The organism is Subsaximicrobium wynnwilliamsii (genome assembly GCF_007997225.1).
In the GTDB taxonomy this organism is placed as follows: domain Bacteria; phylum Bacteroidota; class Bacteroidia; order Flavobacteriales; family Flavobacteriaceae; genus Psychroserpens; species Psychroserpens wynnwilliamsii.
On sequence record NZ_VORM01000003.1, the window covers coordinates 1 to 57,671 of the forward strand.

The following is a 57,671-nucleotide window of genomic DNA, read 5'->3' on the forward strand; positions in this document are numbered from 1 at the left end:
AATCGTTAATCGTTAATCGTCAATCGTCAATCAATCTTTTGTTTTTAGAAAACTAAATCACTATGGAATTCAAGTCCATAGGTTTTTTGAAACAGACTGAAAGTCTGTTGAATTCGTGAAATGAATAGCATCTCATTGTGAACGTTTTTGGATAACAAACGGTTTCGTAAAAACCGGCCTACCGGACAGGCAGGTTCGTGAAATTCGTGGCAAAACATTTTTAGAAGCTAAAGCGAGATGCACTAAAGTGCATAGTTTCAACTCTATTTGAGACCTATGAGAAAAGACTTATCGAGTTCTAATAAATGACTTGATTATAAGCCTTGATGCCAACTCAACAAAGAGGATTTGTTTCTTGATTGACATGCGATATATTCACAATGCTCTTAAATTCAAAAATCTGCAATCGTCAATCGCCAATCAATCTTTTGTCGTTATAAAAATGAGAAAAGACTTTTCAAGTTCTAATTCATGATTAAAGCCTTGATGCCAAATGAAAAAAGAGGATTTGTTTGTTGATTAACATGCAATATATTCACAATGCTCTTAAATTCAAAAATCTGCAATCCTCAATCTGCAATCGTTAATCTCCAATCGTCAATCGTCAATCGTAAACCAACCCAGTTTTCAGAAAAAAAAAGACCCACCAAGTTCTATTCAAACTCAGTAGGTCTTTATTCTAAAATGGTAAATCGTAAATCGTAAATCTACAATGGTACATCAAAAATCATTAGCCTTTCAACCAGGCGTTTCTCAAAGCTTCTTGTGCTTTTGTGGCGTTTTCAATTTCCACTAGTGTTTTAGAGGTTGTGAAGCTAGGCGTCAATTTTGTTTTGATGACCACTTCTGTCCCATCGCGGTCTAAAACCACATTGATATCATCTCCTGCTTTCCATTGGTACATAGCGCCAATGCTGGCTTGGGCGTTTGCCAAAGTCAAGGCGGTACCGTTAACGGTTTTAACGACATCACCGGGTTTTACACCTTGCTCTACCCAAAAACTGTTATCATTAACGCCTTCAGAAAAGAAAATCGTTCCTTTCTCCCGATCGCCGTCAAAGATAAAGCCGTTACCATTCTGGATGTAGTTGGTTTCGATTTTAGCTTCAGCAAATTCCAATCCTACTTTTTGAAAAAACTCATTATAGTCAATCGGTGTGGTGCCTTCAACGTGTGTTTTTAAAAATGCACCAACAGATGGGTATGTCATCGCCGTAATTTCAGCAATAAGCTTATCATCCTCAAAAGGCTTATCCACACCATATTTATTGGATAACTCCTTCATTAAGGACATCATACTTCTGTTGCCATCGCTCTCTTCGCGCATCAAGATATCGATACACATCCCAATTAAGGCGCCCTTTTGGTAGACATTATAATAGTTTTTGGCGTAAGGATCATCCAGCACATTTTCGCTCATGGTGGTAAAACTCATGCTATCGTCCATTTGTCTTGAACTCTGTATCTTTTCAGTAATGGTTTGATAGAAGGTTTTAGGTTCAATTTGACCTTGGTGCACTTGAAAATGTTGTGCAAAATATTCCGTGACCCCTTCATACATCCAAAGGTGTTTTGAGAAGGTAGGTTGGTTGTAATCAAAATAGTGTACATCTTCAGAATGAACAGAAAGCGGTGTCACGATATGAAAAAATTCATGCGCAACCACATCTACCATAGATGCTGCCAACTGCTCTTTAGAAGATGCTTCTGGCAGAACAACCACGGTGGAGGTATGATGTTCTAAAGCTCCAAAACCTTTTGGAGAACCTTCGCCTTGATCTGATAAATACAAGAAGATATCATATCTAGGGGTGGTATTGATGTCACCTAAATAGGCTTTTTGCCCTTCCATCATTTTATAAACCGTTTCTTTCATACTGGCTGCGGTATGCACTTGGTTTGGAGAATAGACACTCAATACAATCTTGACATCGCCTACCATAAATTCCTCCATATCCAATTTTCCGTACATCATTGGGTTATCGGTAATGTCAAAATAGCGTGGTGCAAAATAGGAGATGGTGGTTTGAGCACCATCGGCACTTGTTTTGGTGTTTGTTTCCTGTATGGCGGAGCTGTGCAAGAAAGCACTTGGCGCAGTCACATCCAAGGTATATTGAGCGTTTTTCAACGAATCAAAATAACCAATGAACCCGTGAAGGTTCAACACGTAATTATCGGGCTCAATATTGGTGCCTGCAGGAGAAAATGGTTGCTCTCCTCCTATGCCGCCAGTAGTTTCCTGATCAAAGGTATCATTGACGCTATAAACCAATTGATCCAATTGGGTTGCATTGGCGATGGTCCAGGTATTCTCGTCTGTTTTAGTAGTTGTGAGCTCATTGCCATCGTAATCGATGGCCTTGAAATCGGCTATGTATTTTCCAAAATCACTTACCGAGTAGGTACCTTGTACCACTCTTGGCAATCTAAAGGTTACCGTTTCTTGGGTAAATCGGCCTGGATTGATGACCACCGGTGCCTTATCGTCTTTCACAGCAGATAAGTTGATGGAAGTCACTATGGGGTTGGCAGTTGCTAAATCGTTGGTGGTTGTTTTTGTACCACAGGCAAAAAGCAAGGTGCTTAGAGCCAAAACAGAAAATAAATGTTTCATTATAAAAATTTTAGTTGCGCAAATGTAACAGGACGTTAATTTATTTTAGCAAAGGTTTTGTTAAAATGGTAGCTTTGCAGCATGGACCACCCATTGATTAGCATTCTCATCCCCTATAAAAACACGGCCGATTTTCTTTCGGCATGTTTAAAATCCATCGTCGCACAGACCTATGCGCATTGGGAGCTTTTGATTGTGAACGACCATTCACAGGACGACAGCGCAGCGATAGTTCACGCTTTCGCGGAAGACGATCAACGCATCAAATGTTTAGAAAATGCGGGTTCAGGCATTATTGATGCGCTTCGGAAAGCTTATGACGCGAGTCAAGGCCAATACGTCACAAGGATGGATAGTGACGATATCATGCATCCCCAAAAATTGGAACTCATGCTGAAGGATTTGCAGAAGTACGGCCAAAAACACTTGGCTTTGGGCCTTGTGTCCTACTTTAGTGAATCGGGTGTGGGTGACGGATTCAAATCTTACGAAAGCTGGCTCAACGCATTGACCAGAAATGGGGACAACTTTAAAGAAATCTATAAAGAATGTGTGATCCCATCGCCATGCTGGATGCTGCATCGGGCTGATTTTGAAGCCTGCGGAGCCTTCCGAAGTAACACCTATCCTGAAGATTATGATTTGGCATTCCGGTTCTACAAAAAAGGTTTGACCTGTATCCCAAGCGATCAATTATTGCACCATTGGCGGGACCATCAAAACCGGGCCTCCAGAACTGACGCCCATTATGCCGAAAACAGTTTCTTGGACTTGAAAGTCCGCTATTTTCTGGAACTGAATCACGAGGCATCAAGACCGCTCTGCATCTGGGGCGCTGGCAAAAAAGGCAAGTCTGTCGCCAAATTATTGCAGGCCAAAAAGGTATCGTTTCATTGGCTTTGTGATAATCCCAAGAAAATTGGAAAACACATTTATGAAGTTTTATTGCAGCAGTATCAAGATGTTGAACACTTAGCGCAGCCCCAAATCATTGTGGCCGTTGCAAACCCAGAAGCGCAACAGGAGATTAAAAGCTATTTGAAAAAACACGATAAGGAAGCCATGGAGGATTATTTTTTCTTCTGCTGAATTTTTTAAGCGCTTATTAGACTTGAGTTGTGAGTTGTGAGCTGTGAGTTTTGAGCTTTGAGCTGTGAGTTGTGAGTTGTGAGATGTGAGATGTGAGATGTGAGATAAGTAAAATTATGAAAGCAAATCCCATATATCGCGCATCATTTTCTATCTTTGAATATTAACAGATAATCCCAAAAACCAGGAATGCAGTTTAAATACCCAGAACTTCTATACGCGCTGCTATTGCTCGTGATTCCTATCATTATCCATTTATTTCAACTGCGGAAATTTCAAAAAGTCGGTTTTACCAATGTGCAATTTTTAAAGCAGTTGACCATTCAAACCCGGAAGAGTTCCCAACTCAAAAAATGGCTCATACTTTTGATGCGATTATTGCTTCTGGCCTGCATCATCATCGCCTTTGCGCAACCCTATAGCGCCAAGACCAACGACTACAAAACTAAAAGTGAGACGGTTATTTATCTCGACAATTCCTTTAGTATGCAAGCCAAAGGTGCCAATGGTAGCTTGTTGAATAGCGCCATTCAAGATTTGTTGGAGCGTCTCGATGCCGAGGAGCCCATTTCCATTTTTACCAATAATGCCAACTTTAGCAACACCACGATCAAGGCCATTAAAAATGAGTTGATCAATTTAGGGTATGCCCCCAAACAATTGTCTTATGAGGCTACTGTTTTAAAAGGAAAGCAACTGTTTACAGACGATGCCAGTGCCATTAAAAACTTGCTGCTCATTTCAGATTTCCAGCAGCAACAGGAAGGTTTTAGCACCGCTATTGACAGTTCCGTTCAAGTTAAAATGGTGCAGCTCCAACCTGAGAACATCAATAACATTTCGGTGGATAGTGTGTTCATCTCAGAAGCCAAGGTTGAAAATATTGAATTATCTGTAACACTGAAAAATTACGGTGCCGCTACGGAAAACGTTTCGGTGTCGCTTTTCAATCAAGATAAACTCGTAGCCAAAAACGCGGTCGATATAGAGGACCAGGCGAACGTCACTTTCACCATCGCGCAAAACAAACGCTTTGATGGCAGTATCAGCATCGAAGATCCCAATTTGCAATACGATAATACCTTGTACTTCAATCTGGATGAAACCGAAAAAATCAAGGTGCTTTCCATCAACAGTGCCGAGGATGTCTTTTTGAGAAAAATCTATACAACCGATGAATTTGAGTACAGCTCAAGTGCATTTGGCAGCTTGGATTACAATGCCATATCAAATCAAAATTTAGTAGTGCTCAACGAGTTGGACGAGATTCCTGTGTCGCTTGCAACCGCCCTAAAAGTCTTTAGTGATGATGGAGGATCTATTTTAATAATCCCTTCAAGTGATATTGTTTTAAATACGTATAATCAATTATTTACAAATTTTAATTTAGCGGCATTCAGTAGCAAATCCTCTCAAGAAAAACGGGTAACAGCCATCAATTTTTCACATCCGCTTTTTGAGAATGTCTTTGAAAAACGCATCAGTAATTTTCAATATCCAAAAGTTCAAGATCACTACGGAACCGCTTCCTCATCAAGTCAAAACATTTTGAGTTTTGAGGATGGCCAAGCCTTTCTTTCCGCAGCACAAAAGGTCTATCGCTTTTCGGCAAGCTTGAGCGAAAGCAACAGCAATTTCAAAAACTCACCCCTAATTGTTCCCATACTTTACAATATTGGCAAACAGAGTTTGAATACGGGAAGACTCTACGCAAACATTTCCGAAGAAAACAAGATAGACATCAACGCCTCCTTGCAACCCGATGCCATCTTGACTTTGGCAAAAGGGGAAGAAACGGTTATCCCGCTACAACGTCGATTTTCAAATAAAGTAGAAATAACAGCCTCCAACTATCCGGAACAAGCTGGGATTGTTGCGGTGATGCATAAAGAAAAATTTCTAAAAAACCTCAGTTTTAATTACGACCGTGCTGAAAGTGTACTGCGGTACATGGACCTCACGAGTTTAAAAAACGCCAATGTGCAAGACTCTGTTGCGAGCGCAATCGATGAGATAAAAAGTGCGACCAATGTCAATGAGCTCTGGAAATGGTTTGTTATTTTTGCATTATTCTTTTTGATTATTGAACTTCTCATCTTAAAATTTTTTAAATGAACGTCCTTTTAAAATCCGCCAGCATCGTTGACCCTAAAAGCGATTTCCATAATGAGACAGTCGATATTTTAATTGAAAAAGGACGCATTAGCGCCATTGGCAAGTCACTTGAAAACCCTAAAAAACACAAAGAAATAGCGCTTGAAAACCTCCATGTGTCCCAAGGTTGGTTTGATAGCAGCGTCAATTTTGGAGAGCCAGGCTACGAAGAACGCGAGACCATTGCCAACGGTTTGGAAACCGCTGCGCTTTCTGGCTTTACTGCAGTGGCTTTGAATCCAAATACCAATCCCGTAATCGATACGAGTTCTCATGTGGCATTTGTAAAATCAAAAGCTGCAAATCATGCAACGACGCTCTATCCCATTGGTGCTTTGACCAAAGCCAGTGAAGGCAAGGATTTGGCGGAACTATTCGACATGAAAAATGCTGGAGCCATAGCTTTTTACGATTATCAAAAGCCCATTGCCAACCCGAACCTCATGAAACTCGCCTTGCAATATGCGGGCAATTTTGAGGCTCTGGTACTTTCTTTTCCGCAGGAATCGCAAATTAGCGGTTTGGGGGTAATGAATGAAAACACCATGAGCACCTCGTTGGGTTTAAAGGGGAATCCGTCGCTGGCAGAAAGTTTGCAAATCGCGAGAGATCTTTTCATTCTAGAATATACTGAGGGCAAATTGCACATCCCTACCATTTCCACCGCACAATCGGTAGCGCTTATTAGGGAAGCCAAACAGAAAAAGCAAAACGTGACCTGTAGTGTCGCCATTCATAATTTACTGCTAACCGATGCCGAGTTGCACGAGTTTGAAACCAAGTACAAAGTGCTGCCTCCGCTAAGAACCCAAACCGATTTAGACGCTTTGTTGGAGGCGCTCAAAGATGGGACGATTGACATGGTCACCAGTGATCACAACCCCATAGATATAGAACATAAAAAAATAGAGTTTGATTTTGCCAAATATGGTAGCATTGGGCTAGAATCGGCTTTTGCTGCCTTAAATAGTATTTTGACCACCAAAAAAACAGTGGAAGTATTGACCAAAGGCAAATCACGCTTTGGTATTGAAGAGCAGCCCATAGCTGTTGGGAACAGAGCAGATCTCAGCCTTTTTAATCCCAAAGGCAATTTTGTATTTGCTTCAAATCATATCTTATCACGCTCCAAGAATGCCATATTTGAAGGCAAGGAACTCAAAGGAAGCGTTTATGGCATTTTCGCCAACAATCAACTTAAAATAAAATAATTGCATGAAATATACTAATGCTGCTGAAGAAGGAAAAACACGAGCCATCGTCGCATATATTACGCTTATTGGCACTTTGATCGCCTATTTTTTGAACAAGGAAAATAATAACCCCTTCGTTTATTTTCACGTTCGCCAAGCTTTGGGCTTGTGGTTGCTGCAATTGATATTGGGTTATTTTATTGGCGCTTTTGACTCTTGGATGGTCACTACCGCTTTTTGGATTGCCTTTATTTCACTTTTTATCTACGGAATTATTGGGGCTGCGAACGGACAGAAAAACGAAGTACCAATTATTGGGCCTTTCTGCCAAAAACTGTTTTCGTCGATTGGGAATTGAAAACTCAAATATTAAAAGTCAAATTGTAAATTCCAATAAAATAAATTCCAAAATTCATTTGCGAAACTTCAGAGAAATTCTAAAAAAACAGAATAGCGAAGGAAGTATAGAAAGAAATCAAACCCTTAGAAATTAAATTTATGACCAGCACTTTAGATTATATCACACGGCCTTCAAGCCTCAAAGACAATGCACCATTGCTCATCATGCTTCACGGTTATGGCAGTGATGAAAATGATTTATTTTCCTTTGCGCAGGAATTGCCAGAAGAACTATTTATCATTTCACTAAAAGCGCCGTACGCCATGCAACCTTTCGGCAATGCTTGGTACGCCATTAATTTCGATGCGCAGCAAAACAAATGGAACGATGTGGAGCAAGCAGTGGCATCTCGCGACCTTATCGCCAATTTTATTGATGAAGCCTGTGCGGAATTTCCTGTAGATAAATCAAACCTGACGCTTTTGGGTTTTAGCCAAGGCACGATTCTCAGTTACGCAGTGGCACTAAGCTATCCTGAAAAAGTAAAGAACGTCATCGCCTTGAGTGGTTATGTGAGTGAAGATATGCTCAAAGATGATTTAAGCAGCAAAGACTATTCGCATTTAGATTTCTATTGCTCCCACGGCAGTGTGGATCAAGTGATCCCAGTGGAATGGGCACGTAAAGCACCGAAATTCCTGAATGCCCTAAACATCAAACACAGCTACGCCGAATTTCCCACAGGTCATGGCGTGGCACCACAGAATTTTTATGAGTTGCGCAGTTGGTTGGGGAAACGGATTTGAGGAGCTCTGCTAAGTGATACGGTAATCTAGCTTTACTTTTTTGAGCTAATACGGCTTCATACTTCTTGCTGTTATCTTAGGATCTGCGCTAAATTCGATTTATTGAAATACTAGGCTCTAGTTTAATCTAGCGTTGCAATTATTAGTAAAATTGAAATTATAAATCTTTTGAGTTGGCTCAAACCTAGAAAATCCGATTATTCCCTTTAGGGTCAGGGAAGAAATAATTGGATTTTCGGCATTTCATTTTTGCCCGCCCGATAGATATAGGGACTAAAGGGAGCCAAAACGCCGAAAATCGGGTATTTCAGCCATAATAGCCATTTTAAACTAGAGCCAAATACTATTAAAAAATAACTTCTCCCAGCAGTTATTGCGAAGATGAATCACAATCCCAATTTTGTTATTTACAAATTGAGCCGCGTTAGGGATAGCAGTGAAAAGCCCACAGCGCTCCCGATGCCTATCGGGAGCGCGAGGACTTGTAACGGATAGCCCGACCCGCCTTTTTCTGGCGGGTAACGCCCAAATAATCACAATAGAATTACTTAAAATAAGACATAACTTAACCCGGCTGCTTCTCACTCAAATATTTCCAATAGCGTTTTGGTACGTGTTTGACATGTAGGGTCATGTTTTTTCTGGAGGCAATGTTGGTGCTCTTAAAATACGATTGCCATAAGGTTTGAAATTCCAGCTCTTGCTCGGTAAAAAAATCGGATTCGGTTTTAGTAAAATCGAAATTGGCTGGAAAATCAATCGTCATGATTTCTACTGAATGCCCATCATAAAGCAAACCGTATTTCCGCTTGATGTCGTAAATAACCCATTTTTGATCGGCATAACGACGCTCAAAATGTTTGGAAATTAAGGGCAACACATTAAAATCGGGTTCAATACTGGCGAAATAGAGGTCATCTTTGGTCAAACGAAACCTCACAAAAGCTTCCATGCGATGTTTTTCTCTACCAACGCTTTTTGCGAGTTTGGAAGTTGCAAGCACCGATGGATGCGAAAAATCGGTATCGACCTCAAAAAGATTTGCAAAAGCGTACTGTATGTAATCTAAAAGCACCTGCTCCACACCTACTTGCTCGCTTAAAAACGCATAATACAAGGACAGGCAGCCGCGTTTGGACAATTTAGACTGAAGGCCTTTCCAGACACGATTGGCTTTTTGCTCATCGGTAACAATCGTTTCGGGCTCTGAAAACAATCCGTTTTGGCATGACGAAGCTTTTTTAATGCTTAGCTGTTTCAGTTTATGTTCAAAGGCATAGAACACGCAGCTTAGAAAGCCGTCGAAAGTACCGTCGTAAAGAAGATGTCGCTGTTTCATCTAAGCAAAGAGACTTAATTGGTTGCTGAGTGTCTTGGCGTATTTGCTAGTGGAATTCTGCAAAATCAAACCCTTGATCTTTTTCGAAGACAGATCGCGGCGTTCAAATTGATTACTATCACAAACTACAAAATACTGGGCGCGATTGAGTGCGATCCCGATTTTTTTGAGATGCTCCCAATTGAGGCGTCTAAAGCGTCTTGCATTTAAAATCTTATAAACCGATTTCATCCCCAAACCGGGAATTCGCGCCAGCATGCGTTTATCGGCAGTATTGACATCCACAGGGAATTCGTGTAAGTTTCTCAAGGCCCAACCTAATTTGGGATCAATGTCCAGGTCCAGGTTCTGATGGGTTTCATTGAGAATCTCGCTCACGTCAAAACCATAAAAACGCATCAGCCAATCGGTTTGATACAATCGATTTTCACGCATCATGGGCACGGCAGTCCCAATTTGGGGCAAGCGGGCGTCATAACTAATGGGTATATAACCCGAATAATACACCCGTTTTAGATTGTAAGTTTTGTAAAACAAATTGGAAGTCTGCATGATCTGAAAATCATTCTCTCCAGAAGCACCAATAATCATTTGGGTACTTTGGCCAGCGGGAGCGAATTTTGGGGTGTTGCGAATGACTTTTTTTTCGGCTTGGTATTGAACAATGTCATTCTTGACTTTGAGCATTGGCTTGATAAAATCCTCACGCTTTTTATCGGGTGCCAATCTTTTGAGACCTTCTTCGGTAGGAATTTCGATATTGACGCTCAATCGGTCGGCATACAGCCCTGCTTCATGCATCAACTCATCGGAAGCTCCTGGAATGGATTTAAGATGGATGTAGCCATTAAAATTTTCCTCGAGACGCAGTTTCTTCGCCACGGCCACCAAACGTTCCATGGTATAATTGGCATCCTTGAAAATCCCAGAACTCAAAAAAAGGCCTTCTATGTAATTTCGCCGGTAGAAACTGATGGTCAAATCCACCACTTCCTGCACCTTAAACGCGGCGCGCTTGATGTCATTGCTTTTTCGGGTCACACAATAAGCACAATCAAAGATGCAATGGTTGGTCAATAAAATCTTGAGCAAGGAGACACATCGGCCATCTTCGGTATACGAGTGGCAAATGCCCATGCCAGACGCATCGCCTAAACCTTTGTTGGTATTATTGCGCTTGCTTCCGCTTGAAGAACAGGAAACATCGTATTTAGCGGCATCTGCTAAAATCTTTAATTTTTCTTGGGTACGTTGAAAGGACAAATTGGGGGTTTTTTAAATTATTAATTGGGGGTTGAAATTGACTTAAGACCGCTTCGCTGTATGACTAGAGGCTAGAAACTAGAAACTAGAGGCTAGAGGCTAGAGGCTAGAGGCTAGAGATTAAAATTTATTGAATTAATGAGCGTCACGGAATTGTTATCTAACTTTTAATGAGGCGGTTTTAGATAGCCGAAGCATCTCTAAAAATACAATATCACAAATTTACCACTATATGTAGCTGGGTCTTGCTTCTGTTTGTAGTTAGTTAGTGTTAAAGTTTTTTATAAAAATTATTCTATATCGTGTAATTTCCTTAATATGTGGCTTATGAGATCATTGATTGTTTTATTAACCCTAACTGCCTTCTCTTCTTTCATGTCTGCACAAAACAAAGTAATTCCCGAGTCCATTGTTGATAATGTTGAAAAAGCATTGACGTATTATCCGCAATTGGAGGATACCAATATTGAATTCAGGTTTAAGAAAAACATCAAAAAATCAACGATGCAGGCGCGTCCTACAATCGGCAGTTTTTTTAGGACTCGAAAAAATAGAAGGTATGTGATTTTAATCAGTGAGAAATTCAAGATCTCTGATGCCGAATATCGCACTCGCGATATTCCTTCAGATATTTTTGTGGGTTGGATTGGACATGAATTGGGTCATGTGTTGGATTATCAAGACCGCAGTAAATTGAATTTGATCTGGTTTGGGCTGAATTATCTGTTTTCGGAAAATCACATTGTAGAAGCCGAACGCGCTGCAGATGCCTTCGCGGTCAAACAAGGAATGGAGGAATACATACTCAAAACAAAAAACTTTATTCTGAACAACGCCGATATAAGCCAAAACTATAAAAACCGCATCCAAAAATACTACCTCTCACCAGAAGAAATCATGGAGCTGGTTAAAAAGCGCGCCGAGAAAGAGGATCAGGCCTTGGCGGATTGAATTGAAGTATCAGTCCTCAGTTTTCAGTCTTCAGTCTGCAGTCAATCTTCACTGGCTGTAATTGGTTTCAGTTAGAGTCTTCGGTCTTCCGTCTTCGGTCTGTCTTCGGTCTTCGGTCTGTCTTCCGTCTTCGGTCTTCGGTCTGTCTTCGGTCTTCCGTCTTCCGTCTTCCGTCTTCGGTCTTCGGTCTTCCGTCTTCCGTCTTCCGTCTTCCGTCTTCCGTCTTTTTCTTTTCCCTACCCTCTACCCTCTGTCAAAACAATCATTCCTCCAAAAACGCCTCCCATTCCGCGAACTTCTCCTCGTCCATGACCCGCTCCATTTTTACTTGTCCGCCCTTTTTCTTGTTCTTGGCGCTCCAATTATGGAAACGCTCTGGCGCTATCACTTTGACCTTAACACCTTTTAGAGCCTTGCCCCGAGCGACTTTATAATTTTTATTGGAAGATTTCAAGGCCTCATCCAGATAATTTGCGATCTTGGATTCATCTGGATTTTCAAGTTCAGAACCCAAATACCAGAAGTGATAGAATTCGCCGTCCTCGCCTCGTTTGGCACAGATGGTATATTCTGGGAAGGTTGTTTCAAATTCATCTTCCAGCTCGCGCATGGCGGCATCCATTTTATTGACAGATAACTGAGAACCGACGGTGTTCAAAAAGAATTTGGTACGCCCAGTGATCTTGATTTCGGCACGAGCCACATCAGTAAAGGTAATGGTATCGCCAATGAGGTAGCGCCAAGCGCCACTCACGGTGGAGATGATGAGCACATATTCCTTATCCAGTTGCACATCCTTTAAGGTGATTGAGGGAGCATCGGCCACCAAAGAACCATCCTTATTGATATATTCTGGTTTGAAGGGCACAAATTCAAAATAGATACCGCTATCGGTATTGAGCTGCATGGCATCGGTTTCCGGTCGCACTTGGGTGGCGATATAGCCTTCCGAAGCTAAATAGGTATCGATAACGATTACTGGTTTCCCCATAAGGGCTTGGAAGCTCTTCTTATAGGGACCGAAGGCAACACCTCCAGAGGTAAAGACTTTAAGGTTAGGCCAAATTTCATGGATGTTGTCGAGTTTATGGTAAGCTATGACTTTCTGAATCATGAGTTCCATCCAGGATGGGATGCCACTTAGGGCTCCAATATCCCAATTTTTGGCACCTTCGGCAATACGTTGCACCCGAGAGTCCCAGTCGGCGATTTTAGCGATATCCTCACCCGGTTTGTAATAGCCCTTAAACCAAAAAGGGATGTTGCTTGCCGTGATTCCGCTAATCTCACCTTCCAGATGTTTGTCGCGCTGCTCAAGATCGGTAGAACTCCCGAGCGCCATGATTTCCTTTTCGAAAAAATCGGATGGCAAATCGAAATTATTCAATGCAAAAATCTGTTTGATTCCCGCTTGTCTAATCGCTTCAATCATTTCATCGGTCACGGGAATACGCTTACTGGTCTTGCCTGTGGTGCCAGAGCTCAAAGCAAAATAGGTAGGTGTCCCTGGCCAGGTCACATTGGTTTCGCCCTGGTGCATTTTATGCCACCACTCCCCGTTCAATTTGTTGTAGTCAAAATACGGAAGCCGTTCCGCATAAGCTTTTGCGATATCATCGGCAGCCAAGATCTCCCCGAACTTATAATAGTTACCAAATTGGGTGTCTTTTGCTTTTTCCAGCAGTGTTTTCAAAATGGCTTGCTGTTTCTCAATGTGGTTGATTTCAAAAGAAAAACTGTCTTTTATAGTGATGATGCCTTTGATGATGTTTCCTAATATGGCCATAAATGGGTTGTTTGAATGGGATTGATTGCGGCGCTAAATTTAGGAAAATCCTGCTTTTTATTTCAGGGTTTTTGCCACGAATACACGAATTTTAGTTTTAATATTTTTTCAGCACAACCTTATATCTATTTCTCTAACTAACTCATTGTTATGAGTTCACTGAGTTATGATTACAAAAAAGCTCATTTGAGCGCTCAAAGTAATTTCCTTATGCTGCCAATGCCGTACAAGCTTCCGCACAAGCTCTACAAGATGCTGCACAGGCTTGGCAGTGGTCGTGGTCATGAGCTTCACATTGGATGGCGCACCAGGCACATACTTCTGCACAGATTTTACAATATTGGGCAGAAAATTCACTATCGGCACTTAAAAACTTGATACAGGCCAAACAGGCATCAATACACAATGCACAACATTTTGGGCAATCGTTCATGCTTTCCATGCCTGCCATTTTCATCAAACAGTTTTGACATTCCACCAAACAGTCTTGGCAACGCTGGATACAACTCTTATATTCATTCTTCATGACGATGTATTTTAGATTAGACCTCAAAATTGAGGAAATCATCCTAAAAAGCGTAATGCGATCCTAACAAAAACTAGCGCATTTGAATTAGCATATTGAAATGGTTAAGCATCCTTCCGTTAAAGTCAAAATTTTAAATTTTTTTTACGATCTTAAAAGCCACTTAAAAAAGATACTCATGAACGATTGGTTTACTTATTCCGCAGAAAGTTTAATTGCTATTATTTTAACAGCTCTTGGCATTTACTTGGCTTTAGTCATTTACACACGAATTAGCGGTAAACGCAGTTTTTCGAAGTTGTCCAGCTTTGATTTTGCCATTACGGTGGCCATTGGTTCGATCATGGCGACCTCGATTTTGTCTAAATCGGTTTCCCTTGTCCAAGGCGCCGTTGGTTTGGGCATTCTCTATCTCATCCAAATGCTGGTCGCCCATTTGAGGCGCTATCAAGCTGTACGGAAGCTCTTAGATAATAAACCCACTTTTTTAATGAAAGACGGTGTGGTCTTGGAGGCCAATTTGAAGAAATGCAAAGTCACACTGTCTGATGTTAAGGCGAAGCTGCGCGAGGCCAATGTGATCCAGGTATCTGAAATAAAAGCGGTTGTTTTTGAATCTACTGGAGATATATCAGTGCTTCATGGCGCTGAGGATAAGTCGATTGACGACTGGTTGATTGATTTTTGATATGGATTAATTTTAAGTCTAAGACCGATTCTCTCGATTGGTACAGCACAGATGTTAGGTAATAGCGTGTTGGTCAATATTTAGCGCAGAAATATTTTACAGGAATTAACTGAAAAAAAGTGTGACTTTTAGTTGACTGCTAAAAATTCATGTTCTAAAACGAATCAATAACCTAGGGGCAAGCCCACAATGTTTGAATTGAAAGATGTTCTTTGTATTTCTAGGCAAGCCTCGGGGATTAAAACCTCTGGAGGGATTAAAGAGCAGCTGCTTCTTTTCAAATAGAGGCATGCATATTAATGAAGATCATTAATAGACAATATACGTATTAAACGGAAGCATTCACTTCGCTAAACTTTTACGGATGGTTTCCTTGTAAATAGCCTCGTACATGGGCACCACTTCTGCAATCGCAAATTTGGAGGAGGCTTTCTTGGCATGATCCTTAAATTCTTGCAGCCGCTTGGGATCGCTCAATATATAGATTGCATTTTTAGACATGCTTTCCACATCGTTGACATCGCTGAGAAATCCAGTAACGCCGTCTATATTGACTTCAGGGATTCCGCCCGTGTTGCTCGAGATCACTGGAACGCCAGAAGCCATGGCTTCTAAGGCTGCCAAGCCGAAACTTTCGGTGCGTGATGGCAAGAGAAACAAATCGCTAAAACAGAGTATTTTGTCAATCTCGTTACTGTTGCCGAAGAACACCACTTTATTACTAATCCCTAATTTCTCACAGAGTTCTTCAGCTGGTATACGCTCTGGACCTTCACCAACCATCATCAATTTGGCGGGCATCTGTTTTTGAATCTCATTAAAAATCTTGATAACATCTGGTATTTGCTTCACCTCCCTAAAATTGCTGATGTGGGTTATGATGCGCTCGTCTTCCGTAGCCATCATGCCGCGCTGGCAATCTGTAAACTTGGGCTCGTATTTTGATAAATCGATGAAATTAGGAATGACCTTGATGTCCTTTTTAATATTGAACAAGCGCTCTGTGTCTTCCTTTAAACTTTGGGAAACCGAAGTCACTGCATCCGATTTATTAATGCTGAAGGTCACTGCGGGTTTATAAAATGGATGACTCCCCACCAATGTAATATCGGTACCGTGAAGGGTTGTGACAATGGGCAGATTGATATCTTCCTCCTTAAGCATTTGCTTGGCCATATAGGCTGCATAGGCATGCGGAATGGCGTAATGCACGTGCAAAACCTCAATTTGATGAAGCTTTACCATATCTACCAACTTACTTGACAAAGCAAGTTCATAGGGCTGGTACAAAAACAAGGGATATTCTGGCACGTTTACTTCATGGTAGTGCACGTTGTTGCCCAAAAGATCCAGTCGCACAGGCTGACTGTAGGTGATAAAATGGATTTCATGACCGCGCTTGGACAGTTCCAGGCCTAACTCTGTAGCCACCACGCCACTGCCTCCAAAAGTTGGGTAACATACAATTCCTATTTTCATGGCTGTATTATTTATAATCTACGTCTGTCAACAATTGAATGTTTTTTCATGCTGACATTGGATTAAAATTTTCAATTTTTTAGACACTCACTCAATGATCGCTTCGTAAATAAGCCGTTGAATATCAGTTCTAATATCTTCCTTCAACAAGGTGTTTACACCCGCATTGGGATAGGTTCTATTGGCCAAAAAGATATAAACAATTTCTTCCTCAGGATCTGCCCAAGCATAAGTGCCGGTAAAACCTGAATGTCCAAAACTGGTCATGGATACGCAACCACAGGTTGGCCCAGACTCACTGAGCTGCGGCTTATCAAAGCCAATGCCTCGCCTCACATCTTGACTACAAAAATAACAGGTGTTGAATTTATCTATGGTTTCTGGCTTTAAATAGCGCTTGCCGCCATAAAAACCTTTTTGCAAGTACATTTGCATGATTTTGGCCACATCATTTGCGTTGCTGAAAATCCCAGCATGACCGCCTACGCCATTTTCCATGGCAGCGCCCATATCATGCACAAACCCCTGAACTTCCTGAAAACGGAAATAATCATCAATTTCAGTAGGCACCAAATTTGTATTGCTAAACATTGGCGACGGATTGTAGGTGGTATAATTGGCGCCTAAAGATTGGTAAAAATGATCCTGCACCAACTCATCCATGGGTTTGTCGTAATAATTCTCTATGTATTCTTTCAAGATGTAATAAGGCAAATCACTGTAGCGATAACGCAATGAAGAGAGTAAATCGGTTTCTTTTATGATTTTTTGCATTGTATCTGGATAATCCTTGCGAAGGTACATCTCCTCAGCAATCTTGATGTTATATTTCAAACTTGGCACTCTACGATAGTATTTTGGATCTGGTTTTTTATTCTCAGGATCCAATGTTGCTACATAGAAAGGAATCCACGGTTTTAAACGGGCATAATGCGACAACATTTGTTTTATAGTGATGTTTCTCTTGTTGGATGATGCATATTCTGGCAACATCTTGGATAACTTAGTGTCTAAACTAACAACGTTTTTCTCCTCCAACTCCATCAACAAAGGCAAGGTTGCCAAAATTTTGGTTAGCGAGGCCACGTCGTACATGTCGTCAAATTTCACTTTTTCGTCTCCGGTATAGCGATGCTTTCCGAAGTTTTTATTATAAACCACCTTGCCTTTTCGCGCCACCAATAATTGAATGCCAGGCGTCATTTTACCATCTATGGCGTATTGTGCAATAGAATCCAAACGATTCAATTTTTCTGAACTCATGCCCACTTGCTCTGGCAAACCATAACTTAGGGATTGAATGGCATTGTAATATACACTTTGACCTACTTTAAAGTCATCATTGATGGAAACAGGCAACACGCCCAAAGCCGGAATCGCACCAAACAGCAACTGAGCAGATTTCTCTTGTGATATTTTAGAGTTTTGGTAACTCATAACCACGCCTTCGATGTTCTCAAAACTCAAAAGATCATTGAGCGCATAAGGTCTTGCGAAGACATCAAGAATGACCGTGTTGGTTCTGGCAATCTCGTAAATCCAAGTCAGTTCTTTTTCTGTAAACTTATAATCCTTCCAAGGGTTCTCGTTATTTTTATGAAAACCAATGACCACCGTATTGTAGTTCTGCAATTTGGTCATTATTGCATTGAGCGATATGTCTTGTACCATATGGACTTTGGTGTACTTTTTAAGCTCGTCAAAAAAGGGGCTTCCGCTATCATCGCCCAATTCAACGTAAGCAATTTTCTTCGTGGCGAGATTCCGAAGTGGTAAGATTTCCCCTTTATTTTTAATTACGGTAATTGCGCCCTCCATCAATTGTGAGTACAGCAAATCGTCCTTCAGCCTATTGAGGTCTTCCACCAAATTAGCGGTGCCGATGGGTTGGTAGTTCTCAAGGCCTACTTTAAACTTGGCCATCAATATTTTTTTTACGGAAAGTGCCAAACGCTCTTCCGTGATATCTTTGTTTTTGTAGGCTTCCACGATTTTTGCGATGCCCACTGGCACATCTTCCGAAATGAGCAACACGTCGTTTCCTGCTTGGAATGCTGCAAGATCCACTTCGCCATCCTTACCAAAATTGGAAACCCCCTTCATTTCGAGGGCATCTGTAAAAATAAGGCCCTTGAAGCCTAATCTTTCTTTAAGGATCCCAGTAACAATGGCCTTTGATAATGAAGAGGGCAAACCAGGACGCGGCTCTAAGCTTGGCACACTCAAATGCGCCACCATAACGCTAGACAAGCCATTTTTTATAAGTTCTTTATAGGGATATAATTCTATGGAATCGATGCGACGCTCATTAAAATCAATGGTTGGCAAGGCTTTATGACTATCCACATCTGTATCGCCATGGCCCGGGAAATGCTTGGCATTGGCCAAAACTCCCGCAGCTTGCATGCCTCTCATAAATGCATCCCCTTTTTGGGTCACATTTTCGCGGTCTTCGCCAAACGAGCGATTCCCAATGATTGGATTATTAGGGTTGGTGTTGATATCCACAGCTGGCGCGAAATTGAAATGCACACCGATACGCTTGGTGTGCTCGCCAATTTGATAGCCGGTTTTCTCAACAAGTTCCAGATCCCGAATGGCTCCCAAGGTCATGTTCCATGGGAAGGCATAGGTGGAATCTAGGCGCATGCTAAGACCCCATTCCGCATCCATCCCAATAAGCAAGGGTGTTTTTGATATCGCTTGATACAGATTATTGAGATTTGCTTGACGCACAGGGCCACCCGAAGAAAAGATCAAACCACCAATATGATTTTCATTGATTAATTTGGCCACCCTATTTTCCTCAGCCTTGGATTGGTTTGAAAATGCGCGCGCCATAAACAATTGACCTACCTTTTCTTCAAGGCTCATGCCGTTATAAATACTATCCACCCATTTTTTCTGAAGAAACAAATCCTTGGCAGCCAATGGATGATCGGCAGTTTGACCAAAGATTGGCATAGTGACGACACAACAAAAAATGAAGGGCATTATATAACGCATGTAAGTAAATTGCTTAGGGTTTTGGTTAGAACTGAAAACTGGGGCAAATTAGTATTTTTGAAGGGAAGAATAAAGACTTTAAGATAGATTTATAAACATTGAAGCCACCTAATAAAAAGAGCGCGACGCTTTTAGTTGCTTGAACCAAGACTTGATTCCAACTTCCCTCTTCAGATCAATTTCAATAGGGAATCTTATTTTATCTGCCGACCAGTTTATTTTATAAATCGCGCATGCCAGCTTTCACTTGCGGGTACTTCCCAATTCTCACGGAATTCGGCAATATTGGTAACGAGATTATTAAACACGATGGTATTTTTTGACACTGCTTTATCTTTAGCCATTTGCTTGAAATCCAACAAGGTCTTATGTGCAACGAATTCGCCTTGTTTGTAGGAGACATTCATTTTGTCCATCAAATCCACACTGTATTCCTGCTCCAATTGCTGGATGAAGTTGACCGAGGCATCGATGCTACACCCGGTAGCTTTATTTAAGCTTTGGTTTAAAGCCAAAACTATAAACCGTTTGTATTCAATTTTATAAGCAGCTTGTAGGTCAGATCCGTGGGCAGTCCATTGTGCTATAAAAATATCCAGTTTTTGTTTTATTTCCTCAAGCTCTTCATCGCTAAATGAGCGGTTGGCTTGGTAAATCCATACTCGGGATTCTTCGGGAAGGGTATCAAAATCAACTAACATAATCTTTCTTTTTTTTGAAGTACAAAAGTACGATATTAAGCTTATAAAAGAATAAAGACCGCTTCGTATTCTAGAATCAAGACCGCTTCGCTTCAAGTACAAAGTACAAAGACTTGATTCTGGTTGATTCAGACGAAATTATTTTTTTTAGCTTTCGGGTATTATGGTAGAAAAGAACCAAGATCGCTGCGCTTCTAGACCCTAGACCGCTTTGCTTTTAGAACAAGATATGAAGAGGGCTTGAATAATCAATGTTTGGTCTGGCTTGGTTTGGCAAAAAAACCTACTTCGGAAGGCTAAGCAGTTTTGATGTGTTAATTATCCCAATCAATACCCTCGGGGCAGGCCCAGAAGGTATGAATTTAAAGATGTTTTTGTATTTCAAGGCTTGAGGGCATAAAACCTTCTGGAGGGATTTACATCCAATCGCGATCTTGGGATTCAACGCAAAACAAGAGGTAATCGTAAATCCTTTTGGCATCGGTGGCTTTGATATAAGGAATGACGACCGTTTTAGAAGCTGTGGAAACCACTACGGAAGCAATCCCGTTACGCTTTTGAAAGAAGGTCTGTTTGAATTGTAGTGCCTGTATTTTGTGGGTTTCGAGAATATTGGTAATGGTATCTATAAAACCACCGCCAATGGTAAGGTGTGCTTCTGAAATTTGATAATAGGTTTTTTTGAATTTATAATGCACGAAAACCAATCCGAAAAGTAAAAAAACCAGATTGATCAACCAGAAATCATTTCCGAAGATTAAAAATGCCGGACCGCTCAATACTGCAAAAATCAAGACCAAACGAAGCCACAGAATGCGCTTGTAATAGGGCGCCGGTTTATGGGTTTCAGTTTCCTCTGAATACGATTCAAGTAATTTGTTGAGCAAATGATCTATTTGCACTTTCTCCATGGCAACTATGGTAAAATTTTTCTGTTGCTTTTTATTGACCATCGCTTGCTTCACGCTCAAACTATACAAATTAAAATAGGCCTTGACCCTATTCGTCTTGATGACCAAATTTTGAATTCGGCTGGGCGTAAGGGTTAGGGACATTTTATTGAACAGGCCTTTATGGATTTCCAAGGTGCGCTCACGTTCCAAGACTTCCAAATTGAAATTGACCACCAGCGTTTGAACTACTGAAAACACCAAAGACACCAACAGCAACACCACTATCAAAAACAAATTGACCAAAAAGAGATTAAACAAACTTTGCTCGTCCAATCGCACGGCACCTTCAATGCGTTCGCTTAAACGAAGCTCCTTCAGGTATTTCTCAAACTCTGAGTACAGGCCGAAGAAAAACGAAACGATAATCAAAAAACTCTTGAAATGGTTTTGCGATATGCCTTCCATCAGCAATCGTTTTAAGGAGACTTTAAAAAAAACATCGGCTTCCTTCGGAAGATCTTCCGCAGCAACATCAGCCTGGATTTTTGTGAAGAGCTGGGTTTTTAGTGCCAGTGCGGTGGATTTATCCAAGGCACTAATCTCGATTTCCGATTTGTTATCGCCAGCAGTCTCGATATTGAGGGAGACGACGTTGATGAGTTGTTGTAAAAAATTCTGCTTGATGTAGACATTCTGGATTTTTGACTTCGGAATAACAGTATTGTCCTTATTGATGACCCCAGTATCGAGATGGAAATCATCGGCACTTACATGAAATTTGAAGTTGAGATATTTGAGAATGGAAAAGACGAGAAGCAAGAGTATTACGAGCACAAAGCCAAAAATGATCCAGCCCAGACTAATACCCAATTGTTTTTTCTGAAGCATGGAAATCCCATAAGCCACAAATAAAATAAAGAAACTCTTTATAAATTTAAATGCCTTAACCCCAAAAATAACGAGGATCCCTTTGGACGACTGCCTTGCCGGTTGTGAAAAATCAACTGCCGCCATTGACCGTAGTGCTTAAAAAGTCGTTGATGCGTGTGGCTTCCGCTTCCGAAAGGCCTTTGATGCTCAAATCACTGCCAGATTCACCCGCAGTATAAATATTGAGTGTTGCCAAGCCAAACTGCCGCGACAGCCAGCTCCTGGAAGTCTCGATGTGTTGAATCCTGGAAATGGGAACGGTGGTCAACCTATGGATTAGGAGACCGTGTGCGTAAATCACATCCTTGTCTCGCAGCGCATACATACGTTTTTTGAAAGCCAATAGCGCAAGCATGAAGTTAGAAAGACACAGCAATCCAACCGCAGCCGCAAGGAGCCAGAAGTACGACTGGATCAAAACATCAACAAGAAATAGTTTTGCCAGAATCAATGCCAAAACAATAACGCCATACACCAGTAGTTTATTGATGACGATTATTTTAAGGTATGCCTTATCTATGGGATGCAGCTCAACTTGGTCAATTTGTGGCAAGGCATTGGTGTCTATTTGGGTGTTTGTGAACATCTATTTATCGCTCTTGGTTAGGAAATAGTACTTTCTGGCAGCACCAGTACCTGCAAAAAACAGGAACCATAAAGGTAAGTAATCGCTGTATAAGATTCCGTTTTTGAGATAAGTGATCAGCATCAAGAGCGCCGACCAAAAAAGACCGTTGATGAGTGCTGCTTTAAGGATGATTTTGGTGGTTGGTTTCATTGTTGGGATTTAGGATCTCATTGTTTATAGGATGTTTTCAAAGCAAGCCTCAGTTAAATTGATTTTGGATATAAAAATAGCCTGTTCATTCAGTAGTCTCATTGCTACCTGCTCTAATAGATAATAACGCTCCAATCATAATAAGCACAGATGAAATTATAATCAACCAAAAACCCCAGTCCATGTTATCATAGCCGAAAATAATTTCCAATACTATCACTAGAAGGCAAACAATTACAATTATTAGGGATATGTTCTTATTTTTCATAGAATAAAACTTTAAGCAAACAATGGAAACTTTTTCATTTACAGTTTTCTAATCGTCTCATTGTATTGGGCACTAAAATAGCAAATTAAAACAAATACGTAAAAAGAGCGATTTTTATTGCTTCCAATTTGTAAAGGCTATGTTTTTAACTTAATGTTGCCCATAAATAATTAGTGCTGGATCGCCAGATGAAACATCAAAAAACGGTTTGTAATCATCGGCATTTGTTTCCGTTGAAATAGTTTTTTTTACTTTCCGATACTCCAAATAACAGCATTTTTCTTCTGAGTTTGTGTTTTCAGAAGACTTCCAAGTCAATTTGATGCGGTCTGCTACAATGATCTTTAGAAACGTTGAGGCCTCAAAAATATGAGTTGGGTTGTGATTGTAAGAAGATTCTAGTTTAAGTTTCGGTTATTTTAATTTGCGAATTTACTTTTAATAAGTCCGAAATCATGTCGTCATTGTTTTCAGGAGCAATGTAAATCTCATCATAGGCATTGAACTTTATGATGAGTCCGTTTTTTGCCAATGCCGGTATCATTCCGCTCCACATGGTTTTTCCTTTCACTATTTCTTTAATGTTTGGAATTTCTGCTGTACCTCTCAGAAACCCGGATCGATACACCAATTTTTCATCTTCAATTTTGTAAAAGGTATCAATATAAATCCAAAAGATTAAAATTAACGGGCTCAGCAGAGGCAAAGCATAAAAGGTTTTGCCACAAAAGCGTTTATATCGAACAAAAAAACAACACTAGGAAGGATAAAAGCAGCAATCAATAAATAATTAATAAAACCTTTTCTGTTTGCTTTATAGATCTTCATTCGAAGGGTTTTTTACTGACATGACGCTTTTGGGTGTGGTTTGTTGTGTGTGTCAAGACGTAAATTTAGCAAATAAAAAACAGGATAATCCCAGAGGATTTTGAGAGTTGAGTAAACAAAGCAGTTAAGTAGACACGATGCTGGCAAAAGTGTTTCGTTCATCGAATGGCCCAATTTTCAATTTTTACACCGGTAATTCGATTAAATTCTTTAACATTTTCCGTGACCATTATTAATTCATTAGCGATTGCTGTTGCGCCAATTAATAAGTCAAAATCACTGATCATAGTTTCTTTTTTTCTCAATTTCACTTTTTCCTTTGCATAAAAGTTGATCGCGTTGAAAATAGGAAGTATTTTTAGTTGCTCGGTAAAATCATCGATTAGTTTATAGTTTCTTTTCGGATGTGAACTATTCCCGGCGCCGAACATGAGTTCTGCCAACGTGATTAATTGCCCAATTTTCTAGTTTTACCTTTTCAAATTTGTCGATAAGATTGAATTTTCCACGAAAGCAATGAATGCAAATATTAGTGTCCAATAAATATTTCATTCGAAACTTTCCGTGATGGTCTTATTAATCCGTGAATCCTTAATCTCTGAAATTATTTCATCTGAGTCGCGATTATCTTTCCAAGCACCAAACATCTTATTGAGCTCAATGTCATTTCTAGATTTCGTTTCGATAGATCTGGTCAGTTTATCAATCAAACTTCTTTTAGACTTGCTATCAAGGTTTTTCAAGTATCCGAAATACTTATCCAAGATTTTGTTTGAAACGGTTAAACTTCCCATGCTGACATTTTTTTTACAATTTACTAATTTAAATGGAAAGTTGAAATTTTCCGTATGTTCGCAATCGTTTATAAGATTAGTTGGGTCATTAAGCCACCAATTTAGCAAATAAAACTGAATTGGAAATCTGCGAGGATTTTCTTAAGTAACAGATGACCAAGCAATTGAATATCTACGGCATAGCAAATCGCTATTTCTACATTTGAAGATTTAAATGCAGTTTTGCACCTAAAGCGTTGAAAATTCTCATTACGGTTTCAAAAGTCACATTTCCAGTGCTATTTTCAAGTCTAGATATTTGTGCTTTTTTTACTCCAACTAATGCTCCTAATTGTTCTTGAGTCAGTTTGCGTTTTTTTCGAGCGATTTTTATCATATCGCCAATTAGTTCGAGTTTTAACTCAAATTCATATTCATCTCTTTCTTCAGTCCCCTTTTTTCCAATTAAAAGGTCTTCTGCTTGGTCTAAAGTGTAACTTTTCATTTCTGTTTATTTTTAAAATAATTTCTTCGAATTCTTTCCGCTTTGTCGATTTCTTTCTTATCCACTTTGCTGGTTTTCTTAATGACTCCGTGAGTAGCAAGAACTAATGTTTCGGCTTTATTTTCCTTGTCCCAAAAAGCTAAAAGACGATATTGAAATCCAGAATATAAAGTTCTGAATTCCCAAATTTCATCAGTCAATTTTTTAAAAAACTTTGGGTCAGATAGTTGTTCAGCTCTTCTTATATTCTGAAATATTTTCTTTCTTGCTTTAAGGTTTTGTTTTTGTATGAATTCAAAAGCTTGTTCGAGAAGTATTGTTTCAAATCGTTTTATCATTCTTGTTATAAAATCAAATATGATCCAAATATATAAAAAGTTTCTTTAACTGTAAACTTTCGAGTGAGATTTTAATATTAATTGCGCGTTTTAAATACTATAGTTAGTGAAGAAAAGCCAAATTAAAAGTTTGCGAGGTTTTTCATAAATAGACTATAATTAGCAATTAATTATACGCGACTTTGTTGTAAGTAGTTTTGTTATTCCATTCTTTCGTATTCATAAGATAAGTTGAGATTATAATTTCGTCCAATTACAAAAAGCAATAAACTTTGTTTCGCAACTGAAATATTCGTAATCAGATTATTCTTATTCGTTACTCCAATTCTTTGCTTTTTAATATCATATCCTCCAAGTAAATAAGGAATTCCATAAATTTTCGACTTTTTATTATCAAGAAGGAACATTCCATTTTTTATTTTGCCGTTGACTAGTGTGTCTTTTATTATGTTTTTTTTCTTCAAGTACTTTTATGTTTAATTCGACTTCATTTTTGAGTCTTAATTGCACATAGTATGATTTTTGATCATCTCTCAAACTATCGAACTTTAGTTTTCTATCTGTGTTCTCATTTATAATATCTTGGAACAAGTTAGTGTACTTTATTGTGCCTGTTTCGGAAGGATCTGGCACTTTTTCAAAACTTTTTTTGGCTAGAATTGAAATTTGCCATTTATTGAATTCATGTTTTTCTCCTTGAGTTCAACATATTCTTTTTTAAACATTCTTTTTGAGAATGGTGCACATCCAAACACAGATAGAATTACTAAAATTAACGCAAATTTTCTAATTTAGTACAGTGCTCAAATTACTTAAAACTCCCTACATCACAACATTTTCAAACAATCAAATCCCTCCTATCGCTTCCCCTTCCGTAGATTCCTCCAGGTCAAAAAACCATACATGAGTGTGGCAAATCCAAAATAGAGTCCTAAGCGGGGCCATGAAAAGGGCTTTCCGAAGACATAATCAAATCCTGAAACGACTGCCGTGAAGATGGCTCCACCAATCAAGGCGGTTATGATAACCCGTTTTATGCTAACTTTAATTTTTGTCACAGTTACAGGTCTTGGGCATTGGCGATCAACTCTGCAATATCCATCACAGCGATGTCGGCTTCGCGTTCTTTGTTCTTAACGCCATCGGTCATCATGGTGTTGCAAAATGGGCAACCGGCGGCGATGATCTCGGGTTTCACGTCTATGGCTTGTTCGGTACGGGCAATGTTCACTTCTTTATCGCCTGGCTCGGCATCCTTGAACATCTGGGCACCTCCTGCACCGCAACAGAGTCCGCGGGATTTGCAGCTTTTCATCTCCACCAACTCAGCATCCAGTTTACGAATGAGTTCTCGTGGCGCTTCATAAACACCATTGCCTCTGCCTAAGTAGCAAGGATCATGAAACGTGATGCGTTTGCCTTTAAATTGACCGCCTTCAATGGTCAAACGACCCTCATCTAAAAGGGATTTCAAAAATTGGGTGTGGTGCATGACTTCATAACTGCCGCCAAGTCCTGGATATTCGTTTTTTATGGTATTAAAACAGTGCGGACAAGCGGTCACAATCTTTTTGATCTCATAGGCGTTCAACACCTCAATATTGGTGACAGCCTGCATTTGGAACAAAAATTCGTTCCCGGCACGTTTTGCGGGATCGCCGGTACAGCTTTCCTCAGTGCCGAGGACTGCAAATTCCACCTTTGACCTGTGGAGCAATTTTACGAAGGCTTTGGTTATTTTTTTTGCTCTATCATCAAAACTTCCAGCACAGCCTACCCAGAATAATACTTCTGGTTTTTTGCCTGCTGCCATGAACTCTGCCATGGTGGGTACGTTTAGTTGTTCGCTCATAATGGTTTTTAGATTTTAGTGGGTAGCGGGTAGTAATTTTGGGTTGTGGCTTGTGGGTTGTGGGTTGTGGCTTGTGGGTTGTAGGTTGTAGGAATCAAAATAAAATTCTTTTGACATTGAACTTTGAACATTGAACATTGAACCCAAAACCTTGAACCATTTAATCATCATGCTCATCGTCAAAAACCTCGATGCTGGCATTTTTATTGACGAGTTCGGTGAATTTACCTTTGTAACGTGTGGCTTTTACCAAGTGGTTATCGATCCAATGGTAATTGCCTCCTCTGGGCTTGCCCATCAATAAAGAATGGAATTTGAAACCATGTTTGACCAACCAATCTTGGGTCACTTCGCGATGTTCTTCGGTGCGTGAGGTAAAAAAGCAAATCATGTGTCCTTTCTCATACCACTTGTTGCAAGTGGCCAAGGCATCGGGATAGGGATCACAGGTAGCCATGCGCTCTGGTTCTTCATTGGGTATATCGTCGGTAATGGTGCCATCAATATCAATGAGATAATTTTTGACGCCTTTTGGCAATACCGGACTTATCTTTTCTCCTCGTTCTACTTTATCATGTAGAAATTTGTCTGCTTCTTCTCGTTTCATACTCATTTTCCGCGAAAGCGAAACTGGTTTAATGATTATACTTCGTTTTATACTTTACTCTTTTATGGCTGCAAGATCGGTTTTTGCAATCCTAATAATAACAGCAAGCCTTTTTTGTCCATCCTTCATTCTGTTTTCTGGATTGTAGCGATCATTATAAGAGCGTCTTACTGCTTCGTCGCCAATGGCTTTTGATTGTGCTTCGGAACAATAATCGCACAAAACCTTTAATAATGTGATCTCCTTTGCTTCGTTATTACGATATTCAATAAGCGTGTAAGACTTTATCTGAAGCGAATCTTGTCTATAGGATTGTGCTTTACAAAGGTAAGGAACCAAGGCAAATATTAGGAATAGAAGGTATTGCGTTCGTTTTACGAGCATATTTCTTAAGCTTCATTTTTCCAATTCAATCGGTCCATTTGGTTATATGGCCAAGGTGCGCCATTATTTTCAATATTGGTCATCATGTTATTGAGTTCCATTGGAGCAGCACTTTGTTCCATGACCAAATATTGGCGCATTTGCATAATAATGTTCAAGGGATCAATACTCACGGGACAAGCTTCTACACAAGCATTGCAGCTGGTACAGGCCCAAAGTTCTTCTTTGGTAATGTAATCGTCTAAGAGTTGCTTCCCGTCGTCTTTGAACTCACCATTATTGGCATCGATGTTTTTGCCCACTTCCACCAAGCGATCCCGAGTATCCATCATGATTTTACGTGGCGATAATTTCTTGCCGGTTTGGTTAGCAGGGCACTCGCTGGTACAACGGCCGCACTCAGTACAGGTGTAGGCACTCAACAAATTGACCCAACTCAAATCCTGAACATCACTGGCACCAAATTTTGCGGGCACCTCATCCTCTGCTCCTGCTTCTGGTGCAGCATAAGGGTCGGCATCGGGATCCATCATCATTTTGACCTCACTGGTCACTGCTTCAAGATTTTCAAATTGGCCTTGGGGTTTTATCCTTCCGTAGTAGGTGTTGGGAAATGCCAATAGAATATGTAAATGTTTTGAAAAGTAGAGGTAATTCAAGAAAATCAATATGCCTACGATGTGCAACCACCAAGCGCTTCTTTCGATGATATGAATGCTGCTTTCTGAAAAGCTGCTGAACCACGGTGCAATAAACTGACTAATGACATTGCCACTGTTCATGGCCTGAAATTCCAAATCGGTGGCATTCATAGTCAAGAACAGTCCCATCAATACCATTTCGAAATACAGAATGTAGTTTGCGTCGTCTTTTGGCCAGCCTTTCATTTCATTCGCCCAAAACCGTTTTAATTTCAAGGTGTTGCGTCGCAGCCAAAAAACAACGACCGCTACAAAAACCAAGACCGCCAAAATTTCAAAAATGCCAATCAACACGCCATAAGTGGCGCCTATTGGAGAGAAAATACGATGTGTACCTGCGAGACCATCAATAATAATTTCCAACACTTCAATATTGATGACCACAAAGCCCACATATACAATAACGTGCAAGGCACCAGCAATGGGACGTTTTACCATTTTACTTTGCCCTAGCGCAATCATGGCCATGTTTTTCCAACGTTGGGAAGTATTGTCGCTCACATCAACATCATGCCCCAATGTAATGTTCCGCCTAAGCTTAGAAACATTTCTGGCAAAATAACCAATGCTTGCCAAGAGCACGATTGCAAATAAAATCTGTGGTAGATACATCATAAAAAAGTTGGTTTATTCGTCGTCGGTTTCCTCTATCTCATTGCCTTCAGCATCGTAACGCTTGTCTTTTTTGCCAAAGACTGAGAAATGCACGTAACGTTTCGGGTTGAGTTTGATATCCTCCAAAAGCTGTTTTAATTGTTGGGATGCGCCTTCAAGATTGTTATAAAGACTTTCATCCCTGAGTAGTTTCCCTATGGAACCATTTCCGTTCTCAACATTGGCTAGTAAATTATCGACGCGGGTAATGGTGTTTTGAAAATCTTCAATGGTTCTTGATAAATCAATTTTCGCCAATGAATCTGAAAGTTTTGAAAAATTGGCCGACGTGTTTTCGAAATTGGCGATCGTTCTTCCCAATTTATCGTCATTACTCGCAATAAGGCTATTGACTGAAGAAGATGCTTCCTTAAAATTGGAGATCGTTGCCGATAAATCTTCAATACTGCCTGTAATATTGTTTTTGGTATCCTCGTCAAACAAAACATTGACGTTGGTAAGCAGGGAATCCACGTTTACCATTACCGCTTCAATTTTCTCTTGCAGCGGTGTCAAGCGTTTATTGACCAGCTCGGTAATACCTGCTTTGACGTTGGTTTTTAGGTAATCTCCAGACGCCGCTACAGGAGCGCCATCAAAAATCGGAATAATTTCCACACCTTTCCCTCCAATAAGCCCCAAATCGTGTATTTGTGCCGTACTATTCTTGGAAAACTGAAAATCATTATCAATCATCAAGGTAACCAGTAACTTGGCCGAACCATCTCCTTTAAAGGTTATGGACTTGACCTTGCCCACTTGAAAACCATTGATGGTTATCGCTGTAGAAGGCGTCAAGCCTTCAACGTTGTCGTATACCGCATAATAGGTTCTGGAAGAATCCAGCAAGTTCTCGCCTTTGAGATAACTGAACAAAAAAATGAACAAGACAATACCCGAGATGACGAGTATGGCGGTTTTTACTTCTCTAGTGATTTTCAAAGTCTTTTATATTTGGTTGAAGCAAAATTAGCAATAAAATAATAAAGACAACAGCATGGTTTTTATTTATTGCTGAAATGTTTATCTCAAATGCGCCTTGCCATTGTTTTTATAAAATCAATTTCAAACAGTGTGGGTCTTAAAGTGACATTCGCCTCAGTTCAAAATGACTTTCAATAAGAGCTTCTTAGCTTAAGAACGCTTCAGCTTATTGACTGGATGCTGTTTTTAAAACTGTGGAAAGATTAACAGACTTATTATCCTTAAACGCCTTAACAAAGGCACTGTTATATCCTTTGGATTTTGCGACAAGCTCTAAGCGACGTATTTCGGCATAATCTGAAGTTTCGCCATAAAAGTATTTATAGAGCTTGCCCACTTTTTCTCGAGAAATGGTTTCCAATCCTTTAAAATTAAAAGGCTTGGGCTCCAACTCTTTTGAACTTGCAGCGATTTGGACTTTGAAAACAATACCATTATAAATTTCAGACTCCGCATCCAGTACTTCAGTGATGCCCTCGGTTTCTTGTTTGTAGATGCCGTCACCCACATTGAGGTCGAGGTGCTTTTTGTAATTTAAAACCGCATCTGTAATAGAAGACGCCATTTGTATTTGCCCCTTACTGGAGTTTAAGAAAGCGCCCTCCTTTTTATAGGTCAAAAATCCCGTTTCAATAAGCACGCTTGGCATGTAGGTATTGTGCAATACCCAAAATCCTGCTTGTTTCACGCCTCTACTCTTCAGTTTTCTTTGATTTTGAAAATTATCTTCCACCGCTCTTGCCAATGCAATGCTCTGGTCTAAATACTCCTCCTGAATGAGGGTCAAACCAATTAGGGATTCGGGCGAATTGGGATCAAAGCCCTCGTAATGCTGTTCATAATCTGCCTCTAGAAAGATTACCTCATTTTCTTTTTTGGCTATTTCAAAGTTACGCTGATTGGCGTGCAAGCCCAAAACAAAGGTTTCAGTCCCGTGAGCATCAGAGTTGTGAGCGTTGCAGTGAACAGAAACAAATAAATCGGCATCGGCATCATTCGCGATCTTTGCGCGACCTCTCAGGGTTACAAATTCATCGGTTTTTCTCGTGTAAATGACTTTGATGTCTTTAATAGCTTCCAACGATTTTCCTACTGCCAATACAATGTTGAGAGCGATTTCCTTTTCCATATAACCACCCCCTAGATTTCCAGAATCGTGACCACCATGGCCAGCATCCAATACCACCACAAATGTGTCCTTATTTTTTTGAAAGGCGTTTGCAGCGGTTGGGAAACTAAAAAACAGACTTAATATTAATACTAAAAGATAGATAGATTTCGTTGTCATAGTGTTTGTAACGGTTAATTGATTCGGTTTATTTCAATAATACCAACCACTTATTTTAGATGGAAAATCATGATCCCTTTAAATTGACCAATTATAAATTAATCATAAAAAATATATGTAATTTTGGCAATTCAAATACCGAGCCATACTTTAGCAAAAATACATTTAAAAGCGTTGCATACAAAGAGCTTTCCCATCCTTTTCTCCCTAAGTTTTACCGTGTTTATCAACATGTTTTGCTTTGCACAGGATTTACCCATAACTCGAAAACCAATTAAGCCGGTTTCTGAACTCAACGATACGTTGAGACTAGCGATCGATACCCTAACACTTCCTGCAACACGCCCCATAAAACTTACCGAAAACGACAGTATCAAGAACGACACCCTTCCGAAGCAAAAGGAAACCTTGACCGCTATCGTGAATTACAAAGCCACAGATTTTGTGCGACTCAATCAAAAACTCAATCAAACCACCTTATATAATGAAGCCAAGGTAGATTATGGCGACATGAATATCACCGCCGGCATAATCGTCATTGATCACAGCTCGAAAACAGTTTACGCGGGTCGTATCAAGGATTCGGCAGGAGTTTACACACAAAAACCCGTATTTACCCAAGGACCGAACATTATAGAACCCGATTCCATCATCTTTAACACAGATACCAAAAAAGCGCTCATCTTCAACTCTAAGACTGAGCAAAGTGGTGGTACCATTGTTGCTGAAGTGACCAAAAGAGAAAACGATTCGGTGTTGTTCATGAAAAACGCCATTTATACAACTGCAGAAAATCTCGACGATCCCGAATACTATTTCAAAATGCGAAAGGCGAAAGTAGTGCCCGGAAAAAAAGTGGTCACTGGCTTAACCAACCTATTTATCTATGATGTGCCCACCCCCATTGGTTTACCTTTTGCCTATTTCCCCATGTCAAAAGATCAAACTTCTGGTGTGATCATTCCAACACCTGGACAAGATTTAGGGAGTAGCGATCGCGGTTATAACCTTCAAAATGGTGGGTATTACTTCGCGATAAGTGAATATTTTGATTTGGCGGTTTTGGGCGATTATTTTACCAATGGCAGTTATGGCCTGCGTTTGGAGAACAGCTATGCCTTGCGCTACAGGTTTCGTGGTAATTTGAGCATTAGGTATGAGAACTTGATCAATAGTGAACGTGGCTTTCCCGACTTCTCGAAATCCACTATTTATAATATTCGCTGGTCGCACACCCAAGATGCCAAGGCCAATCCAAATTCTCGATTTTCAGCTTCAGTCAACTTAGGAAGCAGTAGGTATTTCCAGCAATCGATCAACCAGAATAATTTGGCGCAAACCCAAAACAACACCCTGGCGTCCTCCGTGTCCTACTCCAAGACCTTTCCCGGCGAACCACAGGTAAATATGAACGTCACCGCAACCCACAGCCAAAATACAAACACACAAGACATTAATTTAACCTTGCCAACGTTTCAAGGCAGCGTGAGCAGGATTTTCCCTTTTGCGCCATCGGTTGGAACCAAAAAAGGGATCATTCAAAATATCAATCTTCAGTATAATGTTAGGGCAGAAAACCGAATCAATACCAACGATTCCGTTTTTTTTAAGTCCGAAATGTTTGATGACGCCAAGATTGGTGCAGTTCACAGCGTACCGGTTAGCACCAACTTCAAAGTATTCAAATATTTTAGCATGAGTGCCAATGCCAACTTTGAGGAAAATTGGACCTATAACACCATCAATAAATTTCAGGATGAGGAAGGCGACATCATTACCGAAGACCTCAATGGGTTTGACCGCTTTTTAACATACAATTTCAGCACGAGCATTGGTACCACTATTTATGGCTTATTTGATTTTGAAAAGGAAGGTAGAGATCCCAAAATACAAAAGATCAGGCATGTGATGCGTCCTTCAATTAGCTACAACATCAACCCGGCATTTGATCAATACTACGACACCTTCGAAGTTGTTGATGCCAATGGCACCACGGTTGGCGATATGAGGCGTGAGGAATACACACGGTTTCAAGGGTCTTTATTTGGTACACCTGGTAATAATTTCTCAAGTGCTATGCGTCTTTCTGTGGGCAACAATTTTGAAGCTAAAGTGAGAAGTAACGATTCCACCGCAACAGAGCCCGAAAAAATCAAGCTGCTCGATAACCTTAATTTTGAAACCTCATACAACTTTGCGGGTGACTCTTTAAAAATAAGTGCGGTTAGAGTCTCGGGGGGCACCACGATTTTGGACAATAAGATGAACATCAATTTTGGTGCCATCCTGGATCCTTATGCCTTGGACAACAACAATCAAAAAATCGATAAATTCAACATTAATAATGGCGGCAGTTTGTTTCGTTTGACCTCGGCGAATTTCAACGTGAGCTATTCCATTACCAGCGACAGCTTTGATAGGGAGCCAGAAGATGATCGCGGCAGGGATGAATCCTTGAGAAGCGGCGGTCGTGATGATGATCTCTTCGGAACCACACAGGACTTTGCAGACCAACGTCTTTCCGACGACGACGACGATGAGGAAGAAGAAATCTCTGAATTCTATAATTTCAGTATTCCGTGGAAACTGCGCTTGGCTTATGCCGCCACCTATAGTAATGCCGCAAGGCAAAACACAATTTCTAACAATTCCCTAATGTTTTCGGGCGATGTTGAGTTATCACCGCGATGGTCTGTAGGCGTGTCTTCAGGGTACGATTTCGTCAACAAAGGCTTTACCCAGACCCAATTTCGATTTGAACGCGACCTGCTGAGCTGGCGAATGAATTTCAGTTATGTGCCTTTTGGGCCATACAGCCAATGGAATTTCTTTATCGGGATCAGCTCCAGCATGCTCCAAGACCTTAAATACGATAAGCGACGCCAACCAGACCAAAGACTATAATAAAAACTAAAGAAACATCATGAAAACAATTATCAACACAGCAAACGCACCCGCACCAATTGGCCCTTACAACCAAGCTGTTTTATCGGGTAATACCTTATACACTTCCGGTCAAATTGCAATTGATGCAAGCACAGGAGATTTGGTAATGGATTCCATAGAAGCCGAAACCGAGCAGGTCATGAAAAACCTTAAAGCAGTCTTAGAAGCTGCCGGCATGACTTTTGAAAATGTCGTCAAAACCTCGATTTTTATTAGTGACATGCATAATTTCAGCAAAATAAATGCCGTTTATGCCAACTATTTCAGTGCAGACACTGCGCCTGCCAGAGAAACGGTTGAAGTTGCCAACCTGCCTAAATTTGTGAATGTGGAAATTAGCGCCATAGCTGTCAATTGACTACATATTAACAGATTGTGAAAGTTATTAACATACTTCTTTTAATAACTTATTTACAGCGTGCACCAATGCCCAAGCAATCCTCATAAATTAGCAGCTTAACCAAAACTATACCCATGTTTAAAACCCTACTGCCTGCGGCATGTTTACTCATTGCCACAGCCACTTTTGCCCAAGATGATTTTGAAAAATCCTTGGATCTTGTGCAAACGGAAACCGATGCCAACACCTTTCTGGAAAACAATACTGCTTCGGAAGGCAAAGTAATCGTCTTCAACAAAGAAAAGCACAAAACCAGACTCGCTAAAGAATTGTTCTCACTTGGTCTGGGCGCAAAGACTTATGACAAAAACAATCTGCAACCTACCTATTATAAAGTCATCGAGAAAACGAGCACAGCCTACTACAAAGCCAGTGTTATCTTTTTTGATGCCAGTGTAAAATCCCTGGAAGCCATTAACTACTCCCGCAATGCGATCATTTCAAAATACAGAAGAGGCGTTCGTTTTGAAAATCTGGCGCGTAATTATTCCATGGATCAAACTGCAAAGCAGAGTGGCGATTTGGGCTGGATTACCAAAGGAAGTTTGCATCCCAAATTAGAAAACGCCATTTTTGAAGGCAAGCATAAGGTTAATGACATTTTTGCGGTAGATGTGCCAGAGACCAACGCCTATTATTTAGTGGTTATTACCGAAGCCGAAAAAATGATTGACGAAATCAAAGTATTGAAAGTGACTGAACCCCTATAATAATGCAGCTTTTTTATAATCCCAATGTTTCTGAAAAAGACCACACCATTCAATTTTCCAAGGAGGAGAGTCGGCACATGGTCAAAGTCTTGCGCAAGAACCTTGGCGACCAGTTGCACATTACCAATGGGATTGGTTGGTTATTCACTGCGGAAATCACCCAGGCCGACTCCAAAAATTGCATGGCTAAAATCACGCATTCAGAATTTCAGGAAAGTCACGACTATAAGCTCCACCTCGCGGTCGCTCCAACAAAAATGAACGACCGCTTCGAGTGGTTTTTGGAAAAGGCCACAGAAATAGGCATCGATAGCATTACGCCTATTTTCTGCGAAAACAGTGAGCGGCGGGTGGTCAAAGCCGAGCGTTTTGAGAAGATCCTACAATCGGCCATGAAACAATCGCTGAGTTGCTACCTGCCAAAATTGAATGTCGCCATTTCTTTCCATGAATTCATTAACCAGGATTTTGAAGGCGAACTTTTCATTGCGCATTGTGAGGACACACAAAAACGATCCTTAAAAAACACAGTCCAACCCAAGACTAGAATCACGATGCTCATTGGTCCAGAAGGCGACTTCAGTACTTCTGAAATTGATCTTGCCAAAGCCAAGCATTTCAAACCTGTAACTCTAGGCAACACGCGATTACGTACCGAAACCGCTGCGATCGTGGCCTGTCATTCTGTGGCCTTTGTGAACGAGGTTTAGAGGTTGAGAAGAGGACGGGAGACGGGAGACGGGAGACTGAAGACGGAAGACGGAAGACGGAAGACGGAAGACGGATGACCGAAGACTGAAGACTGGAGACCGAAGACGGATGACCGAAGACCGAAGACTGGAGACTGGAGACCGAAGACGGAAGACTAGAGACCGAAGACTGAAGACTGAGGACTGAAGACCGAAGACTGAAGACTGAAGACTGAAGACTTAAATCAGCTAAAACCCCCAATTTTACATATACTAGTACATAGTTTGCCAAACAATTGGAAGACCCATGTATAAAAATCGTTAAATAAAGCGGTTTCAATTTCGAATGTTTTATTTTTGAATCATGGCATCTAACAGCAAATACTTAAATAATCTTAGCATTTTACTTCTATTGATCTTGAGCTTAACTGGTATTTCTGTTGGCGCACAAGATTTGGCGGTTCTCAAATATAAAGGCGGAGGCGATTGGTATAGTAACCCAACTTCACTTCCCAATTTGATTGCCTTTTGCAATGCCAACATCAACACCAAAATGAAATTGAAACCAGAAGTTGTAGAACCTGGCAGTATCGATATTTTTCAGTATCCCTTGTTACACATGACGGGGCATGGCAACGTCTTTTTTAGTGACGAGGAAGCGGAAAACCTTAGAAAGTATTTGTTTTCAGGAGGCTTCCTGCATATCGATGATAATTATGGGATGGAACCCTACCTCAAAAAGGAACTCCTAAAGATCTTCCCTAATCAAGACTTGGTAGAGCTACCAAAAACACACGAAATTTTCAATGCTGCGTTTGCCTTCCCTAACGGATTGCCAAAAATTCACGAGCATGATGGCAAGAGACCACAAGCGTTTGGCATCTTTCATGAAGGGCGTCTCGTACTTTTGTTTACCTATGAATCTGATTTGGGCAATGGCTGGGAAGATCCAGAAGTGCACAACGATCCTGAAGAAGTACGCTTGAAAGCGCTAAAAATGGGAGCAAATATTGTAAAATATGCGTTTGAACATTGATGGACAGCTCGAGCTGCCCAAATTCCAAAATAATTAAGCTGCAAAGCGAAAGAAGCAGTCGCTGCGATTAAAAATAAACAGGTTATGAAGACCAAGACCACAGTATTCAAAGCATTTGCAATTGGCATGGTTGTGATATTAACACTGCAAGCATTATCCCAAATCAATGCGCATACCTATCCTTTGAGTGTTTCCAATTTTAATTACGCTCTTGGCTGTACAGGGTATTTCGTTGTGCCTTATGATTTTATCCGATTTTAATTTCAACCATGCAACTCGACCACCATTCCACTAATTTCACTTCCAAAAAGTTCCCAATCACGCTCATTTGTGAGCAAGTGGGCACTGCTGCGAATATTGGCAGTTTATTCAGGACTGCCGATGCTTTTGGAGTTGAAAAATTGATATTCTGCGGAAAAGAGATTCCTATGGGCAGAAAAATGACCAAAACCTCAAGAGCTACTGAAAAATATGTGGACTATGAGGTTTCTGAAAATATCCAAGAAAAGCTTTCCGACTTAAAACAAAAGAATTATTTTTTAGTGGCGCTAGAAATAACCGAAGCCAGCCACGATTTGAAAAGTTTTGAGTTTCCGAAGCAAAAACGGATAGCACTTGTGATTGGCGAGGAAAATTTTGGTATTTCTGAAGCGGTACTCCAGCAAATGGATGCGGTGGTGCATATCCCGATGTTCGGGCAAAACAGCAGTATGAACCTGGTGCAAGCGTCCAGCGTGGCCTTATACGAGATCACTAATCAAATGAGTTAAACCTTTAATGGACTTTAAAATCTAAACGGATTTTCCAATTCAATTTAATAACATCATCATTAATTGAACCTACACCTCTTAAATAGCGATATTCAAAAATTCATAGACGATCATCTCGATACAGACGTCTCCACACTTCTATTCAAAGGCAGCGATTTTGAAACTGTTACCACTTTGGAAATTGTAGCGCAAATCGAGTCTAAATTGAAGTGCAAAAACAAATTGCCAACTTGGTTTGCTACGGAAGGCATTTATTACCCGAATAAGCTCAATATTGAACAAACGTCTTCAGAAACCGCAGCTGCCTATAAAGCGAGTGTACTCAGCGGCAACCGAATCATCGACCTCACGGGTGGTTTTGGGGTGGACAGTTTTTACTTCTCTAAGCACTTTAATGAAGTTGTGCATTGTGAGATGGATGCTGAACTCTCAAAAATTGCGTCGCATAATTTCACACAATTAAAAACGCGCAACATTGAGACCCAAGTTGGAGATGCAATGGCATTGCTCAAAACGCGAGATCAAAAATGGGATTGGATTTATGTTGACCCTTCCAGACGCCATGATAGCAAGGGTAAGGTTTTTTTCCTTTCTGATTGTTTACCAAACGTGCCTGAGCATTTAGAAGTCCTATTTCGATTTTCCAATCACATTGCCATTAAGACCTCACCTCTACTAGATTTGAAGGCTGGCATCAATGCATTGAACCATGTCAAAACCATCCACATTGTCGCCATCAACAATGAAGTCAAAGAATTGCTGTGGCTATTGGAAAAGGGACACCAAGACCGCATCGCTATCCACAGCATCAACATTGGCAAAAACGGAACCGAAACCTTTGAATTTTATTTGGAAGACGAAGGAGAAAATGAATCCACTTTTTCCCAGCCACTCGCCTACCTGTATGAGCCCAACGCAGCCCTCTTAAAGTCTGGCGCTTATAAAACGCTTTCTAAAAAGCTGGAGATCCACAAACTGCACCAGCACTCACATTTGTACACCAGTGACCAAATCTTAAACTTTCCAGGGAGACGGTTCAAAATCGAGAAGCTATTGGATTTCAACAAAAAAGCTCTAAAAAAAGAAGCTTTTCAAAAGGCCAACATCAGCACCCGAAATTTCCCGGAAAGCGTGGAGCAACTTCGTAAAAAGTTTAAAATAAGTGATGGTGGCGAGCAGTATTTATTTTTTACCACAACCATGGAGGATCAAAAAATCGTAGTGGTCTGCTCCAAAATAGACGCCTAAAAACAAAAAATCCTTTCCAAATTTTTGAATGGGATTGCGCTTTCACTAAAATTACATCCTAGCTTTGATTTCCGAAACACCTACGCCGCCAGAGTTTTCAAGCTAGAAATGAAGCTACTCCTGCAAAACCTAACCTAGATTATTTTTAGACAACCAGAAGATGCTGGTGGAAAACACCAACATCGGCATCCTGATGCTTGTAAAAAATCTTCTGATTACTGATGAAGTCTGATTTTTACCGAAGTCATAAAAGAAACCCTGCATAACCAGAAGATACTGGCGAAAAGCAGCAACATCGTCAAGCTGACTTTCAATAGGTACGGCCTGAAACGTTATGAAATAGGCATCTTCAGAGGCGTTAATCCATTTACGCTAAAACGGAAATTTAACAATTTTTGCATGATCTTAAAATCCCACAACTTTATGACTTGATCCGAAATCCTTTCCGAGGCAAGCAAAACAAACCCGATTAGAAACAGAAAATCCCTTCCAAATTAATGAAAGGGATTCCGTGAGCCCTGAAGGATTCGAACCTTCGACCGCCTCCTTAGAAGGGAGGTGCTCTATCCAACTGAGCTAAGAGCCCTCAATAAAACATAAGGTTTTGCTTATCCTTATGGTCGGCAAATATACGATTTCTTATAAAAAAGCATAACTAATATTAAAATTTTTATGTCAAAATATCCAATTTAAAATAGTTGTTTAAAAACCAACACGTTAGTGATAAAATTAGGAAATTACTCAACTCTACCAAAGATTATAATCACAGCATGACAGACTCGCGATACAAATTAACTATCTTTGAATCAGTCATGGGCAGCGTTATAATTTCTTAACAAGTGCATTTATTGAAAGTGCCATTTCAGAATTCAAAGTTTGAGGGGTAGAAAGCATTATGAGTAAAACAATTTTTTCAATTATTCTATGAAAGGCGAAGAAAAAAACCAAGAAGAGCACCAAAAAGACCTTGAAAAAAAATCCAATCAGGTCGAAGAATCAAAGGTCTACACCGAAATCCTGAGTCGTATTATTCACGAAGGCGAGGAAATATTCAAATTAAAGAGAAAAGCGGTCTTTTTAAGTGCCTGTATTGCAGGACTTGAAATTGGTTTTAGTTATGTCTTGGTTTGTACGCTCTATTACCTGCTAGCAGGCAGCATCGACGAAAGCATCATTTATAAACTCTTTGGTTTCGTTTATCCTTTGGGATTCATTTTAGTGGTCTTGGGGAAATCTGCACTATTCACTGAGCAGACTTCAGTTTTGGCGCTTCCAGTTTTAAATGGTCAGCGCAGTATCTTGGACCTGTTGCAAATTTGGGGAATCGTCATTTTTGGCAATGTTATAGGCGGTATTCTATTTGTGTTTTTTATAGGAGCAATGGCCTCAGAACTGGGACTTTTTGAAAAAGAGACCATGGTAACCATAGGAACCCATATTTTAGACCACAGCTATTTAACACTGTTGTTAAGCGCCATTGCCGCTGGTTGGTTGATGGGCTTATTGACTTGGCTCTTAAACAGCACTTTGGAAGCGTTGACCCGTATCCTCATCATTACGATCATTACTGGTACCATAGGATTTGTAGGTTTTCATCACAGTATTGTTGGCAATATAGAAGTGTTTGGAGCCTTTTTATATTCCGAGGATATTTCAATTTTAGACTATCTGCTCTTCCTTCTTATTACATTGCTAGGCAATGGTTTGGGAGGTGCCATCGTTGTTGGACTTTTTAAATACCGTATTTTCGAATCTAATCATGCTAAAGACTAGCAATTGACCATAAGGCTCAGAAATTGAGTAAGTCGCAACCGCCCCTCAAGCCTCGATGTTTGAGACTCATGCCTTGTAGCCCAAAAGCTTCGATGCAAAGTAATTCAGCATTTCTTCCACTTCAGGATATGTATTTTCACTAAGCTTTATATCAGTGAGTCTAGGCAAATGCTTGGCAAAATAAATATGGTCATTAGACATTTCAAACAGATTGCTCGCCATCGCATGGGGATATTCAAAAGTAGGGTTGATTTCCAAAATCACGGCAGCAACCATCGCAATGAGTTGTTTGTAATTTTTGAAGAACCCTTTTCCATTTTCATCATCCACGCCTTTCGTTCTATAGGCTTTAGTCCCCTCTGCTATCACGACGCTATGAAGTTTGTTTTCGTCAATATACTCGGTACTTGGGTTCTCTACAGATGCAGACACAAAGGAATTGATGATTATTTTGAGCTTCTTTTTAGGGTCATCAAGATTTAAGGTATTTATTTTGATAAGATAGCTTACCCATTGCCAGTACCAAGAAACCAAATAGATGAGCAATGCGTGTTTATTTTCAAAATAGCGATACACCGAAGCTTCGGTTGAACCAATTTCCTTTGCCAATTTTTTAAAGTTGAAAGCCTCGAAGCCCAACTCTTCAATCAATAAAATGCCGTGCTTTATAATGTTGCGCCCTAAACGCGAATCCTGCGGATCTTTTAAATAGACGCCTTCATTCAAAGATATTTTGATTTCTACTGACATAATTTCACATATTTAAAGGGACAAAGTTAAGCAATAAAACGAGAGTTAAACACTAAACAATGCTTATAATACTTTATAAATTAATAGTATTGCTACTATTTAATAAAGTAGTGTTATATTTGTTGTTAATTCTCTGGAATCTTAAATACTAAAAAAACCTCAATCAATGAAAACTACGCACAAAGCCCTCTATTGGCAGAAATGAAGAAAAATACGAAGTCAAAATCATTGGCGTCCTATAATTTTTTCCCAGAAGAAGAAACCTTTTTCGAATAACTAAATTTTAAGAGTTGGTCAATCCAACCTCACAATACCAAATTAATCGAAACAATAAATCACCCGCAACTATGAACATAACATTAAAAGAACTCAAAGACATTTTTTCGGAAAGCTGTGTTAGCATCATTTTGAATACACATAGAACCAGTCCTGACAACGAAAAAGACACGATTGCATTGAAAAATCTCTGCAAGGAAGCAGAAGAACGATTATTGGCCGATGAGCGTAAAAGGGATGCAAAACTACTGATAAAACGCATACAGGAACTGGCATCCCAAATAGACCATAGACACAACTTGGAAAGCTTAATCTTGTTTGTAAATGAAGACCTTGCAGAATACACTCGCCTACCTTTTAAGGTTAAAGACCGTATAGTTATTGACCACAGCTTTGCCACCCGTGATTTGGTTAGGGCTTTGCATCAAGAGGCAAATTATCTCATTCTCGTGTTGAGCCAACACAAAGTTAGACTCATAGAGGCCTTCAATGATAAGGTTTTGAAAGAATATAGCGACAGCTTTCCTATGGAAAACACCCAGTTTTATTCTACCAACAAAGCCGAACTATCAAATGCAAGTAGACAATCCAGTTTGATTGCCGAATTTTTCAATAGAGTGGACAAAGAAGTAAATGAGGTGCGAAAAACACATGCACTTCCGGTGCTTATTTGTACCGAACAAAGCAATTATCACGAATATCTAAAGGTCGCAGATCAAAAGCAAGGCCTTTTTGATATGTTCTTAAACAAAAACAGATTGGATGAAAAAGCTCAGCATATTGTAGAAGACGCCTGGAAAATACTTAAAGCGCATGTCATTGAAAGAAACAATGCCCAAAAACAAGAACTGGTAAAGGCAGTAAGCAGTGGTAAATATTTAAGTGATGTTAATGACATTTATCGAGCAATTCTTGAAGGTAGGGTGCAAACCTTATTCATAGAAGAAGGTTTGTTCCAACCAGGCCTTATGGAAGATAATATAATCCGATTTGTTTCAGAAAAAGAGCGATCCAAAAAAGCAGTGACAGACGATATTTATGACGAGCTCATTGAAATCAACATGAATTATGGAGGCAATACGGTGTTCTTGCCAAAAGGCGAATTGACTGAATTCGATGGTTTTGGAGCAATAACTCGCTATTGACAAAAATGAAGCTGCTTTTCAAAATGAGAACACACTTCCTTTTATTGGCTTTGCCCCTACCCTTTGTGGCCTTTCTCCACAATAGGAGTTTTGGAAATCACGTTGCCTCTGCCGATGAAAAAATACCACTTGATAAGCATGGAATATATCAACATTTTGATAGCCGACAGCAGATAAGCCGTTTTGGCCTTGAGCACAGGCATCGCTTAGAACAGCGTGTTATTGCAAACAATTTCAGGCTTCGATTCCGCTAATTTTTGAGTTTCAACCTGTCATTGAATAATTCGGAATAAGTTATAAGCCCGATGCTTTTCAGCTTAAAATGAACTGTTATTCAATACGAAAAAAAACCGATCTCACAGAAACCGTTTTTATTCAGGCCTGAATTACGAACTCAACGAATCTATATTTTGAAAGTGCGGAAATGAAGCAATTTCTTTCCGAAGAAAAAAAACGCAACCCATAGAATCCTATTGTATCAACTAATTTTAAACGCAATACCATGAAGACACAATCAAAAGAAACAAAGGAAAATCTTAGGCCAGAGCAGGCAATTTAGATGCTTAGGTAGGCTAATCGAAGATTCGGAAAAACGATGATTACTTTTTACTAAATGCTTTTCTAATTGAATATGTTAACACTTAAATCCTATGGCGAATAAGTTCTACGATTTCAAAAATCTTAAAGGCGACTTATACGGCGGTGTTGTGGCTGGGGTAGTCGCCCTACCGCTTGCACTTGCATTTGCATTTGGTGTACAATCAGGACTTGGTGCCATAGCTGGCCTATACGGTGCCATAATCTTGGGCATTCTGGCCGCACTTTTGGGTGGTACAGCCACCCAAGCCAGTGGCCCTACTGGTCCAATGACCATAGTGTCTGCTGCCGTGGTTACACTTGCTGCGAGCAAATTTGGTGGTTTAGAAACTGCGCTACCCATCATTTTACTTACCTTTTTTCTTAGTTGGGATAGTATTAGCGTCTGTACTCTTTATGGAAAAGGTTGGCGATTTGGCAGAAGAACGAGCAGAAACCAAATCTATGGGAGACACTCAACTTGAATCCCTATGGGGAGACATAGAAACACTTTATAACGACTATAAAAACACGGTATACATCAAACATCTTTATGGGCCACTCTTTTTTGGTTTTGCATCTGAGTTTCAATCTATGGTCGATAGGTGTGATGCACACATCAAAGCATTGATCTTAAGAATGGATCGGGTTCCTTATATAGATCAATCGGGATTATACGCCTTGGAAAACGTACTTTTTGATTTGAAAAAGAAGAACGCACCCGTCGTCATCGTAGGGCTGGACGAACAGCCAAAAGACATGTTGCTAGCAATTGGCATAATCCCCAATCTTGTGGGTGAGGATGCCATTTGTTCAGATATCGAAACGGCCTCCAAAGTACTCAAAAACCTATTGAGTGATTACAAGAACCAAGAAAAATAAAGCATTATAATTATGAAAACACATAATCAGCCATTGATTATCTTAAGTATTTCAATTCTACTTTTCGCATCCTGTGAAAGCGTAACGAGCAAAGTAGAAACCCAGCTCAATCAATTAAACGATAAGGCCATCCAACTGGATTCGGTTATAAATACCGAAATGGAAAAGATTAACCAGCTTGATTCGGTCATTAATCTGGAAGATTTAAAAATCAAAAAACTAGACTCGCTTGTAGAAAAAACTTCATCAAAGCTTGATTCCATTTGGAGGAAACACAAATAACATCAACTGTGGGATGGCTTTTAAAATAGCATCGGAGCGAATGCTAAATTATTGATATTTAAATATTTAAATAAAAGCTTTGAGTTAGTAATATTTGAACAAAACCCAATTAGCCTTAACTGCTTGTTTAAAGCAATCGCAATAAAAACACAATAAAACTATAAAATGGACCATACCCAAATAAAACTCATTGAAACCGCAGTAGTGATTGCAGTATTTGTCATGATACTCTTTGTAACGAACAAATTTGTAGATAAAACCGTATCCACTCATTTATTGAAAAAGGTTAGAGGAAAAATTATTAAGAAAGTCATCAACCTAATCACTATTTTAATTTGTTTGGTAATACTCTTAATAATTTGGGGAGTTGATCAGTCCGAATTAGTTGTTTTTATAGGATCGGTATTGACTGTTTTAGGGATTGCTTTGTTTGCCCAATGGTCAATCTTATCCAATATTACTTCCAGCATCATTATTTTTTTCAATCATCCTGTAAAATTGGATGATACTATAAAAATAGTTGATAAAGACTTCGAAACCGAAGGACGAGTGAGCGATATAGGCGTATTTTTTATAATCTTAAAAACAAAAGAAGGGGAACAAATAACCATACCAAGCAATGTCTTTATTCAAAAAATGATAAAAAAGAAACTGTGATTACGCACAATCTAGTCGCTGGGATGCCATGGATTCTTATAACACAATATGCGTTTGATCAAAAAAAATGAGAAGAAGGCGTACTAATCAAAATCAATCTTGAATGAAGAAAAAAATATCAGAATCGAACAAATTCAATTGTTTCGTTTCAATTATTTGCAGCTGTTTTAGATAAGATGCCAACAATTTTGTCCATCGATCTATTTTTAGCGTGTTCCAGCGGTGTAATCCCGTCTTTATCGGGAATATTAACATCGGAGCCTGCTTCTACAAGTGTTCTTACTATAGCTATCTGTGTTTCTCCCTCTTCGCTCAGGATAATAGCTTCTAATAGAGCCGTCCAGCCAAGAATGTTAATATGATCAATAGGGTAATCCGGTATTTCAGTCAATAGTTTAACGGCCTCCAAATGGCCTTTCTCTGCTGCTGGTATTAGCGCTGTTCCGCCGTAACGATTATAAATTTCAAAATCGGCACCATTGGCAATACTCATTTTTAAAATCGGTAAATTTCCGCTTGCTCCAGCATATAAGAAAGGGGTATTCAATTTTTTGTCTTGTGCATTTACATTTGAGCCAGCAGCGATTAGCATTTCGGCTATTTTATTATCTGCGTTGTATGTGGCAATCATCAAAGGCGTTCTTCCATACCCATCTGTGATTTCCAGATCTGGGTCAGTGCCCAAAATTTCAGTCACGAGGTTTGTATCTCCATCAGAAACAGCCTCCAATAAGGCCAAGGCAGAATCGTTATTTAAGTTTTCGGCTTTGCGATTTCCATTTGTATTAACACAGTATTGTAAGGGCAAAGCACTAATCAAGATTAAAGTAATAGCTTTAAAAAGAGAGTTCATATGTATTCGATTTAGATTAACCGCAAAACTAAATTACGAAAAGAAATACTGTTGTGACGATTCATCCAATAGATTGTACCAATCACAACTCCGCTCTGAACTATACAACTGTTTTTCCTTTAAATAGTTTACATCATTAAAAAAACAAGCCTTATTAGAGAATCCTAATCCAAAAGTGATTCTTTAGAACAAAGATCAGTTGAAGACAATAGGTGCCTTGCTTCCTGTATGATGCGTTTTTAGATCGTTGTGCCAGACGACTTGCCAAACTATTTAATTGAATTAGGTTAAGATGGCTAGGTATAAAATGACGTTTGTCGGCATGGAAATTAACAGAAGTCTGAGTTTTGTAACCATTGTCGATACTCTTGATAACATCTGATGTTACGCCATTCTAGGTTTTGATAGAATCATTATTCTGTATAAAAATTATGTTGTGCCTGCCCTAAATGAAGAACCATTGCCATTTACCAATTTGCAATGTATAATGCCAAAGCAAATGAACCCATTGAAAAATTAGCAGCAAAAAGTCAACTTTTGTTGGATTTACAAAAATTCCTACGTATCCTTATGGCAAATTTGTAAGAACTGGCCCTAAATTAAAGTCATGGAAGAAAAATCAAATAAGCCCAATAACCCAAATAATCAACGAAAGCCAGGCAAAAAGCCCTATTATAAAAAGCGCCCTACGCCAAAGCCTGTGAAAAAGAAATTTTGGAATGCGGATAAAATTGTGAGTTTATCTGCCATGGCGATTGCTCTTTTTACCTTGGCAGTGCTGCTATACCAAAGTTATATTTTAGATAGACAGTATGAGCTAACTGTGAAACAACAAAAGGCTTCAGTGCTACCCTATCTTCAACTGGGTCAAAGTTATGGCTCAAAATATTATACAGTTTTTGTTTCTAATCAAGGTTTAGGGCCGGCATTTATCGATGGGCTTTATGTCAAAGAGTTGGATTCAACCACTAAAATTTCGGATATTTATAATTATTACCATAAGAACACCAATAATGCCTCTGATTCATTAGTGTCAGATTATTATAGTTCACTTACCAAAGGCATGGTTCTCTCTCCTGGGGAGACCCTGGAGCTTTATTCATCTAAAGGAGAAAAAAGCGGCATCAGGCCAGTATATGATTTTTTCAATCGCTATTTTGATGATGATGACTCTGAAATAATTATGGTTGAATATCGATCTGTTTTCGACGATTCATGGATAGTGGAGAGCACTTTAGAAAATATCCCAAAAGAAGATTATGGAGAGATTCAAGTTAGTAGTAAGCAGGATTGATACTTTTATAAACCTAAAAATATGTTACTGCTGCTTTTTCGCAGTAAGAAAAGAAGCAAGAGTGGTAGCCGTAATTGATTCTCCCTTATCAACCGTAGGTAACGAGTTTCACACTATTTAGGGCCCATTGCACCAGTACTCAGCGACTTTAGAAGTTTGATGACACTTTCAAATAAAAAAGCCAAAGCTATAACGTGAACTTGGCCATGCACATACATTCCATTTCTTCCATGTGACCAGCATTCTTATCCCATCGCAATATTTTATTATTCTTGAAAGCTTCGTTTGGTCCTAATCACTATATTTTTTGTATTGCTAAGGAATATTAATCATGAAAACAATTACTGACGAAATACCAAACATTAAAATTTAAATCAAGAATGTACATGATTTAAAATGAAAGAGATTAACGTTCCATTAGCGAAGCTTTTGATGTCATTAGCTGTTGAAGGAGCTCGAACTTATGTATGTAGAATTTTGAAGGACAAGCTCCACAATATTTTTTGAAATCTTTTGAAAAATGGGGGAAATCGTAGTATTTAAAAAGAGCCGCTAATGATTTATAATCTATCGGTACCTCAGATTTCATTTCAGCAAACATAAAGTTAAACCTAACAATACGGTTATAGACTGCAGCTGTAATCCCAACCATTTTTTTAAAATTCTTCTGAAAATAACGTTCGGACACACCCAATTGGTTGACTATAGAACTGATGGAACTGCAACCACAGGATTCATTCATTTTATGTAATGCGCACTCTATGATATTTGTTTGTGGTTGAATTGCCAAAATTTTTTTTATCATCAATTTTTCAATAAGTTGAATTCGCTTTTTTGGGGATTGTTCGGCTTCAAACTGTTTGGTGAATTTTATGATTTTATTTTTAAATAAAAACTGGGAACCAATTGCTCGGTTTGCTATTGTTGGCATATCCAACCTGAAGAGACGCCATAGCCCTGTGGGTTGGAAGGTAATACCATAAAATTCCACAAACTCAGAATCGGAATTCATATAATAGTTATGGGTCTGCTGACCAACGGTATAGAATCTGGGGAATTCTTGTTTCTCATTATTTTGAATGATATAAAACGAGCCATGTAAATGAAATCCCATATGCCCAAACCCACTTGGCAAACAAAATTCACTGATTTTTTGGTCATAATTAGACCGATGGCATTTTATGGTATAAAAAAATGCAATGTAGGGTTGAAGAATTTTGGCTGGTAGATATGTTTTTAACATAGCGTTTGCATAACAGAACCTCACAAGGTCAAATAATTGAAAATCAAATTGTTGTAACGGTTATTTAGGCCTATTTTGGTTTGGATTAGTCCTGTTAAATTACGATATTTTTTGCCTATTTGAGGATTAAATAGAAAATTAGATGCGTTTTTGAATGAGTATTGAGTTTTTTAAGATTTCAGTATCATTATGTTTCACTTCTTCTTTTATGGCAGCTGATTAAAGAGTCGTTCTTCCTTTTTAAATTCTAGTTTAACAGCATCAATAAGTTGCTTTTGGTCAATCTTCTTCCAATTTCAGACGGACTACCGTTAAACAAAATGTATTAGCTAATTTTAAGCACTCAATTTTGAGCAACAGTTTGGTCAATGGGTTGGGTCGAAGCAAATTGTTCGACAAGTCCTTTCAAACAAGCAATATCAATTGTTTTTCTCAAAGACTTTAAAAATGATTTATAAAAACGCTTCTCTATCTGCGTAATCATCATTAATATCCTCTAGCCGAATAACACTAGAGGTAATGTGATAAAGCGTATTGCGGAACTCGAGACGGATAGGGCGAGACATGTTGACAGGTTTTCATAAGAAATAAACTAGACCTGATCCCGGAATCCCTCCAAAATCGCCCTATCAATTATTAACCGCTCAAAGGTATGGAACGTAACCCATTTACGCCGAGGGAAATACCTTGATAAGTAGGCTTAACTTAATTCGATTAGAGTCTGCCCCAATTGATTAATTCGGTGGTGAGATTGGGCAGCGTGACGACTCCTGTGAACATGCCATCGGCAGATCGGAATTCTGGCCATTTGAAAATCTCCCAACCTACTGCTCAGTCATCGGGATCTGATGGCCCGCGCCACTCTGGTTGTGCGATGTTGTTGAAGGTAATGAGGCTTGGTCCGTCCCATTCGTACCTAGAGGTGTCACCATCCCAGTCGAAGGCTACCTCAGCTTCGATACCGACATGCAGATCCGAACCTTGTGTCGGGGCGAGCTTAGTGCCGCGCACCCAGATGTCGTCATTGAAGGTCAGATTCCAATCTTTCTCACTTTCAAAACTCAACTTCACACGCTTGATGAAGGACAAAGGGCGTTGGGGCAGCGTTACCTGGTGGCGTTCAGCGATCTCGACGAGCGGCGGACTTGTTGACGGGTTTCCTAGCTCGCTACCCTCGACGCTGACCTTGACAGACCCCCATGGTGTCTCCTTTGATGTCCCGCCATCGCCTTGCTGTACGAATTCCTCGGTCGTGGTGGTTAATCTCTGGGCCAAATTTCTCGTTAGCGAGAACTTAACATTGCCCAAGGCGGTCTGCTTGAGCTCTTCCTGCTTGGCATCGTCCAAGATAGTACCTCTACTCTGTTCCTTATCAACCAAGCCTTCAACAGTGGAGAAGTAAAGTACACGAAATACCTGGGCGAGACCATCGCGATCCACGTCCGACATAAGGTAGTCGCCTGATGTAGGGTCGATGATCGCGTCGTTGCTCACGCCTGTCTTGTCGTTTTGCGCCGTCCCCACCAGACCGACGATGCTTGCGGCTGAACTCACGACGGTGCCTACAGCCGTGATTGCCTCTGCGAAGGTTAGCGCCTTGATTGCCGCTGCGACTGCTGGCGCCACCGGGACGCGCTGAATCAAGGCGCTGCTGGCCGAATCGACTGCGCTGTTGCGGTAATGGCGCAGCGCAGTATTTAAACGTGAACTACTTGCCATATGACCGATATCGCCGATCATTTGCGAGTTCACATTTGTTTGTTCTACTCCCTTTACCTGCAATGCTTTTGTGCCCATCACATCCGCTTCTCGCTCCAACGCCTCATTATCATTAATCGACACCTCCTTCGTCTGCAACGTGGGTTTTACACGCCCTTGCATCTGCTGCACCACATGCCATCCTTCATGAGGTAGATGCTTTTCCTGCCCCGAACTCAGATAGATTTCCTGTCCTTGAGTATATGCCAACGCATTGATTTTACTCGGCTTGGAAGAGTTCTGATGAACGCGAACACTTGATAAATCCATACCAGAAAGTTGCTCGAGACCTACTTTTAGTGAATCGGGCAGACCAGATATATTTTTAGTTTCATCCTTATCATTTTCGGATATTTCTCCAGCAGTCAATTTAGCCTGAATAGGGTAAGGATTGAAAAATGGTTTTTCCAATTCTTTAGTTTGAGAAAAAAAACCACCCTGCCCTACTTTATTAAAAAAAGGTTGCTGCTTTTTTTGTATGTTTTTATTAGCGACTAAAGGATTTTTTGTTTCGGCGAGTTTCATATTTTAAGGTATTAGCATTCTTTTTTATTTCTTTTTTTTATGGTAATTGAGTAAACATTCGTTCTTCCTTTTTAAATTCGCGTTTAATGGCCTCCATAAATTGTATATGTTCAACCTTTTTACTTTTATGCTCCAAAAAATGCAGGCACACAAAACTGACGGCATTCACTATCTGTGCTCCTGTAAGTTCGTATTCCTTGGCAATTTTTTCAAGAATTTCTGTCTTAGCTTTCAATTGTTTAGGGATGGTTTTTTGCCAAAGCGCGAGGCGATCTTCAAATTCCGGTTTTGGAAATTCGATGATTTGATTCAATCTGCGAATAAAGGCCTCGTCAATGTTTTCTTTAAAGTTACTCGCCAAAAGGATTAAGCCATTAAAATTTTCAGTACGCTGTAATAAATAACTAACTCCTTGATTTGCGTAGCGATCATGCGAATCCTTTGTAGCTGTTCTTTTACCAAAAAGTGCATCAGCTTCGTCAAAAAACAAAATCCAATTCTTGTTTTCAGCTCTTGTAAAAATCCTTTCAAGATTTTTTTCGGTTTCCCCAATATATTTTGAAACAATTTGCGACAGATCTATTCGATAAACCGGCATATTGAATTCTTTACCCAGAAGTGAAGCAGTCAAAGTTTTTCCTGTACCTGACGACCCATGGAACAAAGCGCGATACCCAGGGCTTAAGCGTTTATCCAATCCATATTCGTGACGCAACTTTTTCTCGTGCTTTAACCAAAGTCGGATTTGGTGTATTTGCTCGAAGGTTTCTTTTGAAAGCACTAAATCAACCCACGCCATTTTAGTGGCCACTAACTCGGCAGGGAATTGAGAACCAAAAGCAGGCAAACTCACCTCTCCGAATAATAAAAGATCGATTGTTTCAGCAGGCATTATCAATTGGCCACTCATTTTAGGCACCCCTTCCTGGACATTTTCCAACAGCACAGTTTGTGTACTAAAGAACCAATGGTCTTCACTAAAATATTTCTGAACCAATCCTCTCTTGTTTATATTTTTACCTGCCAAAATGTACTGCACTGTTTCTCCTGTAGGCAAAAACCCTCTATAATTAGTGTGTTTTACGCCACCCCATTGTGGGAATTCGCCACCGTCGGGATGCAGAATTTGGATAATCTCTTCAAAAAAACCAGGCTGAATATGTGGCGCCATAGCAGTTAATAAAACAATGGCTTCTTCGTGTTTGATTTTACGATTGAGCACTTCAGAAAAGGTGTTTGAAAAATCAAATGCTTTTCCTTGTTTGCCGCTAGTGACTTGATGGATGATGTGTTGTTTTAGGTTTTTGAATGGCATGGTAAATAATTTTAGGTTCTTAGGGGGACTTTGATAATTGACATGATCAAATTGTAATTCTTTTCATATACAGAGCTGACAACCTTTCTTTTACTCTTTTTTTAATTTCTCTCCCATAGAAAAAAAAATCTAAGAACTAGATTAGTGTGAAAAATAAAATGCATGAGTGGCTGTATTACTAACATTAATGCATCACATAGCTTGCAGCGCATCATTTTGTTGTTGACTAATACATCCCATTCTTAATAGTTTTCCGACCATACTTTTCGGAACAGCCATTCCTAGTCTTGCTCCTATAAAAATCAATATCCGTCCTAAAAGCGTTCCTATAATTCCTGAATATGCTGAATTTGTTAATCTACTTGTTAACCAGGCTTCTACTCCATAAGAAACTATTGGAGCTGCAATACAGCTCAAGGCAGCCGAAAGAATTAATGAACAATAATCCACAACAAATCGTTCCCCTCTTCTCCATAAATGTAAACCGTATTGTAATGCAAGATCAAAAAGCACCCCTATGATGGCCCCAATAATACATTTTGCAGCTAATGCTCCCAAAGTTATTGTTGAAGCAGGCTCGCGCTGTATCATCTTCCTTTGTACAACACCTTGCTGCACCGTATGCGTCAACTCATGTGCCAGTAAATATTTTCCTCTACTTGAATTTGGCTGATATTCACCTTTGTTGAAGAAAATATCATTGCCAACTGTAAAAGCTCTTGCATTTATTAATTGATTCAAATGATTGGCTTTGTGTCCAGTATGAATATTGACACTCGAAAAATCACTGCCGAAACGGTTTTCCATAGAACTCTTTGTGGAACTATCCATGGACTTGCCTCCACCTTTGGAAGATTGAATTCCACTACTGACTAAATCTGAAGCAACTTGACCGGAAGTATTAGATTTCGTTTGAATCAAAGAAGTAACTTGCTGTGAAAGCGGTTTCATTTGAAGTTCTTCGGCTTCACATGCTGTACATTTGCGTTGTACAAGTGATCCCGTATGTTGAATTTGGGCAGTTTGATTACTTCCATGCACCACTTGTTCGGCAATACGATCGGCTTCTTGCTCATATTTGTCATTAAATGAGCCTATCTTCAGTTTTGGCTGAATGAACACTGATTCTACTGACCGATTCCTTGTTGTATCTTTTATCTGAGTAGTGTACATGATTCTGGTTTTTTAAAATTAATTATTAAATGCTATCTACTCCAATTGCAAGTGAGATGTCGATTCATCCACGGTGTTCTCACCGTATTGATTCCCCATGGTAAATGATTCAATAGCACATCCAGTCCTTGCTTTTCAACGAACAATCCCCAATTGTTTTCATCTTTTTTCAATTTAGCCTTTCGTTGCAAAAAACTTGATTGCAAGCTTTCCGGTGATGTGTTTTTCAAAATTTTCCAATGGGAAATAGTAGCGATGAGCAAATCTCGGCACACTTCTTTTTCTTCAATGGAAAAAGTAATTTTTGTATTGATGGCGTCGGTCATTTTCACACCACACAAAACTTTATTGAACACTAAATCATTTTCAAAAATCTGTTCTTCAAAAGTGACTAGATATTGTGATAACAAAACGGCGCGATTCTGAAGATTTTTGGATTTAAAACTATTTTTATCATCCGTCAAATACCCGAGTTTTTCAAATAACTTCTGTAAAAACGGATGCAAAATTATCAGGCCTGCGTTACTAATATAATATGATTCCTCGTTAGTATCGCTTTCTATTTGCACGTCATCAGCTTTAATCGACATGTTATTTTTGAGAGCCTCTAATTTTTTAAATTTTGTTTTAACCGGGTTGGTTTGGGTGTCTAACCACTTTTGATATTCTTTTTCGGTAACTTCAAAATTGGTTTTTAAAATTTGTGAAAAGTTTTGTTGTATGCCATTTGGCAGGGATTCAGCCCGATAAATAACTTCCAAAAAATCATTTAATTCTGATACAAACAGTTTCTTTGATGGATTTGGCAAAGCATAACGATCGCTTTTTTTATGAACTTGATAAAATATCAATCGTTTTTCTCCCAGAATATTTTCTCTAATACCAACGGGCATCGAAAACACAAACCTCAAAATTGATTGAACATCGGTACAAATTACTTTTAATACCTCTGCTCTATTTTGAGAGTTCCACTCTATTTCCTTTAAAATCTGATCCAATTTTTTTCCATCTTGACTATTTTTAAAATTTCCAGTTTTGAGAAAATCTATAATTAAGCCTATAGAATCAAAAACGATTTCTTTTTCAATAGAATCATCATAATAATTTTTAGAATTTTGCGGCAGGCCTGTATAAGGCTGTTGTCTTAAAAACAAACGAATTTGTGCCAATGCTTTATGTAAAAACTCATTTTTCCATTGCTTCAAATTGTCAATTTCAAATGAGACCGAGATTTTATCAATTTGCCATATTCTTTCGGAAGTATCATATTCCTCTAATATTTTTTCCAATTTCGGATAAAATTGATGCTGCATAAAGTCAACCAGCTCATCTTTCAACTGATTGGATGTTTCAATAGTTGAAGAATTAAATTGGATGGTATTTTTTTTAACGGAGTCCATTAGCAGGCAGATGAAAATGAATTGATGATGTAATACTTAATTTACCTCTCAAATTATCAAAATTATGGTTGATCTCCAGCCATAAAATATTAACATCACTAAAACCGATTTGGAGAATTGATGGAAAATAACCTTTACCATCTGAAATAATCAATGGCACTACAAAAGCCAGTCTTGAAGTGTCTTTGTAAATACCTAATTCTTCAAAAATTAATGCCACTTCATCTGTCACTTTAAAAAAGAAATCTCGCTTTTCTGGATCTATTTTCTTAGAAGTCAAATTAAAGGTCAAATTCCCATGAAGTTTCTTAAAACCTCTGAACGAAAATCCTAGAATTGCATTTTCATCTTCTTCATCTTTCAGACTGTTTTGGGTTACGTCAAAGATGTCCAGATTTGCGCCTCCATCTGCTGGTTCTGGGTTTTCCTCACCATGCTCCAATAATAAATTGAGCACCGTTCTCATTTCTGCTGCAGTGTTATTTCCACTATCGTTAATATCTGCAATTGCTTTTAATACTTCATTTCTCGTCGGCATACTATTTTATTTTTAATGGTTATCTCTATTTGTAAAAAAATCGTTCTCATCGAAGTCTCGATGGTCAAAATCGGCTACTATTGGTTCATTATCAACTTCTTGATTGATTATAATATTGATACTGTCGCCGTTTCCACAACAGATATAAGGCAGATAAAAATCTGCAATAATGACCCTTTGGGGAATTTTATTCTCTGTATTATCAGTCACTTGTATTCTTCCAAGATTTCTATCAAAAAAGTCATTCATTTGATTTTCAATAAATGCTCTTGTTGCAAAAGGTAATTTTGAATTATCTTGGGACATAGCCGCCTTAAATTTCTTACCTAGTTGTCTTTTCTCTTCCAGCCATTTATCATTTTCAGGCTCAGGCTTGCCCTTTCCTTTCAATCTGGCCCGTTTTTTAACTACATTGTTCTTTTCAACTTGCTCTAATTGTTGCTCGTTGAAATCGAATAATTTTTTGTAACTGACTATCCTATCAATAAAAATGTTGTTTTTTTCAGATGGTTTCGGTTTTTTAAAAATATTTGTATCGGCATATATCAGTATAAATGTTCCTCCTTTTGGCACTCCTGCTTCATGATCAATCCCTTGATGTTTTTGTAAAAAATTGGTCAAAAACAATTCTTTCACTGAGTTTCCCCACCTTCTTTGTACCTCTTCATTTATTATAGTGAAAGGGTCTTCTAAAAACAGGTTATTGATTTCATCAAAATGATCGATTAAATCTTCCATAACCGGATGCATATCGTCTTTATTGATAAGCGAAATACATAGCCTGTGCATTATGAACAATTCATTCAAATTTTCAAAAACTTCGTAAAAACCTTCATAGTTTGGAATAAAATCTTTTAAATCATCAACCAATAGGTTTCGGCTTTCTTTTAAAATAGATTCTAAATTGGTTATAGATTGATCGTTCATTACCGGATAATGCTCTTGTATCTTCTTTTTATTTGTTTTTATCCATGTAATTACATACTCCGTAATATTGTAAATCTTTTCTTTGGCAAGATCATAATCCAGTTCCATATCGTCCCAAATTCCACTTTGGTTCGATATATCGATTTCCTGATTTGCATACTCAACAGCATTAAGGGCCACGACTTTAAACGGAAGTCGGTATGTTTCCTGTAGCGCAACAATTTCTGTAATCGCTTCTGCATAATCCTGTCCTATGTGACCTTCAATCCTAAAAAAATCATAGCATTCCAAATCATATAAGAGCGGTTGGTTTACTTGAAGATTTGATGTATTATAAGTATCAGCATGGTACGATAATATATTACGGTGAAGGGCTTTTTGAGTTAAGATGGGCGACCAATACTCGTTAAGAGTTGGTATATTGGTATAATAATATGGGATAGCCCTTTCTGAGTGCAGTTTACAGCCGATATTCGACGGGGTAATGCGTACGACTTGTTGTTGATTGGGTGCTGCCATTACCCAAAAAGAACCCAGTTGATAAATCAATTTTTGTAGTAAGCCCTTTAAAACTTCGTGTTTTTCTTTTTCTTCAGTACTGTTGATTCCTGTATTAATAAAGTGAGTTCTATAATTGTATAAATTGTTATTGTGGTTGATTGAAGCTGTTTCTTTTTCTGCACTTCCCAATAAAACATGAAAAGGAAAATCATTTTGTTTTGGACAACAAATGCTTAACTGGCAGGCATGATAATGGGATATCTCATTGTAAGTTGCAGCCATA

General features: G+C 39.4%; 55 protein-coding genes and 1 tRNA gene (1 of these 56 running past the window's edge). 22 read left to right on the forward strand and 34 right to left on the reverse strand.

The annotated features are described in order from the left end of the window. Positions 1-730: 730 nt before the first annotated feature. Complete coding sequence (locus ESY88_RS02875) at positions 731-2,617, reverse strand: M61 family metallopeptidase (protein ID WP_147084523.1); 1,887 nt, start codon at positions 2,615-2,617, stop codon at positions 731-733. An 81-nt stretch (positions 2,618-2,698) separates the two neighbouring features. Here ESY88_RS02875 and ESY88_RS02880 point away from each other — a divergent pair, with 81 nt between their 5' ends. The 5 genes from ESY88_RS02880 to ESY88_RS02900 all read left to right on the forward strand — a co-directional run bounded on the left by ESY88_RS02880 (position 2,699) and on the right by ESY88_RS02900 (position 8,199). Further along, on the forward strand, positions 2,699-3,706 hold the full coding sequence (locus ESY88_RS02880; RefSeq protein ID WP_147084524.1) for a glycosyltransferase family 2 protein: 1,008 nt from the start codon (positions 2,699-2,701) through the stop codon (positions 3,704-3,706). A 189-nt stretch (positions 3,707-3,895) separates the two neighbouring features. Then, a complete protein-coding gene (locus tag ESY88_RS02885) occupies positions 3,896-5,821 on the forward strand; it encodes a BatA domain-containing protein (RefSeq protein ID WP_147084525.1) in 1,926 nt (641 codons plus the stop codon). Further along, positions 5,818-7,071 carry a dihydroorotase gene (locus ESY88_RS02890; protein ID WP_147084526.1) on the forward strand — a complete coding sequence of 418 codons (1,254 nt, stop codon included), beginning with the start codon at positions 5,818-5,820 and terminating at the stop codon, positions 7,069-7,071. Before ESY88_RS02885 ends, ESY88_RS02890 begins: the two co-directional genes overlap by 4 nt. A gap of 4 nt (positions 7,072-7,075) precedes the next feature. Further along, positions 7,076-7,411, forward strand: coding sequence for a hypothetical protein (locus tag ESY88_RS02895; protein ID WP_147084527.1), 336 nt, complete (start codon positions 7,076-7,078; stop codon positions 7,409-7,411). A 140-nt stretch (positions 7,412-7,551) separates the two neighbouring features. Continuing rightward, a complete protein-coding gene (locus tag ESY88_RS02900; protein WP_147084528.1) occupies positions 7,552-8,199 on the forward strand; it encodes an alpha/beta hydrolase in 648 nt (215 codons plus the stop codon). A 565-nt stretch (positions 8,200-8,764) separates the two neighbouring features. Here the strand turns inward: ESY88_RS02900 and ESY88_RS02905 are convergent. Together ESY88_RS02905 and ESY88_RS02910 are read right to left on the reverse strand one after the other, a co-directional pair. Further along, a complete protein-coding gene (locus ESY88_RS02905; RefSeq protein ID WP_147084529.1) occupies positions 8,765-9,538 on the reverse strand; it encodes a TIGR03915 family putative DNA repair protein in 774 nt (257 codons plus the stop codon). Continuing rightward, positions 9,539-10,801, reverse strand: coding sequence for a putative DNA modification/repair radical SAM protein (locus tag ESY88_RS02910; protein ID WP_147084530.1), 1,263 nt, complete (start codon positions 10,799-10,801; stop codon positions 9,539-9,541). 327 nt (positions 10,802-11,128) lie between these two features. Between ESY88_RS02910 and ESY88_RS02915 the strand changes: the two genes are divergently transcribed. Then, entirely contained in the window at positions 11,129-11,752 is a 624-nt protein-coding gene (locus tag ESY88_RS02915; RefSeq protein WP_223270694.1) for a hypothetical protein, read from the forward strand. Between the two features lie 262 nt (positions 11,753-12,014). Here ESY88_RS02915 and ESY88_RS02920 read toward each other — a convergent pair whose 3' ends face one another. Both ESY88_RS02920 and ESY88_RS02925 read right to left on the reverse strand, forming a co-directional pair. Further along, on the reverse strand, positions 12,015-13,538 hold the full coding sequence (locus ESY88_RS02920) for a GH3 family domain-containing protein (protein WP_147084531.1): 1,524 nt from the start codon (positions 13,536-13,538) through the stop codon (positions 12,015-12,017). Positions 13,539-13,746: 208 nt separating this feature from the next. After that, complete coding sequence (locus ESY88_RS02925) at positions 13,747-14,064, reverse strand: four-helix bundle copper-binding protein (RefSeq protein ID WP_147084532.1); 318 nt, start codon at positions 14,062-14,064, stop codon at positions 13,747-13,749. Positions 14,065-14,242: 178 nt separating this feature from the next. Here ESY88_RS02925 and ESY88_RS02930 point away from each other — a divergent pair, with 178 nt between their 5' ends. Then, on the forward strand, positions 14,243-14,752 hold the full coding sequence (locus tag ESY88_RS02930; protein ID WP_147084533.1) for a DUF421 domain-containing protein: 510 nt from the start codon (positions 14,243-14,245) through the stop codon (positions 14,750-14,752). Between the two features lie 342 nt (positions 14,753-15,094). On the opposite strand, the gene bshA is transcribed toward ESY88_RS02930, so the two are convergent. From bshA to ESY88_RS03025, 19 genes are all read right to left on the reverse strand, one after another. Then, positions 15,095-16,231 (reverse strand): N-acetyl-alpha-D-glucosaminyl L-malate synthase BshA, encoded by a 1,137-nt coding sequence (bshA, locus tag ESY88_RS02935; protein WP_147084534.1) that lies wholly within the window; start codon positions 16,229-16,231, stop codon positions 15,095-15,097. An 87-nt stretch (positions 16,232-16,318) separates the two neighbouring features. Beyond that, positions 16,319-19,225 (reverse strand): glycoside hydrolase family 3 N-terminal domain-containing protein, encoded by a 2,907-nt coding sequence (locus ESY88_RS02940; RefSeq protein ID WP_223270695.1) that lies wholly within the window; start codon positions 19,223-19,225, stop codon positions 16,319-16,321. A gap of 227 nt (positions 19,226-19,452) precedes the next feature. Continuing rightward, a complete protein-coding gene (locus ESY88_RS02945; RefSeq protein WP_147084536.1) occupies positions 19,453-19,938 on the reverse strand; it encodes an ABC transporter ATPase in 486 nt (161 codons plus the stop codon). A gap of 416 nt (positions 19,939-20,354) precedes the next feature. Next, entirely contained in the window at positions 20,355-21,845 is a 1,491-nt protein-coding gene (locus tag ESY88_RS02950) for a PH domain-containing protein (protein ID WP_147084537.1), read from the reverse strand. Continuing rightward, positions 21,832-22,347: a PH domain-containing protein gene (locus ESY88_RS02955; protein WP_147084538.1), complete on the reverse strand. Its 516-nt coding sequence runs from the start codon at positions 22,345-22,347 to the stop codon at positions 21,832-21,834. Before ESY88_RS02955 ends, ESY88_RS02950 begins: the two co-directional genes overlap by 14 nt. After that, the gene (locus tag ESY88_RS02960) at positions 22,348-22,539 is read right to left on the reverse strand and encodes a hypothetical protein (RefSeq protein WP_147084539.1); all 192 of its coding nucleotides are present in this window, start codon (positions 22,537-22,539) and stop codon (positions 22,348-22,350) included. 671 nt (positions 22,540-23,210) lie between these two features. Next, the gene (locus tag ESY88_RS02965) at positions 23,211-23,513 is read right to left on the reverse strand and encodes a PH domain-containing protein (RefSeq protein WP_223270696.1); all 303 of its coding nucleotides are present in this window, start codon (positions 23,511-23,513) and stop codon (positions 23,211-23,213) included. Positions 23,514-23,793: 280 nt separating this feature from the next. After that, complete coding sequence (locus ESY88_RS02970; protein ID WP_223270697.1) at positions 23,794-24,078, reverse strand: PIN domain-containing protein; 285 nt, start codon at positions 24,076-24,078, stop codon at positions 23,794-23,796. A 105-nt stretch (positions 24,079-24,183) separates the two neighbouring features. Then, entirely contained in the window at positions 24,184-24,429 is a 246-nt protein-coding gene (locus ESY88_RS02975) for a hypothetical protein (RefSeq protein ID WP_147084540.1), read from the reverse strand. Positions 24,430-24,625: 196 nt separating this feature from the next. Further along, entirely contained in the window at positions 24,626-24,913 is a 288-nt protein-coding gene (locus ESY88_RS02980; protein WP_147084541.1) for a helix-turn-helix domain-containing protein, read from the reverse strand. After that, positions 24,910-25,251: a type II toxin-antitoxin system RelE/ParE family toxin gene (locus tag ESY88_RS02985; RefSeq protein ID WP_147084542.1), complete on the reverse strand. Its 342-nt coding sequence runs from the start codon at positions 25,249-25,251 to the stop codon at positions 24,910-24,912. The genes ESY88_RS02980 and ESY88_RS02985 overlap by 4 nt, the downstream gene beginning before the upstream one ends. A gap of 200 nt (positions 25,252-25,451) precedes the next feature. Continuing rightward, positions 25,452-25,715, reverse strand: coding sequence for a hypothetical protein (locus tag ESY88_RS02990; RefSeq protein ID WP_147084543.1), 264 nt, complete (start codon positions 25,713-25,715; stop codon positions 25,452-25,454). A 393-nt stretch (positions 25,716-26,108) separates the two neighbouring features. Beyond that, entirely contained in the window at positions 26,109-26,309 is a 201-nt protein-coding gene (locus ESY88_RS02995; RefSeq protein ID WP_147084544.1) for a hypothetical protein, read from the reverse strand. 2 nt (positions 26,310-26,311) lie between these two features. Then, complete coding sequence (locus ESY88_RS03000) at positions 26,312-27,103, reverse strand: (Fe-S)-binding protein (RefSeq protein ID WP_147084545.1); 792 nt, start codon at positions 27,101-27,103, stop codon at positions 26,312-26,314. Positions 27,104-27,263: 160 nt separating this feature from the next. Continuing rightward, on the reverse strand, positions 27,264-27,710 hold the full coding sequence (locus ESY88_RS03005) for an LNS2 domain-containing protein (protein WP_147084546.1): 447 nt from the start codon (positions 27,708-27,710) through the stop codon (positions 27,264-27,266). A gap of 54 nt (positions 27,711-27,764) precedes the next feature. Next, the gene (locus tag ESY88_RS03010; RefSeq protein WP_223270698.1) at positions 27,765-28,094 is read right to left on the reverse strand and encodes a hypothetical protein; all 330 of its coding nucleotides are present in this window, start codon (positions 28,092-28,094) and stop codon (positions 27,765-27,767) included. 5 nt (positions 28,095-28,099) lie between these two features. Continuing rightward, positions 28,100-29,410 (reverse strand): (Fe-S)-binding protein, encoded by a 1,311-nt coding sequence (locus ESY88_RS03015; RefSeq protein WP_147084547.1) that lies wholly within the window; start codon positions 29,408-29,410, stop codon positions 28,100-28,102. 12 nt (positions 29,411-29,422) lie between these two features. Beyond that, on the reverse strand, positions 29,423-30,391 hold the full coding sequence (locus ESY88_RS03020) for an MlaD family protein (RefSeq protein WP_147084548.1): 969 nt from the start codon (positions 30,389-30,391) through the stop codon (positions 29,423-29,425). Positions 30,392-30,599: 208 nt separating this feature from the next. Then, positions 30,600-31,721 carry an N-acetylmuramoyl-L-alanine amidase family protein gene (locus tag ESY88_RS03025; protein WP_147084549.1) on the reverse strand — a complete coding sequence of 374 codons (1,122 nt, stop codon included), beginning with the start codon at positions 31,719-31,721 and terminating at the stop codon, positions 30,600-30,602. Positions 31,722-31,844: 123 nt separating this feature from the next. Between ESY88_RS03025 and ESY88_RS03030 the strand changes: the two genes are divergently transcribed. The 8 genes from ESY88_RS03030 to ESY88_RS03060 all read left to right on the forward strand — a co-directional run bounded on the left by ESY88_RS03030 (position 31,845) and on the right by ESY88_RS03060 (position 39,520). Further along, positions 31,845-34,625, forward strand: a complete 2,781-nt coding sequence (locus ESY88_RS03030; RefSeq protein ID WP_147084550.1) for a putative LPS assembly protein LptD — start codon at positions 31,845-31,847, stop codon at positions 34,623-34,625. Between the two features lie 19 nt (positions 34,626-34,644). Next, positions 34,645-35,025 (forward strand): Rid family detoxifying hydrolase, encoded by a 381-nt coding sequence (locus ESY88_RS03035; RefSeq protein ID WP_147084551.1) that lies wholly within the window; start codon positions 34,645-34,647, stop codon positions 35,023-35,025. Positions 35,026-35,141: 116 nt separating this feature from the next. Beyond that, positions 35,142-35,777, forward strand: a complete 636-nt coding sequence (locus ESY88_RS03040) for a peptidylprolyl isomerase (RefSeq protein ID WP_147084552.1) — start codon at positions 35,142-35,144, stop codon at positions 35,775-35,777. 2 nt (positions 35,778-35,779) lie between these two features. Continuing rightward, entirely contained in the window at positions 35,780-36,487 is a 708-nt protein-coding gene (locus ESY88_RS03045; RefSeq protein WP_147084553.1) for a 16S rRNA (uracil(1498)-N(3))-methyltransferase, read from the forward strand. A gap of 343 nt (positions 36,488-36,830) precedes the next feature. Then, on the forward strand, positions 36,831-37,502 hold the full coding sequence (locus ESY88_RS03050; RefSeq protein WP_147084554.1) for a DUF4159 domain-containing protein: 672 nt from the start codon (positions 36,831-36,833) through the stop codon (positions 37,500-37,502). Positions 37,503-37,586: 84 nt separating this feature from the next. Next, positions 37,587-37,763 carry a hypothetical protein gene (locus ESY88_RS20835; RefSeq protein ID WP_189702501.1) on the forward strand — a complete coding sequence of 59 codons (177 nt, stop codon included), beginning with the start codon at positions 37,587-37,589 and terminating at the stop codon, positions 37,761-37,763. A gap of 8 nt (positions 37,764-37,771) precedes the next feature. After that, complete coding sequence (locus tag ESY88_RS03055; RefSeq protein WP_147084555.1) at positions 37,772-38,272, forward strand: TrmH family RNA methyltransferase; 501 nt, start codon at positions 37,772-37,774, stop codon at positions 38,270-38,272. 63 nt (positions 38,273-38,335) lie between these two features. Further along, positions 38,336-39,520 carry a class I SAM-dependent methyltransferase gene (locus ESY88_RS03060; RefSeq protein ID WP_147084556.1) on the forward strand — a complete coding sequence of 395 codons (1,185 nt, stop codon included), beginning with the start codon at positions 38,336-38,338 and terminating at the stop codon, positions 39,518-39,520. A gap of 512 nt (positions 39,521-40,032) precedes the next feature. On the opposite strand, the gene ESY88_RS03065 is transcribed toward ESY88_RS03060, so the two are convergent. Further along, positions 40,033-40,106 (reverse strand) — tRNA-Arg (locus ESY88_RS03065). 338 nt (positions 40,107-40,444) lie between these two features. On the opposite strand from ESY88_RS03065, the gene ESY88_RS03070 reads away from it, so the two are divergent. Beyond that, complete coding sequence (locus ESY88_RS03070) at positions 40,445-41,293, forward strand: formate/nitrite transporter family protein (RefSeq protein ID WP_147084557.1); 849 nt, start codon at positions 40,445-40,447, stop codon at positions 41,291-41,293. Between the two features lie 66 nt (positions 41,294-41,359). On the opposite strand, the gene ESY88_RS03075 is transcribed toward ESY88_RS03070, so the two are convergent. Beyond that, positions 41,360-42,043, reverse strand: a complete 684-nt coding sequence (locus ESY88_RS03075) for a TetR/AcrR family transcriptional regulator (RefSeq protein WP_147084558.1) — start codon at positions 42,041-42,043, stop codon at positions 41,360-41,362. Positions 42,044-42,390: 347 nt separating this feature from the next. Between ESY88_RS03075 and ESY88_RS03080 the strand changes: the two genes are divergently transcribed. The 5 genes from ESY88_RS03080 (at position 42,391) to ESY88_RS03095 (ending at position 45,861) form a co-directional block, all read left to right on the forward strand. Further along, on the forward strand, positions 42,391-43,464 hold the full coding sequence (locus ESY88_RS03080) for an AOC03_06830 family ribosome hibernation factor (protein WP_189702502.1): 1,074 nt from the start codon (positions 42,391-42,393) through the stop codon (positions 43,462-43,464). Between the two features lie 650 nt (positions 43,465-44,114). Next, entirely contained in the window at positions 44,115-44,525 is a 411-nt protein-coding gene (locus tag ESY88_RS21305) for a SulP family inorganic anion transporter (RefSeq protein ID WP_223270699.1), read from the forward strand. Next, entirely contained in the window at positions 44,506-44,922 is a 417-nt protein-coding gene (locus ESY88_RS21310) for an STAS domain-containing protein (RefSeq protein WP_223270700.1), read from the forward strand. Before ESY88_RS21305 ends, ESY88_RS21310 begins: the two co-directional genes overlap by 20 nt. A gap of 12 nt (positions 44,923-44,934) precedes the next feature. Further along, a complete protein-coding gene (locus ESY88_RS03090) occupies positions 44,935-45,204 on the forward strand; it encodes a hypothetical protein (protein ID WP_147084559.1) in 270 nt (89 codons plus the stop codon). 165 nt (positions 45,205-45,369) lie between these two features. Beyond that, positions 45,370-45,861: a mechanosensitive ion channel domain-containing protein gene (locus ESY88_RS03095; RefSeq protein WP_147084560.1), complete on the forward strand. Its 492-nt coding sequence runs from the start codon at positions 45,370-45,372 to the stop codon at positions 45,859-45,861. Positions 45,862-46,009: 148 nt separating this feature from the next. On the opposite strand, the gene ESY88_RS03100 is transcribed toward ESY88_RS03095, so the two are convergent. After that, complete coding sequence (locus ESY88_RS03100) at positions 46,010-46,714, reverse strand: ankyrin repeat domain-containing protein (protein ID WP_147084561.1); 705 nt, start codon at positions 46,712-46,714, stop codon at positions 46,010-46,012. Between the two features lie 607 nt (positions 46,715-47,321). Here ESY88_RS03100 and ESY88_RS03105 point away from each other — a divergent pair. Next, on the forward strand, positions 47,322-48,008 hold the full coding sequence (locus ESY88_RS03105) for a hypothetical protein (RefSeq protein ID WP_147084562.1): 687 nt from the start codon (positions 47,322-47,324) through the stop codon (positions 48,006-48,008). Positions 48,009-48,414: 406 nt separating this feature from the next. Here ESY88_RS03105 and ESY88_RS21795 read toward each other — a convergent pair whose 3' ends face one another. The 7 genes from ESY88_RS21795 to ESY88_RS03140 form a co-directional block, all read right to left on the reverse strand. Beyond that, positions 48,415-49,251 (reverse strand): helix-turn-helix domain-containing protein, encoded by an 837-nt coding sequence (locus ESY88_RS21795; protein WP_147084563.1) that lies wholly within the window; start codon positions 49,249-49,251, stop codon positions 48,415-48,417. A gap of 831 nt (positions 49,252-50,082) precedes the next feature. Beyond that, positions 50,083-51,534: an eCIS core domain-containing protein gene (locus ESY88_RS03115; RefSeq protein ID WP_147084564.1), complete on the reverse strand. Its 1,452-nt coding sequence runs from the start codon at positions 51,532-51,534 to the stop codon at positions 50,083-50,085. A 37-nt stretch (positions 51,535-51,571) separates the two neighbouring features. Then, positions 51,572-52,849, reverse strand: a complete 1,278-nt coding sequence (locus ESY88_RS03120; RefSeq protein ID WP_147084565.1) for an ATP-binding protein — start codon at positions 52,847-52,849, stop codon at positions 51,572-51,574. Positions 52,850-53,041: 192 nt separating this feature from the next. Then, the gene (locus ESY88_RS03125) at positions 53,042-54,022 is read right to left on the reverse strand and encodes an eCIS core domain-containing protein (RefSeq protein WP_147084566.1); all 981 of its coding nucleotides are present in this window, start codon (positions 54,020-54,022) and stop codon (positions 53,042-53,044) included. 32 nt (positions 54,023-54,054) lie between these two features. After that, on the reverse strand, positions 54,055-55,422 hold the full coding sequence (locus ESY88_RS03130) for a contractile injection system tape measure protein (protein WP_223270701.1): 1,368 nt from the start codon (positions 55,420-55,422) through the stop codon (positions 54,055-54,057). Further along, positions 55,409-55,960, reverse strand: coding sequence for a hypothetical protein (locus ESY88_RS03135; RefSeq protein WP_147084568.1), 552 nt, complete (start codon positions 55,958-55,960; stop codon positions 55,409-55,411). Before ESY88_RS03135 ends, ESY88_RS03130 begins: the two co-directional genes overlap by 14 nt. Positions 55,961-55,972: 12 nt before the next feature. Next, positions 55,973-57,671, reverse strand: partial view of a hypothetical protein gene (locus ESY88_RS03140; protein WP_147084569.1) — the 3' portion only. Its footprint extends 869 nt past the window's final position; the window shows 1,699 of its 2,568 coding nt (coding positions 870-2,568); its start codon lies off the right edge, out of view — the gene reads right to left on this strand; its stop codon occupies positions 55,973-55,975.

What these genes read in the sequence shown, in the direction of transcription:
- ESY88_RS03055 (WP_147084555.1), top strand. Translation starts at nt 37,772, where the DNA reads ATGCAACTCGACCACCATTCCACTAATTTCACTTCCAAAAAGTTCCCA.
- ESY88_RS03070 (WP_147084557.1), top strand. Translation starts at nt 40,445, where the DNA reads ATGAAAGGCGAAGAAAAAAACCAAGAAGAGCACCAAAAAGACCTTGAA.
- ESY88_RS03000 (WP_147084545.1), bottom strand. Translation starts at nt 27,103, where the DNA reads ATGAGCGAACAACTAAACGTACCCACCATGGCAGAGTTCATGGCAGCA.
- ESY88_RS02985 (WP_147084542.1), bottom strand. Translation starts at nt 25,251, where the DNA reads ATGATAAAACGATTTGAAACAATACTTCTCGAACAAGCTTTTGAATTC.
- ESY88_RS21795 (WP_147084563.1), bottom strand. Translation starts at nt 49,251, where the DNA reads ATGTTAAAAACATATCTACCAGCCAAAATTCTTCAACCCTACATTGCA.
- ESY88_RS03105 (WP_147084562.1), top strand. Translation starts at nt 47,322, where the DNA reads ATGGAAGAAAAATCAAATAAGCCCAATAACCCAAATAATCAACGAAAG.
- ESY88_RS02960 (WP_147084539.1), bottom strand. Translation starts at nt 22,539, where the DNA reads ATGAAACCAACCACCAAAATCATCCTTAAAGCAGCACTCATCAACGGT.
- ESY88_RS03040 (WP_147084552.1), top strand. Translation starts at nt 35,142, where the DNA reads ATGTTTAAAACCCTACTGCCTGCGGCATGTTTACTCATTGCCACAGCC.
- ESY88_RS02895 (WP_147084527.1), top strand. Translation starts at nt 7,076, where the DNA reads ATGAAATATACTAATGCTGCTGAAGAAGGAAAAACACGAGCCATCGTC.
- ESY88_RS02950 (WP_147084537.1), bottom strand. Translation starts at nt 21,845, where the DNA reads ATGGCGGCAGTTGATTTTTCACAACCGGCAAGGCAGTCGTCCAAAGGG.
- ESY88_RS03015 (WP_147084547.1), bottom strand. Translation starts at nt 29,410, where the DNA reads ATGATGTATCTACCACAGATTTTATTTGCAATCGTGCTCTTGGCAAGC.
- ESY88_RS03035 (WP_147084551.1), top strand. Translation starts at nt 34,645, where the DNA reads ATGAAAACAATTATCAACACAGCAAACGCACCCGCACCAATTGGCCCT.
- ESY88_RS03120 (WP_147084565.1), bottom strand. Translation starts at nt 52,849, where the DNA reads ATGCCATTCAAAAACCTAAAACAACACATCATCCATCAAGTCACTAGC.
- ESY88_RS02885 (WP_147084525.1), top strand. Translation starts at nt 3,896, where the DNA reads ATGCAGTTTAAATACCCAGAACTTCTATACGCGCTGCTATTGCTCGTG.
- ESY88_RS03100 (WP_147084561.1), bottom strand. Translation starts at nt 46,714, where the DNA reads ATGAACTCTCTTTTTAAAGCTATTACTTTAATCTTGATTAGTGCTTTG.
- ESY88_RS02890 (WP_147084526.1), top strand. Translation starts at nt 5,818, where the DNA reads ATGAACGTCCTTTTAAAATCCGCCAGCATCGTTGACCCTAAAAGCGAT.
- ESY88_RS02880 (WP_147084524.1), top strand. Translation starts at nt 2,699, where the DNA reads ATGGACCACCCATTGATTAGCATTCTCATCCCCTATAAAAACACGGCC.
- ESY88_RS03135 (WP_147084568.1), bottom strand. Translation starts at nt 55,960, where the DNA reads ATGCCGACGAGAAATGAAGTATTAAAAGCAATTGCAGATATTAACGAT.
- bshA (WP_147084534.1), bottom strand. Translation starts at nt 16,231, where the DNA reads ATGAAAATAGGAATTGTATGTTACCCAACTTTTGGAGGCAGTGGCGTG.
- ESY88_RS02955 (WP_147084538.1), bottom strand. Translation starts at nt 22,347, where the DNA reads ATGTTCACAAACACCCAAATAGACACCAATGCCTTGCCACAAATTGAC.
- ESY88_RS03130 (WP_223270701.1), bottom strand. Translation starts at nt 55,422, where the DNA reads ATGGACTCCGTTAAAAAAAATACCATCCAATTTAATTCTTCAACTATT.
- ESY88_RS03010 (WP_223270698.1), bottom strand. Translation starts at nt 28,094, where the DNA reads ATGCTCGTAAAACGAACGCAATACCTTCTATTCCTAATATTTGCCTTG.
- ESY88_RS02980 (WP_147084541.1), bottom strand. Translation starts at nt 24,913, where the DNA reads ATGAAAAGTTACACTTTAGACCAAGCAGAAGACCTTTTAATTGGAAAA.
- ESY88_RS21305 (WP_223270699.1), top strand. Translation starts at nt 44,115, where the DNA reads ATGGCGAATAAGTTCTACGATTTCAAAAATCTTAAAGGCGACTTATAC.
- ESY88_RS03095 (WP_147084560.1), top strand. Translation starts at nt 45,370, where the DNA reads ATGGACCATACCCAAATAAAACTCATTGAAACCGCAGTAGTGATTGCA.
- ESY88_RS03080 (WP_189702502.1), top strand. Translation starts at nt 42,391, where the DNA reads ATGAACATAACATTAAAAGAACTCAAAGACATTTTTTCGGAAAGCTGT.
- ESY88_RS02940 (WP_223270695.1), bottom strand. Translation starts at nt 19,225, where the DNA reads ATGCCCTTCATTTTTTGTTGTGTCGTCACTATGCCAATCTTTGGTCAA.
- ESY88_RS20835 (WP_189702501.1), top strand. Translation starts at nt 37,587, where the DNA reads ATGAAGACCAAGACCACAGTATTCAAAGCATTTGCAATTGGCATGGTT.
- ESY88_RS03050 (WP_147084554.1), top strand. Translation starts at nt 36,831, where the DNA reads ATGGCATCTAACAGCAAATACTTAAATAATCTTAGCATTTTACTTCTA.
- ESY88_RS03005 (WP_147084546.1), bottom strand. Translation starts at nt 27,710, where the DNA reads ATGAAACGAGAAGAAGCAGACAAATTTCTACATGATAAAGTAGAACGA.
- ESY88_RS21310 (WP_223270700.1), top strand. Translation starts at nt 44,506, where the DNA reads ATGGGAGACACTCAACTTGAATCCCTATGGGGAGACATAGAAACACTT.
- ESY88_RS02925 (WP_147084532.1), bottom strand. Translation starts at nt 14,064, where the DNA reads ATGAAGAATGAATATAAGAGTTGTATCCAGCGTTGCCAAGACTGTTTG.
- ESY88_RS02975 (WP_147084540.1), bottom strand. Translation starts at nt 24,429, where the DNA reads ATGGGAAGTTTAACCGTTTCAAACAAAATCTTGGATAAGTATTTCGGA.
- ESY88_RS03115 (WP_147084564.1), bottom strand. Translation starts at nt 51,534, where the DNA reads ATGAAACTCGCCGAAACAAAAAATCCTTTAGTCGCTAATAAAAACATA.
- ESY88_RS02930 (WP_147084533.1), top strand. Translation starts at nt 14,243, where the DNA reads ATGAACGATTGGTTTACTTATTCCGCAGAAAGTTTAATTGCTATTATT.
- ESY88_RS03045 (WP_147084553.1), top strand. Translation starts at nt 35,780, where the DNA reads ATGCAGCTTTTTTATAATCCCAATGTTTCTGAAAAAGACCACACCATT.
- ESY88_RS03075 (WP_147084558.1), bottom strand. Translation starts at nt 42,043, where the DNA reads ATGTCAGTAGAAATCAAAATATCTTTGAATGAAGGCGTCTATTTAAAA.
- ESY88_RS03090 (WP_147084559.1), top strand. Translation starts at nt 44,935, where the DNA reads ATGAAAACACATAATCAGCCATTGATTATCTTAAGTATTTCAATTCTA.
- ESY88_RS02945 (WP_147084536.1), bottom strand. Translation starts at nt 19,938, where the DNA reads ATGTTAGTTGATTTTGATACCCTTCCCGAAGAATCCCGAGTATGGATT.
- ESY88_RS02920 (WP_147084531.1), bottom strand. Translation starts at nt 13,538, where the DNA reads ATGGCCATATTAGGAAACATCATCAAAGGCATCATCACTATAAAAGAC.
- ESY88_RS03125 (WP_147084566.1), bottom strand. Translation starts at nt 54,022, where the DNA reads ATGTACACTACTCAGATAAAAGATACAACAAGGAATCGGTCAGTAGAA.
- ESY88_RS02875 (WP_147084523.1), bottom strand. Translation starts at nt 2,617, where the DNA reads ATGAAACATTTATTTTCTGTTTTGGCTCTAAGCACCTTGCTTTTTGCC.
- ESY88_RS02905 (WP_147084529.1), bottom strand. Translation starts at nt 9,538, where the DNA reads ATGAAACAGCGACATCTTCTTTACGACGGTACTTTCGACGGCTTTCTA.
- ESY88_RS03025 (WP_147084549.1), bottom strand. Translation starts at nt 31,721, where the DNA reads ATGACAACGAAATCTATCTATCTTTTAGTATTAATATTAAGTCTGTTT.
- ESY88_RS02900 (WP_147084528.1), top strand. Translation starts at nt 7,552, where the DNA reads ATGACCAGCACTTTAGATTATATCACACGGCCTTCAAGCCTCAAAGAC.
- ESY88_RS02915 (WP_223270694.1), top strand. Translation starts at nt 11,129, where the DNA reads ATGAGATCATTGATTGTTTTATTAACCCTAACTGCCTTCTCTTCTTTC.